This window comes from Janthinobacterium sp. GMG2 (assembly GCF_033949445.1).
GTDB lineage: Bacteria > Pseudomonadota > Gammaproteobacteria > Burkholderiales > Burkholderiaceae_D > Janthinobacterium > Janthinobacterium aestuarii.
Genome location: NZ_JAXAWA010000001.1, coordinates 517,978 through 574,234, shown reverse-complemented (window position 1 = coordinate 574,234; position 56,257 = coordinate 517,978). Strand labels below are relative to the sequence as shown.

55 protein-coding genes (2 of these 55 running past the window's edge) are annotated in these 56,257 nt (G+C 63.8%); 29 read left to right on the top strand and 26 right to left on the bottom strand.

Translation table 11 applies throughout. The features are described 5' to 3' along the window. On the bottom strand, positions 1–175 hold the 5' portion of the coding sequence (locus SKZ59_RS02565) for a hypothetical protein (RefSeq protein WP_034746769.1). It extends 152 nt beyond the left edge of the window; 175 of the gene's 327 nt are visible here — the first part of the coding sequence; the start codon lies at positions 173–175; its stop codon lies off the left edge, out of view. A 662-nt stretch (positions 176–837) separates the two neighbouring features. Here SKZ59_RS02565 and miaB point away from each other — a divergent pair. From miaB to SKZ59_RS02510, 11 genes are all read left to right on the top strand, one after another. Continuing rightward, on the top strand, positions 838–2,205 hold the full coding sequence (gene miaB, locus SKZ59_RS02560) for a tRNA (N6-isopentenyl adenosine(37)-C2)-methylthiotransferase MiaB (RefSeq protein ID WP_319990735.1): 1,368 nt from the start codon (positions 838–840) through the stop codon (positions 2,203–2,205). Further along, positions 2,202–3,266 (top strand): PhoH family protein, encoded by a 1,065-nt coding sequence (locus SKZ59_RS02555; RefSeq protein WP_319990734.1) that lies wholly within the window; start codon positions 2,202–2,204, stop codon positions 3,264–3,266. The genes miaB and SKZ59_RS02555 overlap by 4 nt, the downstream gene beginning before the upstream one ends. Then, complete coding sequence (ybeY, locus tag SKZ59_RS02550) at positions 3,250–3,714, top strand: rRNA maturation RNase YbeY (RefSeq protein WP_319990733.1); 465 nt, start codon at positions 3,250–3,252, stop codon at positions 3,712–3,714. The genes SKZ59_RS02555 and ybeY overlap by 17 nt, the downstream gene beginning before the upstream one ends. A 4-nt stretch (positions 3,715–3,718) precedes the next feature. Next, complete coding sequence (locus tag SKZ59_RS02545; RefSeq protein ID WP_319990732.1) at positions 3,719–4,141, top strand: DUF4259 domain-containing protein; 423 nt, start codon at positions 3,719–3,721, stop codon at positions 4,139–4,141. Positions 4,142–4,258: 117 nt separating this feature from the next. Then, positions 4,259–5,137 carry an HlyC/CorC family transporter gene (locus SKZ59_RS02540; RefSeq protein WP_034746750.1) on the top strand — a complete coding sequence of 293 codons (879 nt, stop codon included), beginning with the start codon at positions 4,259–4,261 and terminating at the stop codon, positions 5,135–5,137. Between the two features lie 16 nt (positions 5,138–5,153). Beyond that, complete coding sequence (gene lnt / locus SKZ59_RS02535) at positions 5,154–6,734, top strand: apolipoprotein N-acyltransferase (protein WP_319990730.1); 1,581 nt, start codon at positions 5,154–5,156, stop codon at positions 6,732–6,734. Between the two features lie 147 nt (positions 6,735–6,881). After that, positions 6,882–7,796 (top strand): glycine--tRNA ligase subunit alpha, encoded by a 915-nt coding sequence (glyQ, locus tag SKZ59_RS02530; RefSeq protein ID WP_319990729.1) that lies wholly within the window; start codon positions 6,882–6,884, stop codon positions 7,794–7,796. A gap of 37 nt (positions 7,797–7,833) precedes the next feature. After that, positions 7,834–9,936, top strand: a complete 2,103-nt coding sequence (gene glyS, locus SKZ59_RS02525; protein ID WP_319990727.1) for a glycine--tRNA ligase subunit beta — start codon at positions 7,834–7,836, stop codon at positions 9,934–9,936. Continuing rightward, complete coding sequence (gene gmhB, locus SKZ59_RS02520; RefSeq protein ID WP_058048328.1) at positions 9,936–10,523, top strand: D-glycero-beta-D-manno-heptose 1,7-bisphosphate 7-phosphatase; 588 nt, start codon at positions 9,936–9,938, stop codon at positions 10,521–10,523. The genes glyS and gmhB overlap by 1 nt, the downstream gene beginning before the upstream one ends. A 16-nt stretch (positions 10,524–10,539) precedes the next feature. Next, positions 10,540–11,280: a lysophospholipid acyltransferase family protein gene (locus tag SKZ59_RS02515; protein ID WP_319990725.1), complete on the top strand. Its 741-nt coding sequence runs from the start codon at positions 10,540–10,542 to the stop codon at positions 11,278–11,280. 44 nt (positions 11,281–11,324) lie between these two features. Beyond that, complete coding sequence (locus SKZ59_RS02510) at positions 11,325–12,248, top strand: SprT family zinc-dependent metalloprotease (RefSeq protein ID WP_319991088.1); 924 nt, start codon at positions 11,325–11,327, stop codon at positions 12,246–12,248. A gap of 102 nt (positions 12,249–12,350) precedes the next feature. Here SKZ59_RS02510 and waaA read toward each other — a convergent pair whose 3' ends face one another. The 4 genes from waaA to SKZ59_RS02490 form a co-directional block, all read right to left on the bottom strand. Continuing rightward, positions 12,351–13,625 carry a lipid IV(A) 3-deoxy-D-manno-octulosonic acid transferase gene (gene waaA / locus SKZ59_RS02505; RefSeq protein ID WP_319990724.1) on the bottom strand — a complete coding sequence of 425 codons (1,275 nt, stop codon included), beginning with the start codon at positions 13,623–13,625 and terminating at the stop codon, positions 12,351–12,353. 18 nt (positions 13,626–13,643) lie between these two features. Beyond that, positions 13,644–14,666 carry a lipopolysaccharide heptosyltransferase I gene (gene waaC / locus SKZ59_RS02500; protein ID WP_319990723.1) on the bottom strand — a complete coding sequence of 341 codons (1,023 nt, stop codon included), beginning with the start codon at positions 14,664–14,666 and terminating at the stop codon, positions 13,644–13,646. A 4-nt stretch (positions 14,667–14,670) separates the two neighbouring features. Further along, positions 14,671–16,065: a phosphomannomutase/phosphoglucomutase gene (locus SKZ59_RS02495; RefSeq protein WP_319990722.1), complete on the bottom strand. Its 1,395-nt coding sequence runs from the start codon at positions 16,063–16,065 to the stop codon at positions 14,671–14,673. A 103-nt stretch (positions 16,066–16,168) separates the two neighbouring features. Beyond that, the gene (locus tag SKZ59_RS02490) at positions 16,169–16,477 is read right to left on the bottom strand and encodes an H-NS family nucleoid-associated regulatory protein (RefSeq protein ID WP_070301219.1); all 309 of its coding nucleotides are present in this window, start codon (positions 16,475–16,477) and stop codon (positions 16,169–16,171) included. Positions 16,478–16,658: 181 nt separating this feature from the next. Here SKZ59_RS02490 and SKZ59_RS02485 point away from each other — a divergent pair, with 181 nt between their 5' ends. The 8 genes from SKZ59_RS02485 (at position 16,659) to SKZ59_RS02450 (ending at position 23,351) form a co-directional block, all read left to right on the top strand. Beyond that, positions 16,659–16,793, top strand: a complete 135-nt coding sequence (locus SKZ59_RS02485) for a hypothetical protein (RefSeq protein ID WP_319990721.1) — start codon at positions 16,659–16,661, stop codon at positions 16,791–16,793. Between the two features lie 124 nt (positions 16,794–16,917). Then, on the top strand, positions 16,918–17,757 hold the full coding sequence (locus SKZ59_RS02480; protein ID WP_319990720.1) for a symmetrical bis(5'-nucleosyl)-tetraphosphatase: 840 nt from the start codon (positions 16,918–16,920) through the stop codon (positions 17,755–17,757). Between the two features lie 93 nt (positions 17,758–17,850). Then, on the top strand, positions 17,851–18,771 hold the full coding sequence (locus SKZ59_RS02475) for an AraC family transcriptional regulator (RefSeq protein WP_319990719.1): 921 nt from the start codon (positions 17,851–17,853) through the stop codon (positions 18,769–18,771). A 118-nt stretch (positions 18,772–18,889) separates the two neighbouring features. Continuing rightward, entirely contained in the window at positions 18,890–19,444 is a 555-nt protein-coding gene (locus SKZ59_RS02470; protein ID WP_319990718.1) for a carboxymuconolactone decarboxylase family protein, read from the top strand. 1 nt (position 19,445) lies between these two features. Continuing rightward, the gene (locus tag SKZ59_RS02465) at positions 19,446–20,531 is read left to right on the top strand and encodes an acyl-CoA dehydrogenase (RefSeq protein WP_319990717.1); all 1,086 of its coding nucleotides are present in this window, start codon (positions 19,446–19,448) and stop codon (positions 20,529–20,531) included. Further along, positions 20,528–21,322, top strand: a complete 795-nt coding sequence (locus SKZ59_RS02460; RefSeq protein ID WP_072455071.1) for an ABC transporter ATP-binding protein — start codon at positions 20,528–20,530, stop codon at positions 21,320–21,322. Before SKZ59_RS02465 ends, SKZ59_RS02460 begins: the two co-directional genes overlap by 4 nt. A gap of 17 nt (positions 21,323–21,339) precedes the next feature. Next, positions 21,340–22,584 (top strand): ABC transporter substrate-binding protein, encoded by a 1,245-nt coding sequence (locus SKZ59_RS02455; protein WP_034746706.1) that lies wholly within the window; start codon positions 21,340–21,342, stop codon positions 22,582–22,584. A gap of 2 nt (positions 22,585–22,586) precedes the next feature. Beyond that, complete coding sequence (locus SKZ59_RS02450; RefSeq protein ID WP_035822080.1) at positions 22,587–23,351, top strand: ABC transporter permease; 765 nt, start codon at positions 22,587–22,589, stop codon at positions 23,349–23,351. Here the strand turns inward: SKZ59_RS02450 and SKZ59_RS02445 are convergent. From SKZ59_RS02445 to SKZ59_RS02420, 6 genes are all read right to left on the bottom strand, one after another. Beyond that, positions 23,348–24,094 carry a lysophospholipid acyltransferase family protein gene (locus SKZ59_RS02445; protein ID WP_319990716.1) on the bottom strand — a complete coding sequence of 249 codons (747 nt, stop codon included), beginning with the start codon at positions 24,092–24,094 and terminating at the stop codon, positions 23,348–23,350. The two genes, SKZ59_RS02450 and SKZ59_RS02445, sit on opposite strands and share 4 nt — an antisense overlap. A 139-nt stretch (positions 24,095–24,233) precedes the next feature. Continuing rightward, the gene (locus tag SKZ59_RS02440; protein WP_319990715.1) at positions 24,234–25,535 is read right to left on the bottom strand and encodes a dihydroorotase; all 1,302 of its coding nucleotides are present in this window, start codon (positions 25,533–25,535) and stop codon (positions 24,234–24,236) included. Positions 25,536–25,559: 24 nt separating this feature from the next. Beyond that, positions 25,560–26,525 carry an aspartate carbamoyltransferase catalytic subunit gene (locus SKZ59_RS02435; RefSeq protein ID WP_034746695.1) on the bottom strand — a complete coding sequence of 322 codons (966 nt, stop codon included), beginning with the start codon at positions 26,523–26,525 and terminating at the stop codon, positions 25,560–25,562. Then, positions 26,518–27,042, bottom strand: a complete 525-nt coding sequence (pyrR, locus tag SKZ59_RS02430) for a bifunctional pyr operon transcriptional regulator/uracil phosphoribosyltransferase PyrR (protein WP_034746692.1) — start codon at positions 27,040–27,042, stop codon at positions 26,518–26,520. The genes SKZ59_RS02435 and pyrR overlap by 8 nt, the downstream gene beginning before the upstream one ends. Before the next feature lie 39 nt (positions 27,043–27,081). After that, positions 27,082–27,480: a Holliday junction resolvase RuvX gene (ruvX, locus tag SKZ59_RS02425; protein WP_257620213.1), complete on the bottom strand. Its 399-nt coding sequence runs from the start codon at positions 27,478–27,480 to the stop codon at positions 27,082–27,084. Beyond that, on the bottom strand, positions 27,477–28,079 hold the full coding sequence (locus tag SKZ59_RS02420; RefSeq protein ID WP_034746689.1) for a YqgE/AlgH family protein: 603 nt from the start codon (positions 28,077–28,079) through the stop codon (positions 27,477–27,479). Before SKZ59_RS02420 ends, ruvX begins: the two co-directional genes overlap by 4 nt. A 386-nt stretch (positions 28,080–28,465) precedes the next feature. Here SKZ59_RS02420 and SKZ59_RS02415 point away from each other — a divergent pair, with 386 nt between their 5' ends. Continuing rightward, complete coding sequence (locus SKZ59_RS02415; protein WP_319990714.1) at positions 28,466–29,929, top strand: deoxyribodipyrimidine photo-lyase; 1,464 nt, start codon at positions 28,466–28,468, stop codon at positions 29,927–29,929. 139 nt (positions 29,930–30,068) lie between these two features. Here SKZ59_RS02415 and SKZ59_RS02410 read toward each other — a convergent pair whose 3' ends face one another. From SKZ59_RS02410 to SKZ59_RS02385, 6 genes are all read right to left on the bottom strand, one after another. Further along, positions 30,069–35,354, bottom strand: a complete 5,286-nt coding sequence (locus SKZ59_RS02410; RefSeq protein WP_319990713.1) for an Hpt domain-containing protein — start codon at positions 35,352–35,354, stop codon at positions 30,069–30,071. A 41-nt stretch (positions 35,355–35,395) separates the two neighbouring features. Beyond that, positions 35,396–37,633, bottom strand: coding sequence for a methyl-accepting chemotaxis protein (locus SKZ59_RS02405; protein ID WP_319990712.1), 2,238 nt, complete (start codon positions 37,631–37,633; stop codon positions 35,396–35,398). Further along, a complete protein-coding gene (locus SKZ59_RS02400) occupies positions 37,633–38,250 on the bottom strand; it encodes a chemotaxis protein CheW (RefSeq protein WP_319990711.1) in 618 nt (205 codons plus the stop codon). The genes SKZ59_RS02405 and SKZ59_RS02400 overlap by 1 nt, the downstream gene beginning before the upstream one ends. 26 nt (positions 38,251–38,276) lie before the next feature. Further along, complete coding sequence (locus SKZ59_RS02395; RefSeq protein WP_034746677.1) at positions 38,277–38,642, bottom strand: response regulator transcription factor; 366 nt, start codon at positions 38,640–38,642, stop codon at positions 38,277–38,279. 33 nt (positions 38,643–38,675) lie between these two features. Next, positions 38,676–39,098, bottom strand: a complete 423-nt coding sequence (locus tag SKZ59_RS02390; protein WP_072455064.1) for a response regulator — start codon at positions 39,096–39,098, stop codon at positions 38,676–38,678. Positions 39,099–39,182: 84 nt separating this feature from the next. Further along, positions 39,183–39,335, bottom strand: coding sequence for a rubredoxin (locus tag SKZ59_RS02385; protein WP_010401308.1), 153 nt, complete (start codon positions 39,333–39,335; stop codon positions 39,183–39,185). 96 nt (positions 39,336–39,431) lie between these two features. On the opposite strand from SKZ59_RS02385, the gene SKZ59_RS02380 reads away from it, so the two are divergent. Both SKZ59_RS02380 and hemL read left to right on the top strand, forming a co-directional pair. After that, positions 39,432–40,289: a hydroxymethylpyrimidine/phosphomethylpyrimidine kinase gene (locus SKZ59_RS02380; protein WP_319990710.1), complete on the top strand. Its 858-nt coding sequence runs from the start codon at positions 39,432–39,434 to the stop codon at positions 40,287–40,289. A 45-nt stretch (positions 40,290–40,334) separates the two neighbouring features. Then, positions 40,335–41,624 carry a glutamate-1-semialdehyde 2,1-aminomutase gene (hemL, locus tag SKZ59_RS02375; RefSeq protein ID WP_319990709.1) on the top strand — a complete coding sequence of 430 codons (1,290 nt, stop codon included), beginning with the start codon at positions 40,335–40,337 and terminating at the stop codon, positions 41,622–41,624. A 6-nt stretch (positions 41,625–41,630) separates the two neighbouring features. Here hemL and SKZ59_RS02370 read toward each other — a convergent pair whose 3' ends face one another. The 9 genes from SKZ59_RS02370 to mpl all read right to left on the bottom strand — a co-directional run bounded on the left by SKZ59_RS02370 (position 41,631) and on the right by mpl (position 51,025). Next, positions 41,631–42,347 carry an HAD-IA family hydrolase gene (locus SKZ59_RS02370; RefSeq protein WP_319990708.1) on the bottom strand — a complete coding sequence of 239 codons (717 nt, stop codon included), beginning with the start codon at positions 42,345–42,347 and terminating at the stop codon, positions 41,631–41,633. Between the two features lie 275 nt (positions 42,348–42,622). Continuing rightward, positions 42,623–43,588, bottom strand: coding sequence for a magnesium/cobalt transporter CorA (gene corA, locus SKZ59_RS02365; RefSeq protein WP_034746658.1), 966 nt, complete (start codon positions 43,586–43,588; stop codon positions 42,623–42,625). A gap of 222 nt (positions 43,589–43,810) precedes the next feature. Further along, a complete protein-coding gene (gene mtgA / locus SKZ59_RS02360; protein WP_072455062.1) occupies positions 43,811–44,536 on the bottom strand; it encodes a monofunctional biosynthetic peptidoglycan transglycosylase in 726 nt (241 codons plus the stop codon). After that, on the bottom strand, positions 44,533–45,360 hold the full coding sequence (aroE, locus tag SKZ59_RS02355) for a shikimate dehydrogenase (protein ID WP_319990705.1): 828 nt from the start codon (positions 45,358–45,360) through the stop codon (positions 44,533–44,535). The genes mtgA and aroE overlap by 4 nt, the downstream gene beginning before the upstream one ends. An 11-nt stretch (positions 45,361–45,371) precedes the next feature. Next, the gene (locus tag SKZ59_RS02350) at positions 45,372–46,229 is read right to left on the bottom strand and encodes an energy transducer TonB (RefSeq protein WP_034746649.1); all 858 of its coding nucleotides are present in this window, start codon (positions 46,227–46,229) and stop codon (positions 45,372–45,374) included. 137 nt (positions 46,230–46,366) lie between these two features. Next, the gene (locus SKZ59_RS02345; protein WP_072455059.1) at positions 46,367–48,454 is read right to left on the bottom strand and encodes a ribonuclease catalytic domain-containing protein; all 2,088 of its coding nucleotides are present in this window, start codon (positions 48,452–48,454) and stop codon (positions 46,367–46,369) included. 2 nt (positions 48,455–48,456) lie between these two features. Further along, positions 48,457–49,071 carry a chorismate--pyruvate lyase family protein gene (locus SKZ59_RS02340; protein WP_319990704.1) on the bottom strand — a complete coding sequence of 205 codons (615 nt, stop codon included), beginning with the start codon at positions 49,069–49,071 and terminating at the stop codon, positions 48,457–48,459. Beyond that, entirely contained in the window at positions 49,068–49,652 is a 585-nt protein-coding gene (locus SKZ59_RS02335) for a YqiA/YcfP family alpha/beta fold hydrolase (protein ID WP_319990703.1), read from the bottom strand. Before SKZ59_RS02335 ends, SKZ59_RS02340 begins: the two co-directional genes overlap by 4 nt. Further along, complete coding sequence (gene mpl / locus SKZ59_RS02330) at positions 49,649–51,025, bottom strand: UDP-N-acetylmuramate:L-alanyl-gamma-D-glutamyl-meso-diaminopimelate ligase (protein WP_319990702.1); 1,377 nt, start codon at positions 51,023–51,025, stop codon at positions 49,649–49,651. Before mpl ends, SKZ59_RS02335 begins: the two co-directional genes overlap by 4 nt. Before the next feature lie 115 nt (positions 51,026–51,140). Between mpl and SKZ59_RS02325 the strand changes: the two genes are divergently transcribed. The 7 genes from SKZ59_RS02325 to SKZ59_RS02295 form a co-directional block, all read left to right on the top strand. Then, positions 51,141–51,779, top strand: coding sequence for a hypothetical protein (locus tag SKZ59_RS02325; protein WP_072455056.1), 639 nt, complete (start codon positions 51,141–51,143; stop codon positions 51,777–51,779). A gap of 19 nt (positions 51,780–51,798) precedes the next feature. After that, positions 51,799–52,353, top strand: coding sequence for a TlpA family protein disulfide reductase (locus SKZ59_RS02320; protein ID WP_046684230.1), 555 nt, complete (start codon positions 51,799–51,801; stop codon positions 52,351–52,353). A gap of 82 nt (positions 52,354–52,435) precedes the next feature. After that, on the top strand, positions 52,436–52,873 hold the full coding sequence (gene aroQ / locus SKZ59_RS02315; RefSeq protein ID WP_034746628.1) for a type II 3-dehydroquinate dehydratase: 438 nt from the start codon (positions 52,436–52,438) through the stop codon (positions 52,871–52,873). A gap of 91 nt (positions 52,874–52,964) precedes the next feature. Further along, the gene (gene accB / locus SKZ59_RS02310; RefSeq protein ID WP_046684231.1) at positions 52,965–53,429 is read left to right on the top strand and encodes an acetyl-CoA carboxylase biotin carboxyl carrier protein; all 465 of its coding nucleotides are present in this window, start codon (positions 52,965–52,967) and stop codon (positions 53,427–53,429) included. A gap of 101 nt (positions 53,430–53,530) precedes the next feature. Next, positions 53,531–54,946, top strand: coding sequence for an acetyl-CoA carboxylase biotin carboxylase subunit (gene accC, locus SKZ59_RS02305; protein ID WP_034746622.1), 1,416 nt, complete (start codon positions 53,531–53,533; stop codon positions 54,944–54,946). Beyond that, positions 54,943–55,887 carry a 50S ribosomal protein L11 methyltransferase gene (prmA, locus tag SKZ59_RS02300; RefSeq protein WP_319990701.1) on the top strand — a complete coding sequence of 315 codons (945 nt, stop codon included), beginning with the start codon at positions 54,943–54,945 and terminating at the stop codon, positions 55,885–55,887. The genes accC and prmA overlap by 4 nt, the downstream gene beginning before the upstream one ends. 8 nt (positions 55,888–55,895) lie before the next feature. Then, positions 55,896–56,257 carry the beginning of a DUF3426 domain-containing protein gene (locus SKZ59_RS02295; protein ID WP_319990700.1) on the top strand. 880 nt of this gene lie beyond the right edge of the window, so 362 of the gene's 1,242 nt are visible here — the first part of the coding sequence; the start codon lies at positions 55,896–55,898; the stop codon falls past the right edge of the window.

Here is a 56,257-nt window from a genome sequence, read left to right as displayed (position 1 = left end):
GCAGCGAGGCGCCGACCGGCAAGCGGTGGTGGCGGATCTTGCTGATGACCGGTGGCGCCACTTCAAGCAGACGCGACAGGGCTGCATCGTTCTTCAGCTGCATCTTGCTCAGCAGAATATCCAGCAGGTGGTTCGGGTTGTAACTCTCTTGCGATGCTAATGCATGATGTGCCATGATTTTTCCTCGTCTGGTGAATGTAGAAAATAATGCCGATACGAACTTAAGGCTGGCTTAGAGTGTTTAAATAAACGTCTTGCCCACTGATTCAGCCTTCCCCCGCCCTTCCTCCTTATCGCACTGCCCGCACAGGACTCGCACAGCCACGCCCAGCCAACGTACGCAACTTGCCGCGTGAGTAAACAGCACTGCAACCCACCAAAATGAATTGCATATAAGACAATATACTAGCCCAAACACGCGGCATCTGCGCCTCGCGCAAACTTCCTGATTGTTAAATATCAATCAAGCTGCTGGTTGGCTTGGCAACGATGCTATTTCAACACATTAGGATGCCAGCGGGCGCACACAAGGCTTTGCAGCAACTTGTTACAAATCAATGGTGACGTACGGCAATAAATGCTTTTGAGCATCACGACACATGGCGGCATATACAAGCGGCAACCTTGTCGGCAAGGTCAGCACGACATGGCCCGTGCCCGCGATTTACGCTAAACTATGGCCTGAACTTGCAGCGAGCCTGCCACCGGGCAGCCAGAGGCGCCCGGCCGGTCATCCACCGCCTCCCGCCCCGAGCGGCGCACGGCGCAAGCCGCCTGCCCAGCTTATTTTCCGCCACACTTATTTGCCGCCACATTTACCGATAAGCGCCCGACTCCATGCAGAAAAAAGTATTCATTAAAACCTTCGGCTGCCAGATGAACGAGTACGACTCGGACAAGATGGCCGACGTGCTGGGCGCCTCCGATGGCCTGGTGCGCACGGACACGCCGGAAGACGCCGATGTGATCCTGCTCAACACCTGCTCCGTGCGCGAAAAGGCGCAGGAAAAAGTGTTTTCCGACCTGGGCCGCCTGCGCGAGCTGAAACTGGCCAAGCCGCACCTGTTGATCGGCGTGGGCGGCTGCGTGGCGTCGCAGGAAGGCGACGCCATCGTCAAGCGCGCGCCGTATGTCGACATGGTCTTCGGACCGCAAACCCTGCATCGCCTGCCGCAGATGATCGAACTGCGCCGCGCCAGCGGCGATGCGCAAGTGGACATCAGCTTCCCGGAAATCGAAAAGTTCGACCACATGCCGCCGGCCAAGGTGGAAGGCGCTTCGGCGTTCGTCTCCATCATGGAAGGCTGCAGCAAATACTGCAGCTACTGCGTCGTGCCCTACACGCGCGGCGAGGAAGTGTCGCGCCGCTTCGAGGACGTGCTGACGGAAGTGGCGGGCCTGGCCGCCCAGGGCGTCAAGGAAATCACCCTGCTGGGCCAGAACGTGAACGCCTACCGGGGCGCGATGGAAGGCGGCGAGATCGCCGACTTCGCCCTGCTGCTCGAATACGTGGCCGATATCCCCGGCATAGCACGCATGCGCTTCGTCACCAGCCACCCGAAGGAATTCACGCAGCGCCTGATCGACGCCTACGCGAAGATCCCGCAACTGGTCGACCATTTATATCTGCCGGCGCAGCACGGCTCCGACAAGATCCTCGGCGCCATGAAGCGCGGCTACACGGGCCTCGAATACAAGTCCATCATCCGCCGCATCCGCGCCGTGCGACCGAACATGGCCATTTCATCCGACTTCATCGTGGGATTTCCTGGCGAGACCCAGGCCGACTTCGACGCCATGATGAAGCTGATCGCGGACGTGGGCTTTGACAACAGCTACAGCTTCATCTTCAGCAAGCGCCCCGGCACGCCGGCCGCCAGCCTGGAAGACGACACGCCGCACGAGGTGAAACTGGCCCGGCTGCAGCAGCTGCAGGCGGCCATCGACGCCAACACGCGCAAGTACAGCCTGGCCATGGTGGGCACGGTGCAAACCATCCTCGTCGAAGGCCGTTCGAAGAAGGACACCGATGACAGTGAGCTGCAAGGCCGCACCGAGAACAACCGCGTCGTCAATTTCGACGCCGGCCCGGACGGTTTGCACCTGGTCGGCCAACTGGTCGACGTGCGCATCACCGAAAGCCATTCCTACACCCTGCGCGGCGAATTGGTCGCCAGCGCACCCGCATTGAAAAGAGCCAGTTGAAAACCAAAGCCCCGATACAGCCGCATTACTTCATCCCCGAGCCGCTGGACAACACGCGCCTGGCGCACCTGTGCGGACCGCTCGATGAAAACCTGCGCCAGATTTCCGCCGCCCTCGACGTGACGATCTTCCGCCGCGGCGAGAAATTCATCGTCGGCGGCAGCAATGCCGAACGCGCCGTGGAAATCCTCGAGCAGTTCTACGCCATCGCCAACAAGGTCGTGCCGCTCGAAGAAGTGCAGCTGGCCCTGGTGGAGCAGCGCGCGGGCCTGTCCGCCGCTTCGGAACACCATGCCAACGCGCCCGCCAGCACCTTCGTCGAGCCGGACATCGCCAGCCCCGTGCTGAAAACGCGGCGCTCCGACCTGCGCGGGCGCACGCCGCACCAGATCGCCTACCTGCGCGACATCCTCGAACACGACATCAGCTTCGGCGTCGGTCCTGCCGGCACGGGCAAAACCTATCTGGCCGTCGCCTGCGCCGTCGACGCGCTCGAAAGAGACGCCGTCAAGCGCATCATTTTGACGCGCCCCGCCGTCGAAGCGGGCGAGCGCCTGGGCTTCTTGCCGGGCGACCTGGCGCAAAAGGTCGACCCGTATTTGCGTCCCCTGTACGACGCGCTGTACGATTTGCTTGGTTTTGACCGCACGCAGAAGCTGTTCGAGAAACAGGTGATCGAGATCGCCCCGCTGGCCTATATGCGCGGACGCACCTTGAACCACGCCTTCGTCATCCTCGATGAAGCGCAGAACACCACCGTTGAACAGATGAAGATGTTCTTGACGCGCATCGGCTTTGGCAGCAAGGCCGTGGTGACGGGCGACGTGACGCAAGTCGACCTGCACAAGAGCCAGACGAGCGGCTTGATCGACGCCGTGCACGTGTTGAAAGATGTGCGCGGCATCGGCTTCACGCAATTTAACAGCACCGACGTGGTGCGCCATCCCCTGGTGGCACGCATCGTCGACGCCTATGAAACGGCGCAGGCGGCCAATGCCGATGCCGCCCACTTGCCCTCCTTATTGAAACCAGCCGTCGCCAAAAATGTCCGAAAAAAATAAACTGTCCTTGTCCGTGCAATACCCGGACACCCGCCTGGAAACCCTGATCACGCGCCCGAAAGTACGACGCTGGGTCAAGGCGGCCCTGTTCGCGCCAGCCGAATTCACGATTCGCTTCGTCAACGCGGAAGAAGGCCGCACCCTGAACCGCGACTACCGCGAAAAGGACTATGCCACCAACGTGCTGACGTTCGCCTACAACGAAGGCGAAGAACTGAACGACGACGAGCCGACGCGCGCCGACATCATCCTGTGCACGGACGTGCTGGAAAAGGAAGCGGCGGAACAAAAGAAGAGCGTGGAAGAGCACACGGCCCATTTGATCGTCCACGGCGTGCTGCATGCGCAAGGCTACGACCACATGGATGACGAGGAAGCCACCGAGATGGAGGGGCTGGAAACGGAAATCCTCGCAAAACTCGGCATTACCGACCCGTACAAGGAGTAAGCGCATGGGAACCTGGGCCACCGACGCCTTCGGCAACGACTACGCCATGGACTGGGCGCAGGACTTGAACGAATATAAAACCCTGGAACTGGTCGAAGCGACGCTCGACAACGTCATCGACAGCCAGGAAGCGGAACTCGAGGCGCCGTTCGCCGCCGAAGCGCTGGCCGCGCTGGACGTGATCGCGCGCCTGCTGGGCAAGCCGGGAGAAAATGACCCGGCCACCGCGGAAGTAGACGAATGGGTGGCCGCCTGCAAGAAGAAAGTCACGCCGCCGCTGCTGGAAAAAGCGCGCCTGGCCTTCGAACGCATCACGGCCGAAGCGTCGGAACTGCGCCAGCTGTGGCAGGACAGCGAGCATTTCGCCGACTGGCAGGCCGACGTGGCGGCCTTGCGCGCGCGCGTGCTGGGCCCGGAAGCGGCGTAAAAGATCGCGCAACGGCGCACTTCAACGTATTAAATTTGCATCAAAAGCGGGGAAATCCGGTATGGCCCCACTTTTGGTGTATCCTATATCCCTTCGCAACAACGGCTCACGCCTCCTATGCCCGAGCACCCTAGTGGCGTCAGAACTGACGTCAAGCCCCACCGGTCACTGTTTGAACGCCTGACCGCACTCATTTCCCCCGAGCCAGAGAACCGTGCAGAATTGCTCGAAGTTCTACACGATGCGCATGAACGCAAGCTGATCGACGCCGACGCCCTGTCGATGATCGAAGGCGTGTTCCAGGTATCGGATCTCTGCGCGCGCGACATCATGATTCCCCGTTCGCAAATGGATGTCATCGACATCAGCAAGCCGATCGAGGAATGGATGCCGGAAGTCCTGTCCACCGCCCACTCGCGCTTCCCCGCGATCGAAGGCGAGCGCGACAAGGTCATCGGCATCCTGCTGGCGAAAGACTTGCTGCGTTATTACGCAGAAGAAACTTTCGACGTGCGCGACATGCTGCGCCCCGCCATCTTCATCCCCGAATCGAAACGCCTGAATGTGCTGCTGCGCGATTTCCGCGCCAACCACAATCACATGGCCATCGTCGTCGATGAATACAGCGGCGTCGCCGGCCTGATCACCATCGAAGACGTGCTGGAACAGATCGTCGGCGACATCGAGGACGAATACGACTTCGACGAAGCCGAGGACAATATCCTCTCGCTCAAGGAAGGCCAGTTCGGCCCCCGCTGGCGTGTCAAGGCATTGACCGAGATCGAACAGTTCAACGAAGAAGTGGGCAGCCACCTGGTGGACGATGACGTCGACACCATCGGCGGCCTCGTGTCGAAGTACCTGGGCCGCATGGCGCACAAGGGCGATATTTTCGACCTGGGCAATCTGCGCTTCGAGGTACTGCGCGCCGATGCGCGCCAGGTGCACGTGCTGCTCGTCGAGCGCCTGCCCAACGTGCCGGAACTGGAACTCTGACATGCGCGTGCTGTAAATGCGTTTCAGACGCGTCGATCCCAACGCCCCCGCCAAACCGCCCCGCAGCACGTGGGCGCGCATGCTGACTGCCGCCATCGCCGGCGCCGTCGCCGTGCTGGCGTTCGCCCCGTTCGGCTACTGGCCGCTGCAAATCCTCAGCCTGGGCGTGCTGTTCTACCAGGTGCTGCGCGCATCGAACGTCAAGGCCGGCGCGCTGATCGGCTGGGCCTACGGCTTCGGCTGGTGCGCGGCCGGCACGCACTGGCTGTATATTTCCATGCACCGCTATGGCGACATGGCAGCGCCGATCGCCGCCATCGCCGTGGCCTTGCTGGCCCTCTTGATGGCCATTTACGTGGCCATGGCCATGGGCGCGGCCGCCTGGCTGCGCCAGCGCTGGGTGCTGTCCCTGCCCGCCATGACCTTGCTGGTATTGCCTGCCACGTGGACCCTGTTCGAATGGACGCGCGGCTGGCTGTTTACGGGTTTCCCGTGGCTGGCCACCGGCTACGCCCACAATACCAGCCCGCTGGGCGGCTTTGCCCCCATCGTCGGCTCGTATGGCCTGGGCTGGCTGGCGGCGCTGTCGGCCGGCGCCCTGCTCTTGCTGACGCACCGCACGCGCTGGTTTGCACTGGGCGGCGTCATCGCACTGTACGCGGCCGGCATCGGCTTGCAGTACGTGAACTGGACCCACCCTGTCGGACGCCCGATCACCGTGCGCCTGCTGCAAGGGAACGTGCCGCAGCAGCAGAAATTCGACCCCGGCTTCGTGCTGGGCGCCCTGCAGATGTACCAGAGCGCCATCACCAGCGCGCCGGCCGACCTGATCGCCACGCCGGAAACGGCCGTCACCGTGCTGCCGCACCAGCTGCCGCCAGGTTATCTGGATAGCCTGGCGACTTATTCGCAGCAGACGGGCAGCACGATTTTGGTCGGCATGCCCGTGCTCGACGAACAGCAGCGCTTCTACAATGCGGCCGTGGGCATCACGCCCAACGGCACGCCGGGACCGTACTACCAGTACCGCAAGCACCATCTGGTGCCATTCGGCGAATTCGTGCCGCCCGGCCTGCACTGGTTTGTCGCCATGATGGCCATCCCGCTGGGCGACATGGGCCGCGGCGCGGAAGTACAAGCGCCTTTGCCCGTGCGCGACCAGCTGGTGCTGCCGAATATCTGCTATGAAGACTTGTTTGGCGAAGAAATCGCCGGCCAGCTGGCCAGCGCCCACCGCCATGGCAAGCAGTCGGCATCCGTGCTGCTCAATATCTCGAATCTGGCCTGGTTTGGCGACTCGATCGCCATCCCGCAGCATCTACAGATTTCGCAGATGCGCAGCCTGGAAACGGGCCGCCCCATGCTGCGCTCGACGAACACGGGCGCCACCGCCGTCATCGACGGCAAGGGCGTCGTGCAAAGCCTGCTGCCGCCGGAACAGCAAGCCACGCTGGCGGCCAAGGTGCAAGGCATGGGCGGCATGACGCCATACATTCTGTACGGCAATAAACTGGTGCTGGCCCTGGCCGCGCTGGCCCTGCTGACGGCCTTCCTGCTGTCGCGCGCCGCCCGCCGTGGCCGCGCCGCGCAGCAATAAGCGGCCGATATTGCCCGAAGAGTCACAGTGGGCCCGTAAAAACCGCTAAAATTAGCAAAAACCCGGCCCGGACGCGCTGCCAAGCATGCGTCCGGGCTTCAAGCAAACCTTAACAAAGCGCAGCCTCCCGCGCGGCGAACTCATACGATGCTCACATTTCAACAAATTATCCTGACCTTGCAAACCTATTGGGACAAGCAAGGTTGCGCCCTGCTCCAGCCTTACGACATGGAAGTCGGCGCCGGCACTTTCCACACCGGCACCTTCCTGCGCGCGATCGGCCCGGAACCTTGGCGCGCCGCGTATGTGCAGCCGTCGCGCCGCCCGAAAGATGGCCGCTATGGCGAAAACCCGAACCGCATGCAGCATTACTACCAGTACCAGGTGGTGTTGAAGCCGGCGCCGGAAAACATCCTCGACCTGTATCTGGGTTCGCTGGCCGCGCTGGGCCTGGACTTGAAGCAGAATGACGTGCGCTTCGTCGAAGACGACTGGGAAAGCCCGACCCTGGGCGCCTGGGGCCTGGGCTGGGAAGTCTGGCTGAACGGCATGGAAGTGACGCAATTCACCTACTTCCAGCAAGTGGGCGGCCTCGATTGCAAGCCCGTGCTGGGCGAGATCACCTACGGCATCGAACGCCTGGCCATGTATCTGCAAGGCGTGGAAAACGTGTATGACCTGGTGTGGACGGAGTGGGAAGAGAACGGCACTACGAAAAAACTGACCTACGGCGACGTCTTCCACCAGAACGAAGTGGAGCAATCGACCTACAACTTCGAGCACGCGAATACAGACCTGCTGTTCGAACAGTTCGGCAACTACGAAGCGGAAGCGAAGCGTTTGATCGAGCTGCAACTGACCTTGCCCGCCTACGAGAAGATCATGAAGGCCTCGCACAGCTTCAACATGTTAGATGCGCGTGGCGCCATCTCGGTGACGGAACGCGCCGCCTACATCGGCCGCGTGCGCACCCTGTCGCGCCTGGTGGCACAAGCGTATTACGACTCGCGCGAACGCCTCGGTTTCCCGATGCTGCCCGCCGCAGACCAAGCCGCCGCCTAATTCGAGCCTCTACACCGCCGTACCTGACAAGAACACCATGAACCAAACACTGCTCATCGAACTGCTGACCGAAGAACTGCCGCCGAAAGCGCTGGCCAAACTGGGCGCCGCCTTCACCGCCGGCATCGTCAACGGCCTGAAAGCGCGCGACTTCCTCGAAGCCGGCAGCGTCGCCACCAGCTACGCCTCGCCGCGCCGCCTGGCCGTCTCCATCACCAACGTGCGCGAAGTCTCGCCCGATAAATCGATCCGCGAAAAAGTCCTGCCCGTCTCCGTGGCGCTGGACGCGAACGGCAACGGCACGCCGCCGCTGGCCAAGAAACTGGCCGCGCTGGGCTTCCCCGACCTGACGGTGGCCGAGCTGGAACGCGCCGCCGACGGCAAGGCTGAAAGCTTCTTCTACACCTACACGGCGCCAGGCAGCCAGCTCGCCGCCGGCGCGCAAGCTGCGTTGACCGAATCGGCCGCCAAGCTGCCGATTCCAAAGCTGATGAGCTATCAGCGCCCGGACGGCACCACCGTGCAATTCGTGCGCCCTGCCCACAGCCTGATCGCTCTGCACGGCATCAATATCCTGCCCCTGACCCTGCTGGGCTTGACGGCCGGCCGCAGCACCCTGGGCCACCGCTTCCTGACCGACGGCGAACCGATCGCCATCGCGCACGCGGAAAACTACGCGCCATCGCTGATCCTCAACGCCAGCGTCATCGCCAGCAACGAAGAACGCAAGGAGCGCATCCGCGCCCAGCTGCTGGACAAGGCCGGCGCCGACCAGGTGCTGATGCCCGAAGCGCTGCTCGACGAAGTCACCGCCCTGGTCGAATGGCCGGTCGTGTATGAATGCCACTTCGAGGAAGAATTCCTGGCCGTGCCGCAGGAATGCCTGATCCTCACCATGCAGACGAACCAGAAGTATTTCGCGCTGACCGACAGCGAAGGCAAGCTGCGCTCGCGCTTCCTGATCGTCTCGAACATCGAGACGGACACGCCCGAGCACATCATCGGCGGCAACGAGCGCGTCGTGCGCCCGCGCCTGTCCGACGCCAAGTTCTTCTTCGAGCAGGACAAGAAGAAAACCCTGGCATCGCGCCTGCCACTGCTGGCCAACGTCGTCTACCACAACAAGCTGGGCACGCAAGCGGCACGCACGGAGCGCGTCAAGTCGCTGGCCGGCGCCATCGCCGCCAAGCTGCAGTACGACGTGGCACTGGCCGAACGGGGCGCCCTGCTGGCCAAGGCCGATCTGCTGACCGACATGGTGGGCGAATTCCCCGAACTGCAAGGCATCATGGGCACGTACTACGCGCGCCATGACGGCGAGCCGGAAGAAGTGGCCTTGGCCGCCTCCGAACACTACCAGCCGCGCTTTGCCGGCGACAGCCTGCCGTCCACCGCCACCGGCACCGCCGTGGCCCTGGCCGACAAGCTGGAAACCCTGGTCGGCATCTGGGCCATCGGCCTGGCGCCGACGGGCGACAAGGACCCGTTCGCGCTGCGCCGCCACGCGCTGGGCGTGCTGCGCATGCTGCTGGAAAAACGCTTGCCATTGTCGATCCAGGGCTTGCTGGCGGATGCGGCAGCGCAGTTCGCAGCGGTGCCCGGCTTCAAGGACCCGGTCGCGGACGTCACCACCTTCATGCTGGACCGCCTGCGCGGCATCCTGCGCGAGCGCGGCTTCTCGCCGAATGAAATCGAAGCCGTCGTGGCACAGAATCCGGACCGCCTGGACGACATCGTGCAGCGCCTGGAAGCCGTGCAGGCGTTTGCCGCCCTGCCGGAAAGCGCCTCGCTGGCAGCTGCCAACAAGCGCATCACGAACATCCTGAAAAAGAACGAGGAAGCCCTGAGCCAGGTCGCCGCCGGCGGCGTCAACGTGGCGCTGCTGCAGGACGAAGCGGAGAAAAAACTGGCCGCCGCCGTCTCGCGCGTGCAGCCGGAAGTCGACGCGGCCTTTGCCAAGGGCGACTTCACCAGCACCCTGCAAACCCTGGCGCAGCTGCGCGACGATGTCGATGGCTTCTTCAATGACGTGATGGTGATGGCCGAGGATGTCGCCCTGCGCAACAACCGCCTGGCCTTGCTGTCGTCCCTGCACGGCATGATGAACCGCGTGGCCGACATCTCCAAGCTGGCGGCATAATGGGTACTCCGGCGCTGAAACTGATTATTCTCGACCGCGACGGCGTCATTAATCATGACTCGCCGGACTTCATCAAGTCGCCGGCCGAATGGCTGCCGATCCCCGGCTCGCTCGAAGCGATCGCCCGCCTGAACCAGGCTGGCTATCGCGTGGTGATCGCCTCGAACCAGTCGGGCATCGCGCGCGAATACTTCGACATGACGGTGCTGAACGCGATCCACCAGAAGATGCACACCCTGGCGCAGCAGGTCGGTGCCGATATCGACGCCATCTTCTTTTGCCCGCACGCGGGCGCGGACAATTGCGACTGCCGCAAGCCGAAACCGGGCATGTTCCATGAAATCTCGCAGCGCTACAACACCAGCCTGAAAGGCGTGCCCACGGTCGGCGATTCGCTGCGCGACCTGCAGGCCGGTTTCATCAGCGGCTGCGTGCCCTACCTGGTATTGACGGGCAAGGGCGAAAAAACCAACGAGACGGGTGGCCTGCCCCCCGGCACCCAGGTCTTCCCCGACCTGGCCGCCGTCGTCAGCCACCTGCTCAAGGCGCCAGCGGCACCGGCGCCCACCGTAGCATTCAGTATCTAATTTTCGGAGAACCGCATTGCGTAATATTTCCCTGTTCCTGCGATCACTGCTGTTCATGATCATCATGATCGTGGCCACCATCGTCTGGGCCTGCGTGTGCTTTTTTGCCGCGCCATTGAGCTACAACAAGCGCTATTGGGTCACCTCGCGCTGGAACGTGTTTATCCTGTGGTGCGCCAAGGTCATTTGCGGCATCCGCTATGAAGTCAAGGGCGCCGAGAACTTCCCCGACGCGCCGGCCATCGTGCTGTCGAAACACCAGTCGGCATGGGAAACCATCTTCTTGCTTCCCAGCCTGCCACGCCCGCTCGTGTATGTGTTCAAGAAGGAGATTTTGTACATCCCCTTTTTCGGCTGGGCCATGGCGCTGCTGCGCATGATTCCCATCGACCGCAAACAGGGCAAGCATGCATTCAAGAGCGTCGTTGCGCATGGCAAGCGCCGGCTGGCCGATGGCCAATGGATTATCATGTTCCCTGAAGGGACCCGCATTCCCGTGGGCCAGGCGGGCAAGTACAAGAGCGGCGGCACGCGTTTGGCCATTGCCACGGGCGCCGCGGTGGTGCCGATTGCGCACAATTCAGGCGAGTGCTGGCCCAAGCAGTCATTCCTCAAACGCCCGGGACTGATCACCGTCTCGATAGGCAAACCGATTTCGCCGGAAGGGCAAACCCCGGACAGCATGATGCAACAGGTGGAAAATTGGATAGAATCAGAAATGCGCGTCATTTCGCCTCACGCCTACAACGCTGGCTAGACGGCATCAGCGCGGTCATCCAGGAGCCGACACTGCGCCAGCAGATGAAGACCATCAAGGTCGGCGACCAGCAACTGGATTTGTTCGCGCATGACGTCTCGACCAGCACGCCCCCGGCGGTGCGCCCCACGGCACCGCCAGCGCCGCCCGTGGCGCCACCGGTAGTGGCGCCCGCGCCGCCCATCGCTCGTCCCACCCCACCTCCCCTGCCTTCCCCACCACGCACCGCCGATGGCCCGCCATTGCGCCAGCTGCAGCTGGGCAGCCACCTCGTTGAATTCGCCCTGCGCCGCTCCACGCGCCGTTCCATCGGCTTCATGATCGACGATAACGGCTTGCGCGTGACGGCCCCCAAGCGCGTCACCCTGGCCGAAATCGACAACGCCATCCGCGCCAAGCAAAGCTGGATCGTCTCGAAGCTGCTGGAACGGGGCGAGCGCAAGGTGCAGCGCCAGCAGCGCCCGCCCGTGGCCTGGGTCGATGGCGCCGTGCTGCCCTACCTCGGTGGCGAGATCACCTTGCGGCTGCACCAGGCGCCGCGCCACCGCGCCAGCTTCCAGCGCGAGACGAATGAATTGCACGTATGGGTCACGCCCACGGGCAGCGAGCAGCAACTGAAGGAAAAAGTGAAAGGCTGGTTCCAGCACGAAGCGCGCCAGCTGTTCGAGGCGCGCCTGGACGTATATGCGGACAAGCTGGGCGTGCGCTACGATTCGCTGTCGCTATCGTCGGCCGGCACGCGCTGGGGCAGTTGCACCATCGAGCGCAAGATCCGCCTGAACTGGCGTTTGATCCACTTCGCTTTGCCGCTGATCGACTACGTGGTGGCGCACGAGCTGTCGCACCTGCTGGAAATGAACCACAGCCCCCGCTTCTGGGCCACCGTGGAATCGATTTATCCCGATTATGATGGCGCCAAGCAGGCGCTCAGAAAACGCTCGCAGGAGTTGCCTGTGCTGTTTACGTAGGCGCCTGTCGGATTACGCTCTACGAGCTAATCCGACCTACAGCCACGTAGGTCGGATTAGCGCAGCGCGCGTAATCCGACGCCATTGTTGGCCGCGCGCCCATCACGGCAGCAAAGGCTTGATGGCCGCGATGGTCCGTGGCGTGGCCCCCCGGTGCTGGTTGGCAAACGCCAGCGCTTTTTCTCCCATCAACGATAAACGCGACGGATCCTGCAGCAAGGCCGACGCCTGCGCCATCAGTGCATCGGCGTCCGCCACCAGCGCGGCGCCGCCGGCGGCAATCGCCTGCTCGGTGACCAGCGCGAAATTAAAGGTGTGGGGACCGATCAGCACGGGCTTGCCCAGCGCCGCCGGCTCGATCAGGTTTTGCCCGCCCAGCGGCAGCAGGCTGCCACCGACGAAGGCGCAATCGCAGGCCGCGTAATACGCAAACATCTCGCCCATCGAGTCGCCCAGCAGCACCTGCGTGCCCGCCGCAACGTCGTCGCCTTGCTGCAAAGCCGATCTGCGCTGCATGGCCAGGCCCTGCGCCGCGATCAATTTTTCCACCTCGTCGAAGCGCTGCGGATGGCGCGGCACGATCAGCAGCAAGGCATTCGCGGGCAGGCCCGAGCGGATATACGCATCGAGGATCAGCTGCTCTTCCCCTTCGCGCGTGCTGGCGCACAGCAGCACCGGGCGCTGGCCGATGGCGCTGCGCAGCGCCGCCCCCGTCGCCAGGGCAGCCTCGGGCACGACGACGTCGAACTTGATGCTGCCCGTGACGACCACGTCCCGCACGCCCAGCTGGCGCACGCGATCGGCGTCGTCCTGCGTCTGCGCCGCCACCAGGGTGATGCCGCGCGCCGCGTCGGCAATGAGTTTGCCCAGTCGCTGCGCCTTGCCCAGCGAGCGCTGCGACAGGCGTGCATTGGCCAGCACCACGGGCACTTTGTAGCGATTGCATTGGTGGATCAGATTCGGCCACACTTCCGTCTCCATCAGGATGCAGATGCGCGGCGCGAAATGGCGGATGAAACGGGCCGGCATGGCGCCCGTGTCGTAGGGCAGATAGCTTTGCACGAGGCGCGCGCCGTGTTTGGCGAACAGGGATTTACCCGTGGCGCGCCCCGTCGGCGTCATGTGCGTGAGGACGATGCGGCACGCGGGCCAGGCGGCCAGCAGCGCATCGATCAGGGGCTCTGCCGCGCGCGTCTCGCCGACGGAGACGGCGTGCAGCCAGATGGTGTTTGTAGCCGACGCCGGCTGGCGCCCGTAAAAGCCCAGGCGCTCGCCCCAGTGCTGGCGGTAGCCGGGTTCCTGGCGTCCGCGCAGCCACAGCCGCGCCAGCACCAGGGGCAAGGCCAGCCACCAGGCGAGGGTATAAAGAAGTCGCATGTTTATTGAATGTTAAAGTCAGGCGGGAGGATAGTCTGCCAGCAGGCGTCGTGCCGCGGCCAGCACTTCCGGCACGCCGGGCGGCGCGCCCTTGTCGCCCAGGTTGATGATTTTCGGCGACCAGTTGCCTTCCGTTTTCCACAGCGGCGAATCGGCATAGATTTCCACCGTCGGGCGCACGAAGGCGGCCGCAATGTGCGTCAAGCCCGTGTCGACGCCGACCACCAGCGCCGCATGGCGCGCCAGCAGGGTGGCGTCGCCCATCGACAGTTTCGGCAGCAGGCGCGCGTTCGGCAGGCCGGCCGCCAGCACTTCCGCTTCCGCCTTTTCCTTGGGCGAACCCCAGGGCAGCAAAATCGGCATCGGTGCCAGTGCCTGGCCCAGGGCGATCCAGTTTTCCGGTGCCCATTTCTTGGCGTCGCGCGCCGTGCCGTGGAAATACACGCAGTAGGGCGCTTCGCCCATCCAGTCCGGGCGCGGCTCGCTACGCGACACTTCCGGCAAGCCGAAATCGGCCGGCGTGTCGACCGTGTAGCCGAGCGCCGCGGCGGCCACCAGGCGGCCCCGCGCTACCGCATGTGTGCGCGGGTCGAGCGGAATGCTTTTCGTGTGAAAAATGCGCGAGATGCCTTCGTAGCCCGAGCCTTCGCTGCCATTGGCCAGACCGACCTTCTGTCCGCCCGGCGCCAGGCGCGCGGCGCCCATGATGATGCCCGTCTTGAGCAAGCCCTGGGTATCGAACACATAATCGTAGTGCGTCTGGCGCAGGCTGCGGAAGAAGGCGGCGATTTCCGCGCGCGTCTCTTTCTTGCCCAGGCTCTTGCGCCAGCGCCGCAGCGCGAACGGGAAGATGGTGTTTACACGCGGGTTCAGGCGCACCAGGCTGGTGTAGCCCTCTTCGACCACCCAATCGATGGTCGCGTTCGGGAAATGGCGGGCGATATCCGCCACCATCGGCAGGTTATGCAGCACATCGCCCAGCGAAGACACCCGCACCAGCAGGATTTTCAAGGGCGTCTGTGCGCCAGGTTGACCGGCCATGCTGTCAGAACGGCAGGATGGCATCAGGCTTGGCGGCCAGGATCACGCTCTTGAACTGGCCCTGGATGCGCGCCAGCGCTGCCGGCGTTTCCGCCTCGAAGCGCATGACAATCACCGGCGTGGTGTTCGACGAACGGGCCAGGCCGAAGCCGTCCGCGTATTCCACGCGCAGGCCGTCGATGGTGATGATCTGTTCATTGCCGGGGAAGACGGCGTCGCGGCGCAGCATGTCCATCAGCGCGACGTTCTCGCCTTCCTTCAGTTCCAAGTGCAGTTCCGGCGTGCTGTCGGACTGCGGCAGGGAGTTCAGCAGGCTTGAGGGATCCGCTTCGCGCGTGAGGATTTCCAGCAGGCGCGCGGCCGAATACAGGCCGTCGTCGAAACCGTACCAGCGGTCCTTGAAGAAGATATGGCCGCTCATTTCGCCGCCCAGCGGTGCACCCGTTTCGCGCAGCTTGGCTTTCACCAGCGAGTGGCCCGTCTTGTACATCAGCGGCACGCCGCCATGCTTGCTGATCCACGGCGCCAGGTGGCGCGTGCATTTGACGTCATACAAAATCTGCGCGCCAGGGTGGCGGGTCAGCACGTCGGCGGCGAACAGCATCATCTGGCGGTCAGGGTAGATGATCTGGCCATCCTTGGTGACCACGCCCAGGCGGTCGCCGTCGCCGTCGAAGGCGATGCCGATTTCCGCATCCGTCTCGGCCAGGCAGCGGATCAGGTCTTGCAGGTTTTCCGGATGCGCCGGATCGGGATGGTGGTTCGGGAAATTGCCATCGACTTCGCAGAACAGTTCGATAACTTCGCAGCCCATGCCGCGGAACAGGTCGCCCGCGAATGCGCCGGCCACGCCATTGCCGCAGTCGACGGCGATCTTGATCGGGCGCGCCAGCTTGACGTCGCCCAGGATGCGCTCGATGTAGGCGGCGCGGATATCGTGCGTGGCATAGGTGCCCGGATTGGCAACGTCCCTGGCGCTGGCGCTGCCGTCGTGCGCGACGATGCTGTGGTACAGCGCCTGGATCGCTTCGCCGTGGATCGCTTCGCCGGCCAGCACCATCTTGAAGCCGTTGTAGTCGGGTGGATTGTGGCTGCCCGTGACCATGATGCCGGAGCGCGTATCGAGCACATTCGTGCCGAAGTAGACCATCGGCGTGGCCACCACGCCCAGGTCGATCACGTCGACGCCTGCCGCTTGCAAGCCCTGCGCCAGCGCCGCCGTCAATTCCGGTCCCGACAAACGGCCATCGCGGCCGATCACAACCCGCTGCTCGCCCTTGGCCAGGGCGGCCTGGCCAAATGCCTGGCCGATCTTGTGCGCCACGCTGGCATCGAGGGTTTTAGCGATGATGCCGCGAATATCGTAGGCCTTGAAGATCGTTCTGGACAATGGAAGCATGGTGTGGGCGGTATAAGTAAGGAGCGAACAAGGAATAAATAGGGTGCCTGGCAAGGTGCAGCGTGCGGCTGGCAGCTTGCTACTGCGCCAAGAGTATACCGAATTATACGCGCAGCAGATCGATCGACTTGCCCGATTCCACCCACTGCCTGACCCACAGCGGCTGGCGGCCGCGGCCTGTCCATTGTTCAGCGGTATTGTCAGGATGGCGGTAACGTACCGCGACTTTGCCCGTGCGCGGGTGCAAACCATCGAGTATCAGCTGTTTCAGCGGAATGCCCGCCTGCTGCGCGATGGCCATGATCTGTTCGCGCGCCTTGTTCAAGTCTTCGCGCTCGCGGCTGTTCAATTCCTGTTTGACATTATCTTCCAGTTTGCGCAATTCCAGCATCGTCATCGTAGACAGATCCATTCGTACATCCTTTATATTAATTTAAATAATAAAATCACGTGGAATATACTACATTGCATAAACATTTGCGCACCATTGCATAATCCGTCGTCAATTGAATCACGGCTCCCGGCTTATTTAGCGGCCCAACATTAAGATTAAATGAAGAATATAACGGAAGCGCGCATGGAGGTGAATAAACATGAATGAAATGGCATTCCGGCATGCCGGCAAGGCTGGCGTGGCGCGGCGATTCATTCCGGCAGCCGTGCCGGCGGATTATGAGCAGTATATGACCGCAGGGAATGCGGCCAATTCAAATCCCCATCCAACATAATCGGCACCGGCTTTTTTCTTCCCGCCCGCCATGCGCGCAATCAGGCATCTGCCGGCAATGTCCCAACATCAAAGGGCAGGCATGCTTATAATGCAGGCGCGTAGTCCACTTCACCCCGGCACATATGAAAACTTACTTTATCGGCGATCTGCAAGGCTGCCATGACCAAACCGTCGCACTGATCGAACGGATCCAGGCGGCGGCGGATGGCCCATACCGCCTGCTGTTCGCCGGCGACTTGATCAATCGTGGCCCGGCCTCGCTGGCCACCTTGCGCCACATTCATGCGCTGGCACGGCAGGGCCTGGCCGACAGCGTCCTGGGCAACCATGACTTGCACTTGCTGGCCGTGGCCAACGGCATCCGGCCCGAGCATGCGTCCGACACCCTCGCCGAAATCCTCGCTGCCCCCGACCGTGAGGAGCTGATCGACTGGCTGCGCCAGCGGCCACTGGCACTGGAACACGACGGCCATGTGCTCGTGCATGCGGGTTTGCTGCCGCAATGGAGCGCGGCCCAGGCCCTGTCCCTGAGCGGGGAGGTGTCCAGCATGCTGCGCAGCGATGATTGGGTGGCCTTCCTGCGCACCATGTACGGCAACGAGCCGGCCGCCTGGCGCGACGACCTGCAGGGCGCCGACCGGCTGCGCTGCATCGTCAACGCCATGACGCGGCTGCGCTTTTGCACGCCGGACGGCGTGATGGACTTCAAGATGAAGGAAAGCGGCAGCCCGCCGCCCGGCTCCGGTCAGCTGCCCTGGTTCGACGTGCCGGGACGGCGCAGCGCCGGCGACACCATCGTCTTCGGCCACTGGTCGGCGCTGGGACTGCAATTGCGGCCGCACTTGATCGGCCTCGATAGCGGCTGCGTGTGGGGCGGAAAACTGTCGGCCGTGTGCCTGCAAGACCGCTCGCTGCTGCAGGTCGACTGCCCCACGTTCCAGCAGCACAGCGGCAAGCGCTGAGTGGCAACCTTGGCGCGCATATGCTTAGTCGAAATCGGTCGTTGGCCATGCCGCGCCTGGCCCGTATGATGGAGCTTTTGCCTTTGCCATCCCATGCGTCCTGATACCGACAGACTGGCGCGCTGGCTGCTCGGCAGCCTGGAACTCGATACCGCCGTCCTGCATGTGGGCCAGTACTGCGGCCGCTGGCGCGCCTCCACGGCGGGCCGGGAACTGGGCAGCTTTCACCTGGTGCTCGATGGCCACTGCTATCTGCACCTCGATGGCGCGGCGCCGATCGCGCTCGGCCCGCGCGACGGCGTCTTCCTGCTGCGCGACTTGCCGCACTTTCTCAGCCCCCACAGCGACCCGCTGCAGGCGGTCCGCGCGCAAGCGATGCTGCCGCTGCAAACGCCCACGGAGCAGCCGGCGACGGCGCTGGCCTGCGGCTTCTTTCAATTTCGCGGCGCCCTCTCCGCGCTGATCGTCGACTCGTTTCCGCCGTATCTGCTGATACGCGGCGACGCGCCCGCCTTCAGCGCGGCCGCCGCGTTGTTCGACCTGATCCTGGCGGAGGCCGGCGGCGATCCGGAGCAGCCGTCGCCGCTGATCGCGCGCCTGGTCGAACTGCTGTTCTTTTACCTGATCCGCCATGTGGCGCAGGGCGAGCAGGTAGCGGCCGGCCTGCTGTCGCTGCTGCACCAGCCCGCATTCTCGCCGCTGCTCGAACGCATGCTCGACGCGCCCGCCGACGACTGGTCGATCGAGAACATGGCCAAGGCGGCGTGCATGTCGCGCGCCAGCTTCTGCAAGCATTTCGCCAGCGCCAGCGGCCACTCGCCCGCCCAGTTCCTGCTCCTGCTGCGCATGAAGATCGCCGCGCGCCGGCTGCACGACGGCGTTTCCGTCGAACGCGCGGCCGAACTGGTGGGCTACCGCTCGCACGCCGCCTTTACGCGCGCCTTCAAACGGGTCACGGGTGAGCAGCCGGGCGCCTACCGGCGCGACCAGAGATTGCGGCAGCTGGCAAACTGAGATCAAGGGTTGCGAAATCAAAGACGAACGAGCACAAAAGGACGACGCTGACGTCTGTTGCGTGCACGGCATGGCCGATATAATGGCCGGGTGACTTACTAACTTAGCAAGGTACCCCATGTCCCGTCTGACGCTGCACACTCTCGATACCGCCCTGGCCGATAGCCGCCCCTTCGTGGAAAAGGCCATCGCCAACAATGGCTTCCTGCCCAACCTGATCGGCGTTCTGGCCAATGCCCCGCTGGCACTGGAAACCTATCTGACCGTCTCCGGCATCAATGCGCGCGCCAGCCTGACGTTAATGGAACGCGAAGTGGTGCAGATCACGGCCGCGCGCATCCACGGCTGCGATTTCTGCATCGCAGGCCATAGCGCCATCTCGCTGAAAAAAGCGGGCCAGACACCGGACACGGTACGCGCCCTGCAGCGCGGCCAGCCGACGAACGACGCCAAGCTGGACGCCGTCGCCGCCTTCGCCACGGCAGTCATCGCCACGCGCGGCGCCGTCAGCGACGTGGAATATCAAGCCTTCCTGGCCGCCGGCTACAACGAGCAGCAGGCGCTGGAAGTCGTGCTGGGCATCAGCCTGGCCACCCTGTGCAATTTCTCCAACAGCCTGGCCGGCACGCCCGTCAATCCGCAATTGACGCCCTACCTGCCTGGCGCCGTCTGACATGGCGAACCTCACTCACTGGCTGCACATGCATGCCGACCAGCTCGACCAATCACCGGAGCTGGCTGAAACCGTATTACCGGCCCTCGCTGGCGACAAGCTGCTGGCCATCGGCGTGCCACAGGAACACGGCGGCGCGGGCGGCGGCGTGCGCGACGCCATCGACGCCATCGCCAAAGTGGCCGAGCAATCGGTGACGGCCGCCTTTGTCCTCTGGGGCCAGCGCTGCTTTATCGAATTCCTGCTGCAAAGCGAGAACCGCGTGCTGGCCGAGCGCCGCCTGCCCGCCCTGCTGGCCGGCATGCAGGCAGGCGCCAGCGGTTTGTCGAACGCCATGAAATTCTTGTCCGGCATCGAGCAGCTGCAAATCACGGGCGCGCGCCACGGCGACGGCTTGCTCGTCGACGGCGGCCTGGCCTGGGTGACGAACTTGCGCAAGGCGGGCTTTGTCGCGGCGGCAGCCGTGGCGCCGGACGATGGCGCACCGCCCGTCATCATCGCCTTCGACAGCGGCACGGCGGGTGTCAAGCGCAGCGACGACCTGGACCTGATCGCCCTGCGCGGCAGCAATACGGCCTCCGTCAAGCTGGCGCAGGTGCACATCCCCGCCGCAGACATCATCAGCGACAATGCGCCAGCCTGGCTGCCGCAGGTGCGCCCGGCTTTTCTGGGCATGCAGTGCGGCCTGTCGATCGGCCTGGCGCGCGCCAGCCTGGCCAAAGCGGCGCAGATTTCCGCCGGCTCGCGCAACCAGCTCACGCCACGCATCGAAGCGCTGCAAGCGACTCTGGAGGCAGCTGTCGCCACCTTGCTAGCCGGCGTGCACGATGGCCGCTTCAAGACGCAGGCGCCGGCCATGTTCCGCCTGCGCATACAGCTGGCCGACGTGCTGCAGCAGGCGCTGATGCTGGAACTGCAAGCGATGGGCGGGCGCGCTTACCTGAACGCCGAGCAGCAGGGCTTTGCCCGCCGCTGGCGCGAATCGTCGTTCATCCCCATCGTCACCCCCAGCCTGACGCAGTTGCAGGCAGCCTTGCAGCTGTTCGACAGCCAGCAGGCGGCCAAGGCGGCGGGAGCGCAGGCATGAGCGTTGCCGATTGGGCCTTGCAGGCGCAGGATCTGAGCTTCTCGTATGCTGGCGCCGCGCCCGTGTTCCAGCACGTCTCGCTGGGCGTGCGCAAGCGCGAAATCGTCTGCCTGCTGGGCGGCAGCGGCTGCGGCAAATCGAGCCTGCTGCGCGTGCTGGCCGGCTTGCAGCCGCCATCCACGGGCGAGATCCAGTTTCTCGACGCTCCCATGCGCGAACCGGACCCGCGCAGCGCCCTTGTCTTCCAGCAGGCCAGCCTCTTGCCCTGGCTGAACGTCACGGGCAACGCCGGCTTCGGCCTGGACTTCAAGCACCAGCCCAAGCTCACGCGCGAGGCGCACCAGGCGCGCGTGGCGCAAGCCATCGAAGCGGTGGGCTTGAAGGGCCGCGAAAAACTGTATCCGTCCGCGCTGTCGGGTGGTATGGCGCAGCGCGTGGCCCTGGCCCGTGCGCTGGCGCGCGAACCGGAACTGCTGTTCGCCGACGAACCGTTTTCCGCGCTCGACGCCATCACGCGCGCCGAGATGCAATCGTTGCTGGTCGACGTCGTACACCGCTGGCACACGGCCGTGCTGCTCGTCACGCACGATATCGACGAAGCGATCCTCGTGGCCGACCGCATCTTGCTGATGGGCGGCAAGCCGGGCAACATCGTGCGCGAATGGCCCGTCGCCATCAGCCAGCCACGCATCGGCCACAGCGCCGACGTCATCGCCCTCAAGATGGACATCCTCGACGCCCTGCAGGCGCTGCAAAAGCAGGATCAAGCGCCCGCCTTTGCTCCCAATTAATCGACCGGAACATTCCCATGACATTCGAAGACCACAACAAACCCCTGCACATCTGCGCCTCGTCCGATTGCGACTGCGGCCTGACGCGGCGCGACTTCCTGCGCATGTCGGCCCTGGCCACGGCCAGCGTCGCCTCGCCGCTGCTGTTCGCCGGCGACGCCATGGCCCAGCAGGGCCCGAAAGGCGACGACCAGCCCGTGAAAATCGGCTACCTGCCCATCACCGACGCCACCCCGCTGCTCGTCGCCCACGCCCGCAAGCTGTTCGAAGCGGAAGGCTTGCAAGCGGAAACGCCGCGGCTGTTCCGCAGCTGGGCGCAGATCATCGAAGCCTTCGTCGCCGGCCAGGTCAACGTGATTCACCTGCTGTCGCCGGCCACCCTGTGGGTGCGCTACGGTGCCAAGTTCCCCGCCAAGGTCGTCGCCTGGAACCACGTCAACGGGTCCGCGCTGACGGTGGCCAACGAGATCAACAAGGTCTCCGACCTGGGCGGACGCACGGTCGCCATCCCGTTCTGGTACTCGATCCACAACATCCTGCTGCAGCAAATCCTGTCCTCGAATGGATTGACGCCGGTCACGCGCGCGCGCAACGCGGCCATCAAGCCGAATGAAGTCAACCTGATCGTGCTGGCGCCGGCCGAAATGGTCTCGGCCCTGGCCAGCAAGTCGATCGCCGGCTACATCGTGGCAGAGCCGTTCAATGCGGCGGCGGAAAACGCCGGCATCGGCAAGATCCTGCGCTTCTCTGGCGACGTGTGGAAGAACCACGCGTGCTGCGTCACCTTCCTGTCCGAGCGCGACATCAACACGCGTCCGGAATGGGCGCAAAAGGTCACCAATGCCATCGTCAAGGCGCAGCTGTGGACGCGCACGAACCAGGTCGACACGGCCAAGCTGCTGTCGAACGTGGGCGAGCACCGCTACACGCCGCATCCGCTGCAGGTGCTGACCAAGGTGCTGGCCACCACTGATTACGCCGGCTACGAAAAGCAGGGCCTGATCGTGCACAAGAACTGGCAGCAGCGCCGCATCGACTTCCAGCCGTATCCGTTCGCCTCGTACACGGAAGAACTGGTGCGCGCCATCGGCCGCACCAAGGTCGAAGGCGATACGCGCTTCCTGGCCAACCTCGATCCGAAGTTCGCCGCGCGCGACCTGGTCGATGACCGCTTCGTGCGCAAGGCCATCACGGCGGTCGGCGGCCCTGCCGCCTTCGGCTTGCCGGCCAACCTGCTGCGCAGCGAAACCGTGGCGGTCTGACAATGGCGAGCAAGCTGTTCACGAAGTTCGGCCTGCCCCTCGTGGGGCTGGCCTGTGCCTTGCTGCTGTGGTCGATGGGCGTGACGGCGCTGGAGAAATCCACGCCCATCGCCACCGCTTTTGCGCCCTTGCCCACGGCGCTGGCGTTCCAGGAGATGGTGGGCGGAGCGGATATCTGGCTGCACGTGGTCCTGAGCCTGCAACGGGTGGCCGTGGGCCTGGGACTGGCCATCGTCATCGGCGTGCCGCTCGGTGTGCTGGTGGCCATGTCGAAGAGCTTTTCCGGCGCGGCCATGCCGCTGTTCCAGCTGCTGCGCATGATTTCGCCGCTGTCGTGGATGCCAATCGCCGTGATGGTGCTCGGCGTCGGTGACGCGCCCGTATACTTCCTGCTGGCGTTTGCGGCCGTCTGGCCGATTTTGCTCAATACGGCGGCCGGCGTGGCGCGGCTCGATCCGAACTGGCTGCTGCTGGCGCGCAGCCTGTCGGCCACGCGCAGCGAAATCGTCTTCAAGGTGATTTTGCCGGGCATCACGGCCGACATTTTGACGGGCGTGCGCCTGGCCATCGGCATCATCTGGATCGTGCTGGTGCCGGCGGAAATGCTGGGCGTATCGGCGGGCCTCGGCTACTTCATCCTCGATACGCGCGACCGCCTCGCGTATTCGGAGCTGATGGCCGCCATCGTGCTGATCGGGATTTTAGGCTTTATCCTCGACTACCTGGCCCGCGCCGCGCACGCGCGCTGGCTGCATGTGAAGAATTAAGCGGCCTTCTCCAGCGGCAGCGTAGCGGCCACGGCCGCCTGCGTTGCCGCCGCCAGTTCGCGGCGGTGCGCGTCCAGCGTCGCCACTGGCGCCAGGCAGGTCAGGCGCGCCGTGATGGGCGGGCCGCTCAAGATCGCCACCATGCTTTGCGCAAAGCTCATGTCGCCGATGAAATCGACGGCGTGATGCAAGGCCCCCTTCTCATCCACATACACGAGCGCAAACGGCTGCACCGGCACTTGCGCGTCGATGGCCGCCTCGAACAGGTTGGCGTGGAACGGCAGGATCTGACCTTGCGCGGCGGTCGTCCCTTCGGGGAAGAACGCAATGCGCTCGCCCGCCGTCAATTTATCCACCAGACCCTGGAAGATCAAGCGCAGATCGCGCTTGCTGCCGCGCGAAATGAAGATGGTGCCCGCACGTCCCGCCAGCCAGCCCAGGATCGGCCAGGCGCGGATTTCCGCCTTGGCGACGAAACGGCACGGGTGGACGGCATTGATGACGAAGATGTCGAGCCACGAAACGTGGTTCGCCACCACCATCGCATGGTCGAGGGCCGGCACGCTGTCGGCCGGCTGCGCCACGTGCACGCCGCAAATGTCGAGCAGCTGCGTCGACCAGCGGCGGATGCGCCGGTTGCGTCCCTCCAGGTCCAGCCAGGGAAAGAGCACGGCGCTCTTGGCCATGCCGCAGCTCAGGTGAATGGCGATGCGCGCGAGGCGGTAGGTAAGCAGAAGTTTCAAATGACACCAGATAAAGAAGCAAACCCACAGCAAATTCTGGGGTCAGACCCGGCGGGGGAATCCGCCCCAATGGGGCGAATTCCGCTCCTGAAAGGACTGACCCCGGCAGTATGCTGGAGTTTCACTCCAGTACAAAAAATTAACGCTGAAACGCCACCTGTCCGGCAACGATGGTCGCCTTGACGATGCCGCTCAGCTCATAGCCGAGGAAAGGCGTGTGCTTGCCCTGGCTGGCCAGCGACGCCGACGACACGGTCCAGCGCGCGGCGGGATCGAAGACGCAGATGTCGGCCGCTTCGCCCACGGCCAGGCTGCCGGCCGGGATGCCGGCGACACGGGCCGCGTCGGCCGTGACCTTGGCCACGGCGCGCGCCAGCGGACGTGCGCCCGCTTGCGGCTGATTCAAGGCGTAGTCGTCGGCCCATTTCAGGGCCAGCGACAGCAGCAGTTCCAGGCCCGTGGCACCGGGCGACGCTTCGCCGAACGGCAGCAGTTTTTCATCGTCGTCGACGGGCGTATGGTCCGAGCACATGGCGTCGACCGTGCCGTCAAGCAGGCCGGCGCGGATCGCATCGCGGTCGCGCTGGCTGCGGAACGGCGGCGTGACCCTGGCGTTCGGGTCGAAGAAGCCGATGTCGGCATCCGTCAGGTGCACATGGTGCACGCCCACGTCGCAGGTGACGGGCAAGCCTTCGGCTTTCGCAGCGCGGATCAGTTCCAGGCCCGCCGCCGACGAGATGCGGCACAGGTGCACGCGCGCGCGGCTGGCGCGCATCAATTCAAAAATCGTGTGCAGGGCGATGGTTTCGGACATCACGGGCACGCCGGACAAGCCCAGACGCGAGGCCAGCGGGCCGCTGTGGGCGATGCCGCCACGGCCGATGTGCGGGTCTTGCGGGCGCAGCCAGACCGTGTAGCCGAAGGTGTTCGCGTACTGCATGGCGCGCAGCAGCACGGTCGTGTCTTCGATCGGCTCCTCCGCCTGCGCGAAGCCGATGCAGCCCGCTTCCGTCAGTTCCGCCATTTCCGTCAGCGACTTGCCCTTCAAGCCCATGGTCAGTGCGCCCAGCGGATGCACGTGGGCCTTGTTCTGCGTCTTGGCGCGGTATTTCAGCATCTCCACCAGGCCCGGCTCGTCCAGCACGGGATCGGTGTCGGGCGGGCAGACCAGGCTCGTGACGCCGCCTTGCAGCGCCGCCTGCAGTTCCGATTCCAGGGTCGCCTTGTATTCGTAGCCCGGCTCGCGCAGGCGCGCGGACAGGTCGACCAGGCCGGGGGAAACCACCAGGCCGGCCGCGTCGAACGTCGTGTCGGCCTTGAAGCCGGCCGGGGCGCTGCCCACGGCCAGCACCTTGCCATCGGCGATAAACAGGTCTTGCAAGCCATCGATGCCGTTGGCAGGGTCGATCAGGTGGCCGTTCTTGATATGTAGTGTCGTCATGCTCGCTTACTCGTCCTTGGGCTATCAGCCCTGATTACCAGCCAAAATACTCATCACCGCCATGCGCACGGCGATACCGAACGTCACCTGCGGCAAGATCACCGCCTGCGGACCGTCGGCCACGGCCGAATCGATTTCCACGCCGCGGTTCATCGGGCCCGGATGCATGACGATGGCGTCCGGTTTCGCCAGCGCCAGGCGCTCGGGCGTCAAGCCGTAGCTCTTGAAATATTCCTGCGCCGACGGCAGCAGCGCGCCGCTCATGCGTTCATTTTGCAGGCGCAGCATGATGATCACATCGACGCCTTTCAAGCCTTCATCCATGTTGGTGAAGGTGCGTACGCCCATCTGTTCCAGGCCGCCCGGCAGCAAGGTGTGCGGGCCGATGGCGCGCACTTCCGGCACGCCCAGAGTGGTCAGCGCGTGGATGTCGGAACGGGCCACGCGGCTGTGCAAAATGTCGCCCACGATGGCCACCGTCAGGTTGGTGAAATCCTTCTTGTAGTGGCGGATCGTGTACATGTCGAGCAAGCCCTGGGTCGGGTGCGCATGGCGTCCGTCGCCCGCGTTGACGACGTGGACGTGCGGCTGCTTGGTGTCGATCAGGTGCTTGGCGATCAGGTAGGGCGCGCCCGACTGCGCGTGGCGCACGACGAACATGTCGGCATGCATGGCCGACAGGTTGTCGATGGTGTCGAGCAGCGACTCGCCCTTGCTGGCCGACGAGGCCTGGATGTTCAGGTTGATGACGTCGGCCGACAGGCGCTTCGAGGCGATCTCGAAGGTGGTGCGGGTGCGCGTGGAGTTTTCAAAGAACAGGTTGAAAACGCTTTTGCCGCGCATCAGCGGCACCTTTTTCACGTCGCGGTCGGAAATGCCGACGAACGAGGAAGCCGTGTCGAGAATGTGGTTGACGATAGACTTCGGCAAGCCTTCAATCGTCAGCAGATGTTGCAGTTCGCCGTGTTTATTCAGTTGCGGATTAAGCATGGTGGGTATCTATGGTGAGCGTGAATTTTCCATCGTCGGCTTGCTTCAGGACCAGGGCCTGGCCCGGCGGCACGGCAGTGAAGGCGGCCACGAAATCGGCGGCCACCGGCAACTGGCGTTCGCCGCGGTCGACCAGGGCGGCCAGCATGATCTTGGCCGGGCGGCCATAGTCGAACAATTCATTGATGGCCGCGCGCGTCGTGCGGCCCGTGTACAGCACGTCGTCGACCAGCAGGATGGTGGCGCCGGCCACGTCAAAGCTGATCTGCGTCGGCTTGACGTCCGCATGCAGGCCCTTCTGGGCGAAGTCGTCGCGGTAGAACGAGACGTCGAGCACGCCCAGGCGGTCGAGCAGATTCAGGTCGCGCGCCAGGCGTTCGGCCAGCCAGGCGCCGCCCGAATGGATGCCGACGATGGCCACGTTGGGGATGCCCGCCAGGCCGCTTTGCACTTGCTGCAGCAAGACCCCGTACAGGGCCTCGGCGTCGAGTTGGGATGGATTCGTAGGATGCGGCATAGAGTTCTTAATCATTCAGGGAGGGAGTCTAGGGTCAGATTAATAATTCGCGTCGAAATACTGTTGCAGGATGATGGCGGCGGCGCGGTCGTCGATGACTTCGCCGCGCTTGGCGGCGATGACGGCCGAGGAATAGCGCTCGTCGACCAGCTCCACGGGCAGGTTGAAGCGGCCATGCATCTGGTTGGCGAAACGGCGGCAGCGCGCGCTCATCTCGTGTTCCGTGCCATCGGGATGGCTGGGCAAGCCCACCACGATGCGGCTCGCGCCCCACTCCTTGATCAGGCTATCGATGGCGGCAAACTTCGGCTCGTTCGCCGTGGCCGTGATCACGCTGAGCGGTTTGGCCTGGCAAATCATGGTATTGCCGATGGCCACGCCGATGCGTTTCAAGCCGAAATCGAAGGCGAGGATGGTGTCGATGGCGTCACCGCTCATGCGTGTCCGGCTTCCGATGCCAGCATGAGAGGATCGATACCGAGCAGCTTGATGGCCGCCACGTAGCGCTGCTCGATGGGGAAATCGAACAGGATGTCGGCAGAGGCGCCCACCGTCAGCCAGCCGTTGCGGCCGATCTCGTCTTCCAGCTGGCCCGGGCTCCAGCCCGAGTAGCCGATCGAGACGAGCATGCGCTCGGGACCATCGCCCTTGGCGACGGCTTCGAGCACGTCGATCGAGGTGGTAAACGCCACCTCATCGGTCACCGTCAGCGACGAGGAATAGCGCGCGCCCGGCGTATGCAGCACGAAGCCGCGGTCGTCCTGCACGGGGCCGCCGAACATGATCGGTTCATTGATGATGGGTGTGTCGCTGCCGGCCGCCAGTTTCAGATCGATGCGGTCGAACAGCACTTCCATGGTCATGTCGGTGGGCTTGTTGATGACGACGCCGAGCACGCCGTTTTCATTGTGTTCACACACGTACACGACCGTGCCGCCGAAGATCGGATCTTGCATGGCCGGCATCGCAATGAGGAAATGGTTGGCCAGATTCAAGGTGGAGGAACCGGTCGCGGCCGGTTCTCCCACACCCTGCATCAGACGATGTCCTGGTAGAGTCTGGTCGATTTTACTCTTTTTCATACGCGATGCTCTCTCTGTGGGCTTGCTGGCAAGTCTCGCTTACCCCGCTATCGTACGCCTGGCGCAAGCTGCCGCGAATCTTGGGCGGCGCGCACCGTGGTGCCAGGCGTTATTCTTGTTATCTTATAAATTAATAATCAATTCGCTTTGCCTGCCGGCGCATTTCAATGCCAATTGTAAAATTGATTGCAAAATCGCTGTCGCACATAAAGTACCGCGAACATACCCGGTAGTTTACACTGAATTGCCGCCGCAGCGACGCCAAAGGCGCGACGCGAGCGGCCATAAAGCCCTGTTGGCGGCAAAAAATCGCCTATCTTTGACCCTGAACACGCGAAATAATGACAATCAAGACTTCCCTGGTGTGGTTCCGGCGCGATCTGCGCGCGTTTGACCATGCTGCACTGCATCACGCCCTGCGCCAGAGTCAGGCCGTGCATTGCGTCTTCGTCTACGACACCGCCATCCTGGCTGCGCTGCCGCGCCGCGACCGGCGGGTCGATTTCATCCATGCCAGCGTGGCCGAGCTGGCCGCCGAGCTGCGCCAGCTCGGCGGCGACCTGATCGTGCTGCATGCGGACGCGGCCGAAGCCATCCCGCGCCTGGCCGCCGAATTGAACGCCGACGCCGTCTTTGCCAACCACGACTACGAGCCGCAAGCGATCGGCCGCGACGCCACCGTGGCCGCAGCGCTCACGCATGACGCACGCCTGTGGTTCAGCTTCAAGGACCAGGTGATCTTTGAAAAGGACGAGGTGCTGACCTTGTCGGCCAAGCCGTACACCGTCTACACGCCGTACAAGAATGCCTGGCTGAAGAAAATGCGCGCGGAACCCGCCTGCCTGGCGCCGTTCGATATCGAGCCGCATGCGGCCAGCCTGGCGCCGCCGCGCGCCGGCACGCCCGCGCCCCTGCCCACCCTGGGCGAACTGGGTTTCGAGGCCAGCAACCTGGCCGAACTGGCCATCCCCACCGGCATGTCGGGCGCCAGCCAACTGTTCGAGGATTTCCTGCCGCGCGTGGACCGCTATGACGTGGCGCGCGATTTCCCCGCCCTGAAGGGACCGTCGTATTTATCCATGCATCTGCGCTTCGGCACCGTCTCGCTGCGCTACCTGGTACGGACCATCGTCGACCTGATGGACCGGGGCGGTGGCGGCGATGGCGCGCCCGTGTGGCTGGCAGAACTGATCTGGCGCGATTTCTACGCCATGATTTTGTACCAGAATCCGCACGTGGAAGGCGGTGCCTTCAAACCGGCCTACGATGCCATCGCCTGGGAAACCGGGCCTGACGCCGATGCCGCGTTTGCCGCCTGGTGCGAAGGGCGCACCGGCTATCCGCTGGTGGACGCGGCCATGGCGCAGCTGAACCAGACGGGCTATATGCACAACCGCCTGCGCATGGTCACGGCCTGCTTTTTGATCAAGGACCTGGGTATCGACTGGCGCCGCGGCGAAGCGTATTTCGCGCTGCACCTGAACGACTTCGACCTGGCTTCGAACAACGGCGGCTGGCAATGGGCTTCGTCGTCGGGCTGCGACGCGCAGCCCTACTTCCGCATCTTCAATCCCATTACGCAGTCGGAAAAATTCGATGCCAGCGGGCGCTTCATCCGCCGCTACCTGCCGCAGTTGAAGGCGCTGGGCGACAAGGAAATCCACGCGCCCTGGCTGGTGCCGCGCATGCTGCTCGATCAAAAAAACATCGTGCTGGGACGCGATTATCCGGAACCGCTGGTGCAGCACGACGAGGCGCGCAAGGAGACCCTGGAGCGTTATGCCGTGGTGAAGGTGGTGGCGTAATCGGGCCCGTGGTGACGTCGGGTTACGCGCTTTGCGCTAACCCGACCTACCCGACATACACCGTCGGTCAACAGACGTAGGTCGGATTAGCGGGGCAAAGCCGCGCGTAATCCGACAACATTGTTGGCATTGGCGCCGGTTACGCCACGCCGTTGCCCAATAACCGCCCCACCTCCGCCAGCAATTCCGCCTCCTGGAACGGCTTGCCGAAATACGCATTCACGCCCAGCTCGAACGCGTGCGCGCGGTGCTTGTCGGCGCTGCGCGAGGTGATCATGATGACGGGGATGGCGCGCGTCTTGTCGTCGCTGCGCACATTGCGCGTCAAATCAAAACCATCCATGCGCGGCATTTCCACGTCGACCAGCAGCAGGGCCGGCATGGCGGCCGGTTCCAGCGCATGCAGCTGTTCCAGCGCATCGAGGCCATCCTTGGCCAGCAGCACCTGGTAGCCTTCGCGCTCGAACAGGCGCTGCATCACGCGGCGCACCGTCAGCGAATCGTCGACCACCATCACGCGCACGGCTGGCGTGGCCAGCGCGCTGGAAGCGGCATGCTGCTCGCTGCTGGCCAGCGCATACTGCGACAACAGTTCCGGATGATGTTCCAAGTGCTGCGCCAGCGCCACAGGGTTCAGGATCAGCACGATATCGCCCGTGCCCAGCACCGTGGCGCCGGCGATGCCCGGCATGCGCGCCAGTTGCGGGCCCACGTGCTTGACCACGACTTCGCGGTTGCCCACCACGTCATCGACCTGCAGCGCCAGCCTGTCATTGCCATTTCGCAGCAGGAGCACGGGCGCATAACGCTGCGTGGCCTGCGCCGCCGGCGTCTCGCCCAGCATGGCCGACAGGTGGTGCAGCGCCAGCGACTGTCCGTGCGACTCGATGCGCCCGGCCGCCCGCACCTGCTCCAGCTGTTCGCCTTTCAGGTGCAGCACCTGCTCCACCAGCACCGATGGCAAGGCATACGTCCTGCCGTTCGCCGCCAGCAGCACCACTTGCGTGACGGCCAGGGTCAGCGGCAGGTGGATGGTGAAGCGCATGCCCAGCCCTGCCTGCGTCAGCGTTTCCACGCGCCCGCCCAGGGCCAGCGCTTCGGAGCGCACGATGTCCATGCCAAAACCGCGCCCGGCCAGTTCCGTCAGGCTGTCGGCCGTGGAAAACCCAGGCGTGAAAATCAGTTCGGCCGCCTGCGCGTCGGTCAATGGCGCATCCGTCGCCACCAGGCCGGCGCCGTGCGCCTTGGCGCGGATGCGTTCCAGGTCCAGCCCCGCGCCATCGTCGGAAAAGGCGATCGCCACTTCATTGCCCTGCTGGCTGACCTGCACCAGCAGCTCGCCCGTCTCGCTCTTGCCTGCGGCCAGGCGCGCGTCGCGCGGCTCGACGCCGTGCACGATGGCGTTGCGCAGCAAATGCTCGAAGGGCGCGGCCATGCGTTCGAGCACGCTGCGGTCGATTTCCACGCCGCCGCCACGGATGTCGAGGTTGACGCGCTTGTCGACTTCCTTGGCGCTTTGCCGCGCCACGCGGAACAGGCGTTCGGCGATGCTGGCAAACGGCACCATCCGTATCTGCATCAGGTCGCGCTGCAGCTCGCGCGTCAGGCGAGCCTGCAGCACCAGGTCGTCCGTCACCGCATCGACGCTGTGGCTGAGATTTTCATGGAACGAAGCCACGTCGTTGACGCTTTCGGCCATCATGCGCGTGAGTTCCTGCAAGCGCGTAAAGCGGTCGAATTCGAGCGGGTCGAATTCGCGCTCGCTGCCGACGGCCATGCGAGAGGCGATCTGCGATTCGGCCTGCATTTCCACTTCGCGCAGCTGACGCCGCAAACGCGCCAGGTTATCGGAAAAATCGGACAGCGAAGCGCCGAGCACGCCCACTTCATTTTCCATTTTGGAGCGCGTGATCGACACTTCGCCGGCCTGGTTGACCAGGCGGTCGAGGATATCGGCACGCACGCGCACCAGCGCCGCCTTCGGTTCGGCGGGCGGCGTGTCTTCCATGCCCGGCAAAGGCAGCAACGGTTGCTGCAGCTGCTCGAACAGGTGCAGCGCATGGTCGTAATGGGCCAGCAATTCCTCGAAGGCCTGCGGCGTGGCGGTGCCCGCGTGCAGCATGTTTTCGATATGCGTCTCGATTTCATGCGCATGCTGGCCCAGGCGCATGGCGCCGGCCATGCGCGCGCTGCCCTTGACCGTATGCAGGGTACGCAGCAGCATCTGCGCCTGGCCGCTGTCGTGCGGCTGCTGCTGCCAGCTGCGCAGCGCCTCGCCGATCTGCGGCAGCAAGTCGGCGCCCTCCTCCAGGAAGACGGACAATAAATCGAGATCGAGTTCATCGCTGATACCGGCGCTGGCCGCCAGCAGCGCGGCCGCATCGGCCGGCATGATGGCGGGCGCCGGCGCTTCCGGCGCCGCATGCTCCAATAGCGGCGCATGTTCGAAACCAGCGTCGAACAGGTCGTCGCTGGCGCCAGTGTCCTGCGCTGGCGACGGTGCCGGCACGTCGGCGGCCTCCGGCTGCAGCGCATCGGCGACGATGCTTGCATACGTCGCTTCGAACAGCGTCTCGAGCTGGGGCACCGGGACTTCAGCGATCAGTTCGGCAGGCCGCGCCGGCGCGCCGACGATGCTGGCGTAAGCTTCCGCGAACAGGGCATCGAGGCGTTCTTCCTTGCTCTCGCCGGGCGGCGCCGTCAAGGCGCGCCACAAGGTGTTGAGCGCTTCGATCATGTCTGGCTGCGTTGGCGCCAGGTCGCCCAGCGCGAATGCCTGCAGCATTTGCCCGATGCGCTGCGTGGCCTGTTCCAGCACGTCGTGCTGTTCGGCGCGCAAGCCGGCCAGCGGCGGCACTACCGTTTCGATGACTGTTTCCAGCGCGTGCGCCAAGTCGCGCAGTGACTGGAAACCGACCGTGCCGGACGTCCCCGCCAGGGTATGCACGGCTTGCAGCGCCTCGGCGCTGACGGCGCGCTGTTCATGGCGCCATTCGCCGAAGTCGCGCGTGAGCACGCGCAGCAGTTCATCCGTCTCGGCCAGGTAGATGTTGTACAAGGGAAGACTGATGCGCAGTTCGCCCACGTGCTTGAGGTGATCGTCCGGCGCTTCGTGGAGCGTGGGCGCCGTGGCCAGGGGCAGTCCGATCACATTGCCATTGCTGGCCACGGGCGCGGCCGATGCCGGGCGAGGCTTGCGCAGTTCGAACGGGCCGCCTTCGCGCACGCGCTCGGCCGCCAGCAGCAGCATGCCAGCCTCGCGCTCGCGCCCCGCGCCGCCTTCCAGTTCGGCCACCCATTCGCTGAGCTGGTACCAGCCGTAATTGAGCAAGGTAAACAAGTCGTCACTGACGGGGCGCGCCTCGGCCAGCCAGGTATTCATGACGCGTTCGATGGCGCCAGCCGCTTCGGCAAACTGCGCCAGGCCGATCATGCGGCTGCTGCCTTTCAGGGTGTGGAATGAGCGGCGCAACATGGCCAGGTGGTCGCCGCTGGCGGCCTGCTCGCGCGGCAGGGCCAGGGTGGTGTCGATGAAGGCCAGCACTTCGCGCGCTTCGGCGATGAAGATGTCGAGCATCTCCGCGTCGACATCGGTCACCGCCGGCACGGCATCCATGCCGGCAGGCGCTGCGGGCGCCAGTGCCTGGTCGAGCAAGGGCACGGGGCCGGCGGCGGCGACTTTTTCAAATGGCAGCGCGCGGAAGGTGCCGGCGGCCGCATCGAAATGGAAACGCCCGCTGGCCGCCTGCGCGTTGCGGCCCAGCATATCGGCAAAAAAGCCCAGCGCGCTGACATTTTGCGCGATCTCGTCGAGCGCCTCGGCGCGCGCCTCCGCATTGGCATCCGCCTTGGCGTCGGCACCGGCCAGCTGCCGCACGGCCGCATCGACCTGCAGCACGGCGGCGCGCGCATCTTCCTGTTCCAGCCCGGCCAACTGCTGCTGCAACTGCTCCAGCACGGGCGCGACGCCATCGAGGGCTCCCGTCCCCGCACCCGCTGCATCCGCGTAATACGCGTTGAGCACCTTTTCCACCTGGCGCAAGCCCGTCTTCATTTCCTCGGCGAGCGCGGCCACCGTCTGGCCCTGTTCGATCTGGCGCGACAGCTCGCCCGCCGTGACAGGCGGCGGCGCTTCGCCAGCCAGCAGCGCCTGCAGGCGCGCGGCGATGGTTTCCGCGTTGCCCGCGAAATCGTCGGGCAGGCGGCGCAGCTGCTCCAGGCCCGTGTCGGCAAACAGCAGCGCCATGCCGATTTCATTTTCCAGGGCCGCGCTGCGCCCGCTGGCCACGGCTTGCCGCGCCACGGCCGCGCATTCGCGCAGCAGGCGAGCCAGAGCCGGCTGCTTCAAGGTCTCTACATGCGCCGCCACCTGTTGCAGCGACGCGTCGAAATCCGTGGCCAGGGCTGGATCGAGGTCGGCTTGCGCCAGGCGGCTCCAGCTGGCGCGCGCCTGCGCCAGGGCCGCGCGGGCGCCTTGCAAGGTGTCCTGGTCGACCTGGCCGTAGCGCCGCGTTTCCACGTCGACGGGCAGCATGCCTTCCAGGGCGAAAGCGGCGCGCAACTGGCGGGCTTCTGGCGTCGGCTCGCGTGCGGCGGCGATGAAGAACAGGGCGTCGCGCAGCATCGCTTCGGGCAGGCTGGCCGTCCCCTGTGCCAGGCGGCGCAACTGCAGGTTGATCAGGCCGAACAGCTGCTTGACGTTGAGCGTGCCCATGCCTTCGCCGCTGGCCGCCAGTCCCGCAAACGCCTGCATGGCGAACCAGAAGGTGCGCGCGGGAGCGTCCTGCTGCGCGTCGGCCACCAGGGTCAAGGTGGCGTGCAAGTCGCCCGCATGCTGGCGCCGCGCCGCGTCATCCTGCGCCTTCAGGAAGGGCAGCAAAGACTTTTCAAAGCGCCCGCGCCAGGCCGGGTAATCGGGCACCGGGGGTGCTTCCGCCAGCGCGATGGCGTGCCCTTCCAGCGTCGACGCCGGAGGGAAAAACAGGTCGGCCGGGTGGATGCGCTCGGCGCCCAGCATGGTTTGCAGGTCGCGGTAATAGGGGAACAAGCGCGCCGGCTGCGGCGGCGTGCCGGCCACCAGGTCTTCCAGGTATTCGCTCAAGGCTTGATACAGTTCGGCGACGACTTGCGCATGGTCCAGCGTGTATTCGAGGCTGCCGTCGCGAAAGCGCGCCAGTGCCTGTTCCGCAGCGTCCGTCAGCAGGCTGGCGCCGGCCACGTCCACCATCACCAGCGCGCCATGCGCCTGGTGCAAGTGCGATCGCGCATGCTGCAGCGCCGTGGCACGTTCCTCGCGCTCGCGGCCACCCGCTTCGAACAGGGCCGTTTTCGAGCGGCCCAGCGCTTCGCGGATTTCCACCATCACCCACGACAAAGGCTCGCTGTCGAACGGCTTGGACTGCTGTGGACTATCTGGTGTGCTCATGCATGCCTCGGTAAAGAATTCGCCCTGGACTGGCGCGGCGTTCAGGCGGCGACGCGGAAACGCGACACCGAATTTTTCAGTTCCTGCGCCAGCATCGACAACTTGTGGATCGACTGCGCCGTTTGCTGCGTGCCGTCCTGGGTCTGCTCCGTCACGCTCAGGATATGCTGGATATTCAAGGCCACGCCGCTGGCCGAACCGGCCTGCGTGCCGGTGGCGAACGAGATGCCCTGGATCAGTTCGGCCAGGTGTTTCGACACCTGGCTGATGTCGTTCAAGGCTGCGCCGGCAGCGTCGGACAGGCGCGCGCCCTCGACCACGCCCTGCGTGGAGGTTTCCATCGCCCGCGTCGCATCCTGGGTGTCGGCCTGGATGGTGCGCACCAGCGCGCCGATCTGCTTGGCGGCGGCGGCCGAGCGTTCGGCCAGGCGCTGCACTTCCTCGGCGACGACGGAAAAGCCCCGTCCCGCCTCGCCGGCCGATGCGGCCTGGATGGCGGCGTTCAGCGCCAGCACGTTGGTCTGCTCGGTGATGTCGGAAATGAGCTCGGTGATTTCGCCGATTTCCTGCGACGATTCGCCCAGGCGCTTGATGCGTTTGGAGGTATCCTGGATCTGCTCGCGGATTTCATGCATGCCCTTGATGGCGTTTTCCACCGCCGTCGAACCCTGCTGCGCGGCCGCCACCGACTGGCGCGCCACGTCGGCCGAGACGCTGGCCGACTTCGACACGTCGGTAATCGCATTGGCCATCTTGACGACGGTGGCGCTGACGCCCTGGATTTCGCGCGACTGCTGCTGCGACGCGATCAGCAGCTTGCTCGAGATGCTTTGCGCCTGCGTCGAAGCGCGGTTGACCTGCTCGGCCGTTGCCGTCACCCGCCCCACCAGGCCGCGCAATTCCTCGACCGTGTAGTTGACGGAATCGGCGATGGCGCCCGTGATATCTTCCGACACGGTGGCCTGCACCGTCAGGTCGCCGTCGGCGACCTTCTGCAATTCATTCATCAGGCGCAGGATGGCCGCCTGGTTCTGCTCATTCCTGGCCTTCGCCACTTCCTCTTTTTCCTGCGACTGCAGGCGCCGGATTTCCGCTTCCTGGCGCCGCCGCTCGGCGTCGCGCGTGCGGTTGATGGAGTCCTGCAGCAGCACCCTGCCGATGCCGGCCGCCGCGATCAGGGTCAGCAACACGCCGCCAACCATCATCCAGAAGGCGATGCCCAGGGTTTCCTGGTTCGCGTGGTACATCTGCTGCAGCAGGGTCAGACGCTGGCGCAGGTCTTCGTTCTCGTTGAAGATCAGCTGTTCGGCGCTTTTCGCCGAACTGAATTTGTCAAGCCGGTCGAGTATCGACGACACCAGCTTCTGGTACGTGTCGAAACTGGCTTTCAGCGCCACCATCCGGTCGCGCAGTTCGGCGTCGCGCGTGGGCGCCAGCTGCAGCGACACGCTACCGTTGAGCAAGCCTTCGACGGCGTTGCGGAAATACGTCGTGTCGCGCCCCAGCGAAAACGCCGTTTCCGAGCTGATGCTGCCCGACGAGAGGAACTCGCTGGCGCTGCGGCTCATGCGCTGGCTCAGCATCATCAGGCGGCCGATGACGGCCAGGTCGCGCGCATTGCCGCCGCGCTGCACCTTCAGGGCCGCGATTTCCTCGGTCTGCGCCAGCAGCGCCGGCGACAGCGCGTTCAATTGCTGCAAGGTCTTGTCGAATTCGCCCAGCTCCGGCTTCAGGCGCAAGATGGTGCTGGCCGCGCGGTCGCTGCTGGCCCATTTTTTACGCGCGTCGGCCACCGCCGCCAGCAGGGCGGCACGCGACTCGCCGATATCGCGGCCGTGATACGTTCCGCCGCGCAGCATCAGGCGGAAATCCTGGTTCAGTTCATTGCGGCTTTCCTCGAGCTGGCGGAACGCTTCCGGATTGCCCTGCACGGCGTTCGGCGCGGCCTTGCCGATGCGCTGCGAATGCATCAGCGCATCGCTGGCCAGCTGCGTCTGCGCCGAGGCGATATTGCCGCTGCGTGTATTGAGACCGACGAACAGCAGGCTGGCGGCCAGGCTCAGGGCCATCACCGTCGACAGGATGCTCAATTGTTTTTGCAGCGGGAAATGGCCGATCAGCGGCAGCCGCAAGTCGCTGACCGGCGCGCTGGCCAGCGACTTGCGCCGTCCCAGCGCGTCGCGCAGGCGCAGCGGCAGGTCGGCCGCCGATGCCGGCTCGCCGGGCGCGTGCTCCGCTTCGGGCATGCCAGCGGCCAGGATGGGAGAATTGGCGCCCATCAGCCAATATCCTTGTGGACGGCAAGGCCGCCAAAGCCGGCATCGAGGAAGCGTTCCGATTGCGCCAGCTGCGCCAGGTCCAGGCGCAGCCACTGCTGCCCCTCGCTGTCGCGCAGCGCCTGCGCGGACCACGATGGGAGCACACCGTGCGCCGCATCCTGAACGGGCACCGATTGCATCGCGCGCAGCTGGCGCAAGCCCAGTACGCGCTCGACCAGCAGTGCGCAATTGAGGCCCAGACGCGGAGAAAACGTGATGATGCGGCAGTGATTGCCGGGCGTGCAAGCCGGTTCGCCCATGTAGCGGGCCAGGTCGACGACCCCCGTCAGGCGCCCGCGCATGGCCGCCAGGCCCAGGTACCAGTCCTGCGCCAGCGGCACGCCCTGGATCTGCACACCGGCGGCAATGACGATTTCACCGAGCTGCGTCAGGTCGAGCAGGCACGGCCGGCCACCGAGCATCACGCCCAGTTCCTTGCGCGCCGCCAGCGCGCCGCTGCGCGCGGCCTGTATCCGCTCGATCAATTGCAGCTGATACTGGCGCAAGCGCCCCTGCTGCGCGCCCGTCTCGAAAGATGGCATGGCGGCAGCGGCGGGCGGAAAGGCCGATGTAGGCACGCCGTGACCTGGCATCGTGTGCATGCTCAGGAAAGCGCGGCGATCTTGGCCAGCAGCTCGGCTTCCACCACCGGCTTGACCAGGTAATCGCGCGCGCCCTGGCGCAAGCCCCAGATGCGATCCGTTTCCTGGCTCTTGCTCGAGCAGATAATCACCGGCACGTCCTGCAGTTCCGGATCGCGGGCAATGGCGCGCGTGATCTGGAAGCCATTCGCACCGGGCATCACCACGTCCATCAGGATCAGGTCGGGCCTGGCCTGCTTCAGCTGCGCCAGCGCGTCGGCGCCGTCCTGCGCCGTGAGGACGGCATAACCGGCACGCACCAGCATCTCGCTCAGGTAGTAGCGTTCTGTCGGCGAGTCATCGACGATCAGAATTGTGTGTATGGCCATCTGCTTCCTTGCTGCGTTGTAATCAATAAATCACTACTCAAAATGCCCGGCCAGGTGCAGCCGCACGGCCTCCAGCAGCGCCTCGCGCGCCAGGGGCTTGACCAGGCAGGCGCTGGCGCCTGCCATGGCGCCGCGCGCGCGGTCGAACAAACCTTCCTTCGACGACATCATCAGCACCGGCGTGGCGTGATACGCGGCGCTGGCCTTGATCAGCGCGCAGGTGCGGTAGCCGTCCAGGCGCGGCATCACGATGTCGCACACGATCAGCGCCGGCTGGCAGTCGGCGATCTTGGCCAGGGCCTCGAAGCCGTTTTCCGCCACCACCACGCGATAGCCGGCCTCGCCGAGTATCTTCGCGGCCGCGCTGCGTATCGTCGCGCTGTCGTCGATGACGAGTATCGTGACGCTCACGCACACGGCATCGGATGGCGTCTCGGGCAAAAAGGGACGCGTCATGTGATTATTCGACAATTTTTCATACCATAGCACAGGCAGCCGCGATACCTGTGTGCGGCAGCGGCATCCCGTGGGCCTGATTGATTACAGCGCGACCATCTCGAAATCGTCCTTGCGCGCGCCGCATTCAGGGCAGGTCCAGTTCATCGGAACATCGGCCCAACGCGTGCCGGGAGCGATGTCTTCGTCAGGCAAGCCGGCCGCTTCATCATAAACCCAGCCGCAAATAAGACACATCCACGTTTGGAATTGCTGCGTTGTTTCGTTGCTACTCACGTTCTGCCACCCTTCAATCAAGTAAAATGCTGAATTAGGTATCTTAATCTACCCGCCGTGCAAAACCAAACTTCTCCCCTCATATTAAGCTTCGGCGTGTCCGATCCGGTCGGCGCGATCGGTATCCAGGCCGACCTGGCCACCTTTTCAGCCTTCGGCTGCCACGGCCTGTCCGTCACCACGGGCCTGTTGATCAGCGATACGGCCCGCGTAGAAGACGTGCAGGCGGTCGACCCGGACTGGGTTTCAGACCAGGCGCGCGTGCTGCTGGAAGACATGTCCGTGGCCGCCATCAAGATCGGCGCGCTGGGCAGCGTGGAAAACGTCACGGCCATCGCCGAAATCGTCTCCGACTATCCGGACGTGCCACTGATCCTCGACCCCTTCATTTCGGCGCTGCCGGAACAGGGCATGGACGACGAAGACATCCTGACGGCCGTACGCCAGCTCCTGATTCCGCAAACGACCCTGCTGGTGCTCTCGCCGGTGGAACTGGAACGCCTGGCCGAGACCTGGCGCGACGCCGATCCGGACGACACCCTGCAAAACGACGTCGACTACCTGGTGGCCCTGGGCTGCGAATACGTGCTCGTCACCGGCATGCCGGCCGACGTCAGCAAGTCCGGCACGGCCGAAGGCAAGTTGCGCGCCAATACCCTGTTCGGCGAAGACGGCGTGGTGCGCCACGACGAATGGCAACACCTGCCCGGCATCTTCAACGGCGCCGGCAGCACCTTGTCGGCGGCGGCCACCGCCCTGCTGGCCCTGGCGGAAAACGAAGACGATGTGCCGCAGGTGGTCGTGGCGGCGCAGGAATTCACGGCCGGTGCGCTGGCCCACGCGCAGCGCCACGGCATGGGCAAGCTGGTGCCGAACCGGCTGTTCCGGCAGCAGCGCCAGCGCGGCGCACAATAAGACCAGACGACACAGACAACGATCCACTTTCAAGGCACGATTATCATGACGACGACTTCACAGAACGACATCCTGTTTGCCCGCGCACAAAAAACCACGCCAGGCGGCGTCAATTCGCCTGTGCGCGCCTTCCGCTCCGTGGGCGGCACGCCGCGCTTCATCACGCGCGCCGAAGGCCCGTACTTCTGGGACGCGGACGGCAAGCGCTATATCGACTACATCGGCTCCTGGGGTCCGGCCATCGTCGGCCACGCCCATCCGGAAGTGGTGAAAGCGGTGCAGGATGCGGCCGCGCTGGGCCTGTCGTTCGGCGCGCCGACGGAAGGCGAAGTGCTGATGGCCGAGGAAATCACGCGTTTGGTGCCATCGATCGAGCAGGTGCGCCTGGTGTCGTCGGGCACGGAAGCGACCATGAGCGCCCTGCGCCTGGCGCGCGGCGCCACGGGACGCGACAAGATCGTCAAGTTCGAAGGCTGCTACCACGGCCACGCCGATTCGCTGCTGGTGAAAGCGGGCAGCGGCCTGCTCACCTTCGGCAACCCGACGTCGGCCGGCGTGCCGGAAGACTTCGTCAAGCACACCCTGGTGCTCGACTATAACAACGTCGAGCAGCTGAAAGACGCCTTCGACAGCTTCGGCGCGGACATCGCCTGCGTCATCGTCGAACCGGTGGCCGGCAATATGAACCTGGTGAAAGCGACGCCGGAATTCCTGCAGGCGATGCGCGAACTGTGCACGCAGCACGGCGCCCTGCTCATTTTCGATGAAGTCATGTGCGGCTTGCGCGTGGCCCTGGGCGGCGCGCAGGCGCTATACGGCATCAAGCCGGACCTGACGGCGCTGGGCAAGGTGATCGGCGGCGGCATGCCGGTGGCGGCCTTCGGCGGCAGTGCGGCGCTGATGCACAACATGGCGCCGCTGGGCGCCGTCTACCAGGCCGGTACCTTGTCGGGCAACCCGGTCGCCGTGGCGGCCGGCATGGCCACCTTGAAACTGATCCAGCAGCCGGGCTTCTACGAGCAGCTGGGCGCCACGGCCAAGCGCCTGGCCGAAGGCCTGACCGCCGCCGCCAAAGAAGCGGGCGTGGTCTTCTGCGCCGACTACATCGGCGGCATGTTCGGCATTTATTTCAGCGAAACGCCACCGACCAGCTATGCGGAAATGATGGCCGGCGACCGCAGCAAGTTCAACGCCTTCTTCCACGCCATGCTCGACGAAGGCGTGTACTTCGCGCCCGCCGCCTTCGAGGCGGGTTTCGTCTCGGCGCAGCACGATGACGCCGTCATCGACGCCACCATCGCCGCCGCGTGCAAGGTGTTTGCTAAGTTAGCCTAAACGCAGTCAGACAGTCGCGGTGTCCATCACCGCGGCCACCAGCGCCGGCAACTTGGCCATGTCGTTGAACACGACATGCGCGCCGGCCGCCTTCAGGCGCGCTTCCTGGCCGGGCGCGATATGCCCGCCGCCGATGAATCCCAATACCGTCATGCCCGCCGCCACGGCGGCCGTCACGCCCGTGACGCTGTCTTCCAGCACCAGGCACTGGCTTGGCGGCACGCCAAAGGCGGCCGCCGCCGCCAGGTAGACGCCCGGGTGCGGCTTGGCGTGGCCGACCAGGTCCGGCGTGAACACGCGTTTGTCGAACAGCGGCGCCATGCCAGTGCGCTCGAGCGCCGACAACACGCGCGCGCTGACGCTGTTCGAAGCGACGGCCTTGGGCAGGGGAATGGCGGCCAGCGCCTGCGCCACGCCGGGCACGGCGCGCAATTGCGCGTCGCAAGCCGCATCGACGGCATTGCCGATGGCCATGATCTCGTCGGCCGGCAATTGCGGCAAGCCCAGTTCCTTGTAGATATCCTGCATCAGCGGCACCAGGCGCTGGCCCAGGCGCGGCTCGATCAAGCCTTGCAGGGTGACGCCGTCGGGCAGGTTCGGCAGGCGCGGCCCCAGCAACTCCAGCAGTGCTTGCAGGGCCACGGCTTCACTGTCGATCAGCACGCCATCGCAGTCGCTGATCAGATGGGTAAAGCGCGGTGGGGTGGTGGCGGTATCAGGCATGGACTCTCCAGAAATCAATAGTGACGGGAAATGCGGCGGCCAGCCGGCCAAGGCCGGCATCGTAACGATCATAGGTGGAACAGGCGGACGCTACCACGCAGAAAATGTCTGAATGACGATACTTTTTTCTGCACAGCAGGCGGCAGGCATCAATCGGCAAATACACAATACCAATTCAATACCACGCAATACCAGTGATTATCGCCGATTTTTGAAATTGCTGCGCTCGTCCTGAAACCGGGGCGCGGAGCACCCCGGCGATGCTGCGATACGGCTTATTTCAGCCAGCCGCGGTGGCGGAAGTACAGGAACGGTGCGATGGCGCTGGTGATCATCAAGCCCCAGGCCCATGGATAGCCGAACGACCATTCCAGTTCCGGCATCAGTTTGAAGTTCATGCCGTACACGCTGGCGATCAGGGTTGGCGGCAGGAAGGCCACGCTGGCCACCGAGAAGATCTTGATGATCTTGTTCTGGTTGATGTTGATGAAACCGACGGTGGCATCCATCAGGAAGTTGATCTTGTCGAACAGGAAAGACGTATGGCCATCGAGCGATTCGATGTCGCGCAAAATCTGCCGCGCTTCCTCGAACTGCTCGGAATTCAATAAGCGGCCGCGCATCAGAAAACTCACGGCGCGGCGCGTATCCATCATGTTGCGGCGGATACGGCCATTCAAATCTTCCTCATGGGCAATCGCATTCAGCGCTTCGGCCGCGTGCGCATCGGTAAATTCCTTTTGCAGCACGCGCGTGCTGACTTCTTCCAGGTTCTGGTAGATGCCTTCGAGCACGTCGGCCGAATACTCGGCATCGGTGGCGTACAGGTCGAGCAGCACGTCCATGTAGTCGGCAATCGAGCCTGGCCGCGAACGGGCGCGCATGCGCACCAGGCGGAACACGGGCAAGTCGTCCGTATGCATGGAAAACAAAATCTTGCGGGCCAGGATGAAAGCCACGGTGATGACGCGCGAGGGGCCGTCGTCCTCTTCGCGCAAGAAGTCCGTGCGCAGGTGCAAGTCGCCGTTTTCCGCTTCGTAATAGCGAGCCGACGCTTCGATATCCTTGACTTCGTCTTCGCCCGGCAGGGTGACGTTGTAGATGGCCTTGACCCAGGCCCGTTCGTCATCGGTAGGGTCGGTCAGGTCGACCCACACCGGTTCGGCATTTTCGAGATCTGCGCGGCTGTCGATCGGCACCTGGTTGAGCCGGCCATTCTGTAATACAAAGACATTGATCATGCGCGCTCTCAGCCGGATGTGGGGTTATCGTGATGTGCTGGCGCTGGCGCCAAAAATGAAAACAGCGCAAGTGTACCCGCAAAGGCCTTTTCACGACCACCCCCGGCACCGCTTTTTCACGGAAAAAGTGTGGCGTTGCACCAAGCGGGGCCGATTAAGATGCTGCGCCGCAATAGTGCCAATCAGGCAGCTTTAACTTTATGAAAAGAAAGCCCGCTGCCCTCAAGGCAATTCCGCCGCCCCCATGCGGCGCAGGATCACGCCCGTGCGCCGGTTCAGGTAGCCCGTATCGCGGTGACGGTCGTAAAAGCGGGGATTCGGCAGCATCACGGCCAGTTTCGCCGCCTGTCCCGCGCTCAGGCCCGCCGCGCTGACCCGGTAATAGTGGCGCGCGGCCGCTTCGGCGCCAAAGGTGCCGGTGCCAAACTCCACCACGTTCAGATAAATCTCGAAAATGCGCTCCTTTTCCATCAGGTTTTCCAGCATATACGTGATGATCAGTTCCTGGCCCTTGCGCACATAGCTGCGCGAACCGGACAGGAACAGATTCTTCGCCAGTTGCTGCGTGATGGTGGAGCCGCCCGCCACGACCTTCTGCTTCTTGCTATTCTTTTCATATGCCTTTTGCAAGGCTTCCCAATCCACGCCTTCGTGCTCGGAGAAATTCGCGTCTTCCGAAGCGATGATGGCCCGTTTCAGGTTGTTCGAGATGCGGTTGTACGGCACCCACGTGTGCTTGATGGTGGCGTTCGGGTTCTTCTCCTGCAAGACCGACAGCTGTTCGCGCATGAAGGCCGTGCTGGACGGGTTATGGTCGACCCACCACCAGATTTGCAGGAAGAAATACAGTTGCACGACGATAAAGGCCAGCACGGGGACGATGAACAGCCACTTGATCCAGCCGTAGCGGCTGCCGCTTTTGCGGGCGCCCTTCTTGCCGGCGCTCACAGGGCACTGCGCAGTTGCGCCAGCAAGTCCTGCGTCTGCGGCCGCACGCCGCGCCACACGTAAAACGCTTCAGCCGCCTGCTCCACGAGCATGCCCAGGCCGTCGCGCACCTGCGCGCCATGCTGTACGGCAAAGTCCATGAAGACGGTGGGCTGGGCGCCATACATCATGTCCAGCGCCAGGGTATGGCTACCGAAGATACCGGGCGGCACAGGCGGCAAGTCGCCCGCCAGGCTGGCCGAGGTGGCGTTGATGACGATATCGAAGACGCCATCGGGCTGCGCGAAACCGCCGGCGCGCAGCTGGCCGGGGTGCGCCAGCGCGTCGGCAAACTGCGCCACCAGCGCCTCGGCCGTGGCCACGGTGCGGTTGGCAATGAAGATTTCCTGCGGTCCCTGTTCCAGCAAGGGCAGCACGACGCCGCGCGCGGCACCGCCCGCGCCCAGCAGCAGGACGCGCTTGCCGGCGACCTTCACGCCCGCGTTGCGCACGATGTCCGCCACCAGGCCCGCGCCATCGGTATTGTCGCCAAGAATGGTGTCGCCATCGAAACGCAGGGTATTGACGGCGCCGGCCGCTTGCGCGCGCGGCGTCAGCTCGGTGGCCAGCGCGCACGCGTCCAGCTTGAAGGGCACCGTCACGTTCGCGCCCTTGCCGCCCTCGGCGGCAAACGTGCGGACCGCCAGCGCAAAGCCGTCGAGCGGCGCCAGCCGGCGGTCATAGACGATGGGCTCGCCCGTCTGCAGGGCAAACGCGGCGTGGATCAGGGGGGACTTGCTGTGGGCGATGGGATTGCCGAAGACACAATATTGATCAGGATTCATTGCTTGCTTGTTCAATTGCTGCCGCCAGTCAGGTTAGCTTCCATTTTTTCTTCGCGCGTAAATTTGAAGCGGGTAATCACCACCCACAGGTCATCCTTGTCACTCGATAACATATTTGGTGGGAAACGGCCAAACGGCGCCGCGCGGCGCACGATGGCCAGGGCCGCCGCATCGAGGGCCGGATTGCCCGAGCTTTTTTCCACGCGGGCGCCACCTTCCTTCTGGTAAATCGTGCCGTCCTGGAAGATGGGAATGTAGACGACCAGTTCGCCATACATCTTGCGGCCATTCTTTTGCGGGAAATTCAGGGTGCCGATTTCCTCGATACGCTTTTGCAAGGTCTTGTAATACATGGCATAGCCGACCTCTTGCGTGCTGGGCGTAATGAAGGTCTTGCGCGGACGCTTGTTCTGGTCTTCCACGGTCTGGCTGATCTCGGCCGCCATGCGGGCGATGGCCTTGCTGCTTTCCATCAAGTCCGAGCCGGTGGCCAGGGGATTGGGCTTGTCCTTTTCCGTGACGGGCGCGGCGCTGTAAGGCGTCGGCCTGGCCGCCTGCGTCAGCAGTTCCTGCTGTTTTTGTTCCAGTTCGGCGATGCGCCGGGCGCTGGCCTTGACGCTGTCGCCCTCTTCCACCTTGCGCATGTCGGGCAAGGGCGACTTGGCGCGGCCCTTGTCGGCTTGTCCGCCACCGTCGAGGTTGGCTTGCGCCAGGGCGTCGGCCTTCAGCGGCTTGTTCGCATGCTTGGCGTTGACCAGGATCACTTCCAGGCCGGGATCGGTGGCCACGGCCCGCTGCGGCGCCGGGGCGACAAAATGCATCGCCAGCAAGGCGCCGTGCGCCAGCAGCGATACCGCCACGGCTATCATCAGGAAACGATTCTCTCGGAAAGACTTCACGCGCAACCCAGTTCGCAACAAGCACACCATACAAGATGGCTGAATTCTACGTCAAAGGCGGTGCCGGCAACAGTTTTCAGCACCGCCTTTGCAGCCTGATTGGCGCCTTATTTGAGCTCGGGCTCGCTGACCACGTCTTCGCTGGCCAGTTCCGCCACTTCCGCATCGGCGTCGCTGACCTGGTTCGCCGCTTCCGGCGATGGCTCGGCCGCCACGTCGCCCTCGTCCGCAGCATCGTCGCCCGCCTCTTCTTCGTAGTCGAGCTCGGCATCGGCCGCCGCATCGGGCACGGCGGCAATTTCCAGCAGGCGCGCTTCGATGCTCAGGTCGACTTCATCCCAGCGCAGCAAGTCCAGTTTCACCTGGGCACCGCGCGCCACCGATGGCATGCCCGGCAGCTTGATGACCAGCGGAATGTCGACCAGGCGCAGGATCTCGTCTTTCAGGACGACGGCATCGACCTGGCGCGCGTTTTCCTGATGCAGCCAGCGCAAGCACCAGTAGCGTTCCATGTTCGACTGGAAATCGCCATACGCGGCATACGCGGCGTCAAACGCCGAAACGATGGCGAACAGATTCGCATCGCGCGGCTTGAACGGGGCCACCAGCGGCGCCGTCACGCCATGCTCGGCGCAGGCGATGATTTGCCACTGGTTCACCAGATCGGTATAGCGGCGCAGGGGCGACGTGCTCCACGCATATTGATCGACGCCCAGGCCCTGGTGCGGCGCCGCATGGGTAACCATGCGCACCTGCATCTTTGCCGCCCAGCTATTGCCGCTGCCGCCGCCCTGGCTGCGGTAGATGCCGGGCACGCCATGGTCGTGCAGCATCTTGCCCCAGGTACTGTTGGCAAAAATCATCAGTTCGGCAACGATCTTGTCGAGCGGCGCGCCACGCTTGCGGCGCGCCACGGTGACGATGTCGTTTTCCACATAGAAGTTGAAATCGACACGGTTGTTCTGTTCCGGCTTCAGGCCAAACGCTTCGCGTTTCTTCATGCGGCCCTGTTCCAGCTGCTGCGCCCATTGCCACAGCACGGCAAAATCGGCCTTGTGCGGGTACTCGCCTTCGCCGCTGGCCAGGGTTTCCTCGTTGACCAGATCATCGAGCTGGTTATGGCGCAAGTTGCTGGCAATCGGCACCAGTTCGGCGCGCGTCTGCGTGCTGACCACGGCCCAGTCCGCTTTCGGGTCCAGGGTCGCGTACAGCGACAGGGCCGGGCACGTCGTGCCTTCCGCCAGCGTAAACGCGTTGACGATTTCGTCCGGCAGCATGGTGATCTTGTCGCCCGGCATGTAGACGGTCGACATGCGCTGGCGCGCCATCTTGTCGATCACGTCTTCCGGACGGATGCCCAGACCCGGTGCGGCGATGTGTATACCCACTTTCACGGTGCCATCGGGCAGCGGCTGCACGGAGAAGGCATCGTCGATCTCGGTCGTGGTCACGTCGTCGATCGAGAAGGCGGCCACGTCGGCCAGCGGCAGCTTGGCCGTCACGGACGGCACGGGCACGCTCGGGAAACCGGCGCCTTTCGGGAAATTTTCGAACAGGAATTTCGACAGGTGCAAGTCTTTTGGCGAAGCAATACCACCGACAGCCAGCATCAGCCGCGGCGGCGTCGTGTGCAATTCCGTGCACGCCGCTTCCAGCGCCTTGTATTCAATCGTGTTCTTGTCCGGCTTGAACAGCAGTTGCAGCACCATGGGCTGCATCGAGGCGGGCAAGCGGTTCTGCTTCAGCTCTTCCACATAGCCTGCCTGCACCAGCGCCTGCTGTTTTTTCTTTTCGATACCGGCCAGGGCCGCCTTCAAGGACGCTTCCGGCGCCGCCTTGTAGCGGCCACGGCCCTTCTTGTAGAAATACACTGGCGCCGAATGCAGGGCCAGGATCAGGCCGGCCGCTTCCGGCGGCAACGGTGCGTGGCCGAAATACTCGGCGCCCAGCTCGGCAAAGCCGAACTCGTCTTCGCCCGCCACTTCCCACAGGAAATCGAGGTCGATCTCGGCGGCAACCGCCTTGGCTTGCTCGAGCAGCTCGGCCGGGGCCGGCTTTTCATACTGCAGCAGCACGTCCTTGACCTTGACCTTGGTGCGCTTGCCACTGGCCATTTCGACCTGGTACGCTTCACCCGCTTGCGACAGGACCGTGCCGACCTTGAAATCGCCGGATTCTTCAAAAAATAGATTCATTGTTATGCTTTGTTTATTAATGTGTCGGTTGCAACGGTGCGAGTGACGGACGTCAACTCCAGCACCGCCGGCAAAAATACTTCCGTTACCAGCAGCAATCCCTGGTGACGCTGATACAGGCAGCGGCGGGCAAAAAACTGCGCCTGCCCGTCGGCGCGCCGCCCTTCCCGCGCCAGCGCCGCCTGCGCCCGCTGCACCAGCGGGTGCCCGGCGCGCAAGCGGGCAAATTCCAGTTCGCCGCGGCGTACCATGCGGTCGCCAAACAGGGTCGTGCCCAGCGAACGCTCGCCCAGCGCGGAAAACAAGGGCCAGTCCGTGGCCGTCGCCTGCATGGGCACGACGGTATGGCCAAACACGGCCGGTCTGTCATCACAACGCAACAGCACTTCACGTTCCCACACGCGGCCCGCGCGGTGCAAACCAATGATGGCGGCCTCGTCGCTCAGGCAACGTGCCGTTTCCTGATGCAAACATTGCACGCGAAATGCCTGGCTATGCGCTTTCAGCTTGGCCGTCAGCGAACCGCCGCCCGTGAGCCAGTGGCGCAAGGCCGGCGGCGCATTGACGGCATTTACGTGCGCATGCCATTGCGCCTGCCGCAGCGAACCCGGCCTCACTGGGCAGCGTCCGCATCGATGCCGCAAAAGGCCAGCACGGGCGCCACATAATCGGCAAATTCGCTGATGCCATGGTCGCTGCCGTCGATGACCAACTGCCGCGCCCCCTGATAATGCGCCACCATGTCGCGGTAGTCGAGCACTTCATCGCCGATGGCGGCAATCAGGAAATAGCGTTGCGGCTCAGTAATTTTCTCTACGGCAAACGTGCGCAGCTCGTCGATGTACTCGCGCTTGAACTCGAATGGTTTGTCCGAATGGAATTCCGTCGTCACGCCCACATGCTGTTCCAAGTCGATCAGGGGCACGATGGCAGGATTGAGCAATACGGCGCGGCAACCGAGCTGCTCGGCCAGCCAGGTGGCGTAATAGCCGCCCAGCGAGGAGCCGATTATCGTCAGCTCGGCCGCCGCCACGTCCTTGACCAGCGACAGGGCCAGCTCAATCGCCAGTTTCGGCGAAGCCGGCAATTGCGGGCACAGCCACTGTGCTTCGCGGCCCAGCGCCTGCATCTGCGCGGCCAGCAGGCGCGACTTCATCGACAGGGGCGACGAGCGGAATCCATGCAGGTACAGAATCATCGGCCCAGGGCCTCCAGCAATTTCTGGTGCACGCCGCCAAAGCCGCCATTGCTCATGACCACGATCTGGTCGCCGGGACGCGCGCTTGCCGCCACGGCCGCCACCAGGGTATCGATGTCTTCGTAGGCGCTGGCAATCTTGCCCAGCGGCGCCAGCGCGTCGCCCAGGCTCCAACCCAGCGCTTGCTGGCTGCCGAAACCGAAGACGAGGTCCGCATCCTTGAGGCTGCCTGGCAGCGCATCTTTCATGGCGCCCAGCTTCATCGTATTCGAGCGCGGTTCCAGCACGGCCAGAATGCGGGTGCCGCTGCCTACCTTCTGGCGCAGGCCGCCCACGGTGGTGGCAATGGCCGTCGGGTGGTGCGCGAAATCGTCGTACACGGTGATGTCGTTGACGACGCCGCGCACTTCCATCCGGCGCTTGACGCTCTCGAACGTGGCCAGCGAGGCGCACGCCTGGGCTATCGGTACACCCACGTGGCGCGCGGCGGCGATGGCCGCCAGCGCATTGCTGCGGTTGTGCTTGCCCGTGAGCGCCCACGCCACATGGCCTTCCTGCTTGCCATTGAAGAACACGTCGAAGCTGCCATCGGCCTGCTCTTGCAGTTGCCAGTTGGCATCTTGACCAAAACTTTCCTTTTCGCTCCAGCAACCGCGCGCCAGCACGCGCTGCAGCGATGCTTCATCGCCGTTGAACACGAGGCGGCCAATGCCGGGCACGGTGCGCACCAGGTGGTGGAATTGCGTCTCGATCGCGTGCAGATCGGGGAAGATGTCGGCGTGATCATATTCCAGGTTATTCATGATGGCCGTCTTCGCGTGGTAATGCACGAACTTGCTGCGCTTGTCGAAGAAGGCCGTGTCGTATTCGTCCGCTTCGATGACGAAGAAGTCGGAATCGGCGCTCTTGCCGTCGATCTTGCCGCTGAGGCGGGCGGAAATGCCAAAGTTCATCGGCACGCCGCCGATCAGGAAGCCTGGCGCGTAGCCCGCATCTTCGAGTATCCAGGCCAGCATGGCCGACGTGGTCGTCTTGCCATGCGTGCCGGCCACGGCCAGTACCCACTTGTTGCGCAAGATGTGTTCGCCGATCCATTGCGGGCCGGACACATACGGCAGGCTGCGGTTGAGGATCTCTTCCACCAGCGGGTTGCCGCGCGAGACCACATTGCCAATCACATACAAATCCGGGTTCAGCTTGGTCTGTTCCGGATCGAAACCCTGGATCAGTTCGATTCCCTGCGATTCCAGCTGGGTGCTCATCGGCGGATACACGTTGGCATCGCAACCGGTAACTTTATGGCCGGCTTCCTTGGCCAGGACAGCCAGGCCGCCCATGAAGGTACCGCAAATGCCGAGAATATGAATATGCATGTGATCAGTGCGAAAGGCGCACGCTTAAGTAAGTAAGACGGTGGGATAAAAAACAGCAAGTGCAGGATTTTACCTGACGCCATGACTTTTTCCGCTTCGGAGTATCATCTCGCTCATGACGAACGATGCATTTGACGATAGCGCGCAGTTGCGCCTGGAAATCGCCGCCGCTGCCGCGCGCCTCGTGGCGCAGGACGGCGCCGACTATGGCAGCGCCAAGCGCAAGGCGGCGCGGCAAGTCCTGGGCGACGCGCCGAACCGGCCCAATATCCTGCCCGACAACGACATGATCGAGGAGCAGGTGCGGCAATACAATGCCCTGTTCCTGGCCGATAGCCAGCCGGCGCGGCTGTTCCAGCTGCGCACGATCGCGCTGCAGGTGATGGAAGCGTTGCAACAATTTCATCCCCTGCTCAGCGGCCCCGTGCTCAATGGCACGGCCGGCCCGCACGACGAGATCTATTTGCAGCTGTTTGCCGAGAGCGCCAAGGAAATCCACATCTTCCTGCTGAATAAAAATGTCGTGCTCGACATGTCGGAAAGCCCGCATTTCAAGGGGGCGCGTTATGATGCGGTCGAGACCGCCAGTTTCTTGTGGAAAAACGAAGGCGTGCACGCGGCCATGTATGAGCTCGACGATATGCGCGGCGCGCTGAAAGCCAAAGCGGATGGCAAGGTGCTGCGCACCGACATCGCCGGGCTGCGCAGCCTGCTGGCCGCCAGCCTCGCCGATGGTATGCCGGCTGCCGACTAACATTGATATAGATAAAGTTATGACAAAAAAGAATTGGATCGCGTGCGCCATCGTGGCGCTGATGTTTGGCGGCATGGGCGCTTACGTCGGTTTGAGCAAGGAAAAAGCCAAAGCAGCAGGGCCGCTGACGAGCACCATCGCGCCTGGCGCGACGGGTCCCGTCAACGAGCTGTATGCGCTGTCCCTGCCGGACGCGGCCGGCGCCACGCAAGCGTTGTCGCAATGGAAAGGCAAGAATGTGCTGGTCAATTTCTGGGCGCCATGGTGCCCGCCATGCGTGGAAGAAATGCCGGAGTTATCCGAAGTGCAAGGCCACTATGCGGCGAAAAACCTGCAGGTGATCGGCATCGGCATCGATTCGGCCAGCAATATTGCCACCTTTGCCAGCAAGTTCAAGATCGCCTATCCCGTGTATGTCTCCGGCATGAGCGGTACCGACCTGTCGCGCCATTTTGGCAATGCGACGGGCGGTTTGCCCTTTACGGTGCTGATCGGCGCCGATGGCGAAGTCAAAAAGACCTATCTTGGCCGCTTGAAATTTGATCAATTGCGCGCCGATCTGGATAAATTGTAAATTCGGAGCGTGCTTTTTTCTCTTGCCAATGCGTATCTTTGGCGGCAAAATGCGGAACTTTCGCTAAAACGGTCTTCCATACATGGCAAAAAACCTCCTTCTGCTCAACGGTCCCAACCTGAATTTGCTGGGAACGCGCGAGCCTGAGGTCTACGGCGCCAGCACCTTGGCCGATATCGAACAGGCAGCAATGGCGCAAGCCATGGCGGCCGGCGCCGACCTGGTCTGCTTTCAAAGCAACCACGAAGGCGCGCTGATCGACCGCATCCATGCCGCGCGAGCGGAAGGGATCGACGCCATCGTCATCAATCCGGGCGGCCTGACCCATACCAGCGTTGCCTTGCGCGATGCGCTGGCCGGGGTCGCCATCCCGTTCGTGGAAGTCCATATCTCGAATATTTATCAACGCGAGACGTTTCGACATCACTCATTTCTCAGCGCGATCGCGCAGGGGACGATCTGCGGGCTGGGTATCGATGGATATCGGTTTGCCATCGACTTTGCGCTTAAAAAACGTTAATCTACGCGATCTGCACGCATTTAGCGCGGCGATAGGTTCTTGGACATCACCGCATCACTCAAAAAACAAACTACATTCCTAGGGGTTTTACATGGATCTACGAAAACTCAAGACCTTGATCGACCTGGTCGCCGAATCGGATATCGCAGAGCTGGAAGTTACCGAAGGCGAAAGCAAGGTTCGCATCGTCAAATCGTCGGCCATGCCGCAAAACCAGATGGTCATGATGCAGCCGCAAGGCATGCAAGCCCAATACCAGCCAGCCGCGCCAGCCGCCGCTCCCGCTGCGGCAGCCGCCGTCGTGGTCGCCGCCGAGCCAACGGGCTATGTGGTCAAGTCGCCGATGGTCGGTACCTTCTACCGCTCGTCCGCTCCTGGCAGCGCCGCCTATGTTGAAGTGGGCTCGACCGTCAAGGAAGGTGATACCCTGTGCATCATCGAAGCGATGAAGCTCCTGAATGAAATCGACTCCGACAAAGCCGGTGTCGTGACCCAGATCCTGGTCGAAAACGGCCAACCGGTCGAATTCGGTCAACCCTTGTTTGTGATCGGCTAAAACCCAGTCCACACGGCCGGCAACGGCCGTTTGCAGTTTTAGCCCCTCACACTTGTTGTTTCGCCGGCTCGCCGGCTCTCACAGACATACGCGAACCTACCATGTTTGAAAAAATCCTGATTGCCAACCGTGGTGAAATTGCCCTCCGTATTCAGCGCGCCTGCCGCGAAATGGGCATTAAAACGGTTGTAGTCCACTCCGAAGCCGACAAGGACGCGAAATACGTCAAGCTGGCCGACGAATCCGTTTGTATCGGCCCGGCACAGTCGTCCCTGAGCTACCTGAACATGCCCGCCATCATCAGCGCCGCTGAAGTGACGGATGCGCAAGCGATTCACCCTGGCTATGGCTTCCTGTCGGAAAATGCCGACTTCGCCGAACGCGTCGAGAAATCGGGCTTCGTCTTCATCGGCCCCCGCTCGGAATCGATCCGTTTGATGGGCGATAAAGTATCGGCCAAGCAAACCATGATCAAGGCTGGCGTACCGTGCGTACCGGGTTCGGAAGGCGCGTTGCCCGACGATCCGAAAGCGATCGTGCAAATTGCCCGCAAAATCGGCTACCCGGTCATCATCAAGGCCGCCGGTGGCGGTGGCGGACGCGGCATGCGCGTCGTGCACACGGAAGCTGCCCTGATCAACGCCGTGGCGATGACCAAGACGGAAGCCGGCACAGCTTTCGGCAACCCTGAAGTGTATATGGAGAAGTACCTGGAAAATCCGCGCCACGTGGAAATCCAGATCCTCGCCGACGAACACAAGAACGCCGTCTGGCTGGGCGAGCGCGACTGCTCCATGCAGCGCCGCCACCAGAAAGTGATCGAAGAAGCACCAGCGCCGGGCATCCCGCGCAAGCTGATCGAGAAAATTGGCGACCGTTGCGCCGAAGCCTGCCGCAAGATCGGCTACCGCGGCGCCGGCACGTTTGAGTTCCTGTACGAAAACGGCGAGTTCTATTTCATTGAAATGAATACCCGCGTGCAGGTGGAACATCCGGTCACCGAGATGATCACCGGCATCGACATCGTGCAAGAGCAGATCCGCATCGCCGCCGGCGAAAAACTGCGTTTCCGCCAGCGCGACGTCTTGCTGTCGGGCCACGCCATCGAGTGCCGCATCAACGCCGAAGATCCATTCAAGTTCACGCCATCGCCAGGCAAGATCGTGTCGTGGCATGCACCGGGTGGCCCTGGCATCCGCGTCGATTCGCACGCCTACGCCGGCTACTACGTGCCGCCGCACTACGACTCGATGATCGGCAAAGTGATCGCTTACGGCGCCACGCGCGAGCAAGCGATCCGCCGCATGCAGATCGCCCTGTCCGAAATGGTGGTCGAAGGCATCAACACGAACATCGCCCTGCACCGCGAACTGATGATCGACGCGCGCTTCATCGAAGGCGGCACCAACATTCACTATCTGGAACAGAAGCTGGCCGACATGCCGGATCTGGGCAAGAACCTGAATGGCGGCAGCCCCAGCATCGCCAAGAAGTCCGAAATCAAGGCGGGCGCATGAGCTGGACGGAAATCGTCATCGAAATCGCCCGTGACAACGCCGAGGCCATGTCCGACGCGTTGATGGAAGCGGGCGCCCTGTCGGTGTCGGTGGAAGACGCCGATGAAGGCACGGAAGCCGAGCAGCCCCTGTTTGGCGAACCCGGCATGGAACCGAAGGAAGCGGCGTGGGAACGCAGCCGCGTGGTGGCGCTGACCGACGTCGACGCCGACCAGGCCGCCATCGTGGCCGCCGCAGCCCAGGCTGTCGGCATGACGGAAGTGCCCGCCTTTACCATGCGCCCCGTGGAAGAGCAGGACTGGGTGCGCCTGACGCAGTCGCAATTCGCACCGATTCACATCGGCAAGAATATCTGGGTCGTGCCCAGCTGGCACGAGGCACCGGACCCTGACGGCCTGATCCTGGAACTGGACCCTGGCCTGGCCTTCGGCACGGGCAGCCATCCGACCACGCGTTTGTGCATGGAGTGGCTGGAAGCCAATCCTGCTCCAGGCAAGACCGTGCTCGACTACGGTTGCGGCTCCGGCATCCTGGCCATGGTGGCCAAGAAACTGGGCGCGCAAACGGTAGCCGGCGTCGACATCGACCCGCAGGCGATCGAATCGGCGCGCGACAATGCCGAACGCAACCAGTGCGACATCGAATATTTCTTGCCAGACACGTTTGCCACGTCGGCACACGCCACAGCCAAGTTTGACATCGTCGTCGCCAACATCCTGTCGAGCCCATTGAAGCTGATGGCGCCGATGCTGTCGGGCCGTGTCGCCGATGGCGGCGCGCTGATCCTGTCCGGCGTGCTGGCACGCCAGGCCGAAGAAGTGGCCGCTGCCTACGCACCGTTCATCCAACTGGGCGTGTGGGCCGAGCAAGACGGCTGGGTGGCGCTGCATGGCCGCCTGGGTACAACGCAAGCGCCTGCGCCCCGCGCGGAAGGTGCATAAGCACAGCAATGGCCCTCGCCACCAAATGCCCCCATTGCAACACGATATTTCGGGTCGCTGCTGACCAATTGAAGTTACGTGGGGGCATCGTGCGCTGTGGCACGTGCAGAGAAGTGTTTGACGGCAATGCCGCGCTGGTCGATCCAGCTGCGGCATCGCCGTTTTTAACATCGGCCCCCGGCACTGCCGCCCCGCTGCCAGACAGTTACCCTGCCGACAACAGCCTGCCGTCCGCCACGGACGACGAACCCATTTATTCCCTCGATTTCGACACCTCGTTTGACCCGTTCGGCATCTTGCCGGAAACGGCGCAGCTCAAGGAAGATGAAGACGATGGCGAGCACATCGAGCTGGACCTCGACGTGGCACT

Bases quoted from the DNA above. Each gene is read 5' to 3' on its own strand.
- miaB (WP_319990735.1), top strand. From the start codon at position 838: ATGCAGAAAAAAGTATTCATTAAAACCTTCGGCTGCCAGATGAACGAG.
- ybeY (WP_319990733.1), top strand. From the start codon at position 3,250: ATGTCCGAAAAAAATAAACTGTCCTTGTCCGTGCAATACCCGGACACC.
- SKZ59_RS02545 (WP_319990732.1), top strand. From the start codon at position 3,719: ATGGGAACCTGGGCCACCGACGCCTTCGGCAACGACTACGCCATGGAC.
- SKZ59_RS02540 (WP_034746750.1), top strand. From the start codon at position 4,259: ATGCCCGAGCACCCTAGTGGCGTCAGAACTGACGTCAAGCCCCACCGG.
- lnt (WP_319990730.1), top strand. From the start codon at position 5,154: ATGCGTTTCAGACGCGTCGATCCCAACGCCCCCGCCAAACCGCCCCGC.
- glyQ (WP_319990729.1), top strand. From the start codon at position 6,882: ATGCTCACATTTCAACAAATTATCCTGACCTTGCAAACCTATTGGGAC.
- glyS (WP_319990727.1), top strand. From the start codon at position 7,834: ATGAACCAAACACTGCTCATCGAACTGCTGACCGAAGAACTGCCGCCG.
- gmhB (WP_058048328.1), top strand. From the start codon at position 9,936: ATGGGTACTCCGGCGCTGAAACTGATTATTCTCGACCGCGACGGCGTC.
- SKZ59_RS02510 (WP_319991088.1), top strand. From the start codon at position 11,325: ATGAAGACCATCAAGGTCGGCGACCAGCAACTGGATTTGTTCGCGCAT.
- waaA (WP_319990724.1), bottom strand. From the start codon at position 13,625: ATGCGACTTCTTTATACCCTCGCCTGGTGGCTGGCCTTGCCCCTGGTG.
- waaC (WP_319990723.1), bottom strand. From the start codon at position 14,666: ATGGCCGGTCAACCTGGCGCACAGACGCCCTTGAAAATCCTGCTGGTG.
- SKZ59_RS02495 (WP_319990722.1), bottom strand. From the start codon at position 16,065: ATGCTTCCATTGTCCAGAACGATCTTCAAGGCCTACGATATTCGCGGC.
- SKZ59_RS02490 (WP_070301219.1), bottom strand. From the start codon at position 16,477: ATGGATCTGTCTACGATGACGATGCTGGAATTGCGCAAACTGGAAGAT.
- SKZ59_RS02485 (WP_319990721.1), top strand. From the start codon at position 16,659: ATGAATGAAATGGCATTCCGGCATGCCGGCAAGGCTGGCGTGGCGCGG.
- SKZ59_RS02480 (WP_319990720.1), top strand. From the start codon at position 16,918: ATGAAAACTTACTTTATCGGCGATCTGCAAGGCTGCCATGACCAAACC.
- SKZ59_RS02475 (WP_319990719.1), top strand. From the start codon at position 17,851: ATGCGTCCTGATACCGACAGACTGGCGCGCTGGCTGCTCGGCAGCCTG.
- SKZ59_RS02470 (WP_319990718.1), top strand. From the start codon at position 18,890: ATGTCCCGTCTGACGCTGCACACTCTCGATACCGCCCTGGCCGATAGC.
- SKZ59_RS02465 (WP_319990717.1), top strand. From the start codon at position 19,446: ATGGCGAACCTCACTCACTGGCTGCACATGCATGCCGACCAGCTCGAC.
- SKZ59_RS02460 (WP_072455071.1), top strand. From the start codon at position 20,528: ATGAGCGTTGCCGATTGGGCCTTGCAGGCGCAGGATCTGAGCTTCTCG.
- SKZ59_RS02455 (WP_034746706.1), top strand. From the start codon at position 21,340: ATGACATTCGAAGACCACAACAAACCCCTGCACATCTGCGCCTCGTCC.
- SKZ59_RS02450 (WP_035822080.1), top strand. From the start codon at position 22,587: ATGGCGAGCAAGCTGTTCACGAAGTTCGGCCTGCCCCTCGTGGGGCTG.
- SKZ59_RS02440 (WP_319990715.1), bottom strand. From the start codon at position 25,535: ATGACGACACTACATATCAAGAACGGCCACCTGATCGACCCTGCCAAC.
- SKZ59_RS02435 (WP_034746695.1), bottom strand. From the start codon at position 26,525: ATGCTTAATCCGCAACTGAATAAACACGGCGAACTGCAACATCTGCTG.
- pyrR (WP_034746692.1), bottom strand. From the start codon at position 27,042: ATGCCGCATCCTACGAATCCATCCCAACTCGACGCCGAGGCCCTGTAC.
- ruvX (WP_257620213.1), bottom strand. From the start codon at position 27,480: ATGAGCGGTGACGCCATCGACACCATCCTCGCCTTCGATTTCGGCTTG.
- SKZ59_RS02420 (WP_034746689.1), bottom strand. From the start codon at position 28,079: ATGCAGGGTGTGGGAGAACCGGCCGCGACCGGTTCCTCCACCTTGAAT.
- SKZ59_RS02415 (WP_319990714.1), top strand. From the start codon at position 28,466: ATGACAATCAAGACTTCCCTGGTGTGGTTCCGGCGCGATCTGCGCGCG.
- SKZ59_RS02410 (WP_319990713.1), bottom strand. From the start codon at position 35,354: ATGAGCACACCAGATAGTCCACAGCAGTCCAAGCCGTTCGACAGCGAG.
- SKZ59_RS02405 (WP_319990712.1), bottom strand. From the start codon at position 37,633: ATGGGCGCCAATTCTCCCATCCTGGCCGCTGGCATGCCCGAAGCGGAG.
- SKZ59_RS02395 (WP_034746677.1), bottom strand. From the start codon at position 38,642: ATGGCCATACACACAATTCTGATCGTCGATGACTCGCCGACAGAACGC.
- SKZ59_RS02390 (WP_072455064.1), bottom strand. From the start codon at position 39,098: ATGACGCGTCCCTTTTTGCCCGAGACGCCATCCGATGCCGTGTGCGTG.
- SKZ59_RS02385 (WP_010401308.1), bottom strand. From the start codon at position 39,335: ATGTGTCTTATTTGCGGCTGGGTTTATGATGAAGCGGCCGGCTTGCCT.
- hemL (WP_319990709.1), top strand. From the start codon at position 40,335: ATGACGACGACTTCACAGAACGACATCCTGTTTGCCCGCGCACAAAAA.
- SKZ59_RS02370 (WP_319990708.1), bottom strand. From the start codon at position 42,347: ATGCCTGATACCGCCACCACCCCACCGCGCTTTACCCATCTGATCAGC.
- corA (WP_034746658.1), bottom strand. From the start codon at position 43,588: ATGATCAATGTCTTTGTATTACAGAATGGCCGGCTCAACCAGGTGCCG.
- aroE (WP_319990705.1), bottom strand. From the start codon at position 45,360: ATGAATCCTGATCAATATTGTGTCTTCGGCAATCCCATCGCCCACAGC.
- SKZ59_RS02350 (WP_034746649.1), bottom strand. From the start codon at position 46,229: ATGATAGCCGTGGCGGTATCGCTGCTGGCGCACGGCGCCTTGCTGGCG.
- SKZ59_RS02345 (WP_072455059.1), bottom strand. From the start codon at position 48,454: ATGAATCTATTTTTTGAAGAATCCGGCGATTTCAAGGTCGGCACGGTC.
- SKZ59_RS02335 (WP_319990703.1), bottom strand. From the start codon at position 49,652: ATGATTCTGTACCTGCATGGATTCCGCTCGTCGCCCCTGTCGATGAAG.
- mpl (WP_319990702.1), bottom strand. From the start codon at position 51,025: ATGCATATTCATATTCTCGGCATTTGCGGTACCTTCATGGGCGGCCTG.
- SKZ59_RS02325 (WP_072455056.1), top strand. From the start codon at position 51,141: ATGACGAACGATGCATTTGACGATAGCGCGCAGTTGCGCCTGGAAATC.
- SKZ59_RS02320 (WP_046684230.1), top strand. From the start codon at position 51,799: ATGACAAAAAAGAATTGGATCGCGTGCGCCATCGTGGCGCTGATGTTT.
- aroQ (WP_034746628.1), top strand. From the start codon at position 52,436: ATGGCAAAAAACCTCCTTCTGCTCAACGGTCCCAACCTGAATTTGCTG.
- accB (WP_046684231.1), top strand. From the start codon at position 52,965: ATGGATCTACGAAAACTCAAGACCTTGATCGACCTGGTCGCCGAATCG.
- accC (WP_034746622.1), top strand. From the start codon at position 53,531: ATGTTTGAAAAAATCCTGATTGCCAACCGTGGTGAAATTGCCCTCCGT.
- prmA (WP_319990701.1), top strand. From the start codon at position 54,943: ATGAGCTGGACGGAAATCGTCATCGAAATCGCCCGTGACAACGCCGAG.